This window comes from Pseudoxanthomonas sp. UC19_8, assembly GCF_042700505.1.
Classification (GTDB): Bacteria; Pseudomonadota; Gammaproteobacteria; order Xanthomonadales; family Xanthomonadaceae; genus Pseudoxanthomonas_A; species Pseudoxanthomonas_A winnipegensis.
The window spans coordinates 3,717,226-3,773,216 of record NZ_CP170559.1 but is presented as its reverse complement, the minus strand read 5'-3'; the positions used below and the strand labels follow the sequence as shown (position 1 = coordinate 3,773,216).

Here is a 55,991-nt window from a genome sequence, read left to right as displayed (position 1 = left end):
GCTCGACCCGGCGGTTGCTGGCCTTGCCGTCTTCGCTGCTGTTGTCGGCCACCGGGTCGGCCTGGCCGAAGCCGGCGGCGGACAGGCGCGCGGCCTCCACGCCCTGCGCGGTCAGCGCGGCCACCACCGCCTTGGCCCGGCCTTCGGACAGCGCCTTGTTGTGCGCCGCCTCGCCGGTGTTGTCGGTATAGCCGTTGACGGCCAGCTTCAGCGCCGGATCGTCCTTGAGCAGCTGCACGACCTGGGCGATCTGCGGCTGCGAGTCGGGCAGGATCTCGGTCTTGTCGGTGGCGAAGTTGACGTGCAGCGCGACCTTGCCGGCCTTGTCGATCTGCGCCTTCAGCGCGCTGGCCGGCAGCAGGCCGGCGGTGATCTGCAGCGGCTTGGTCTCGGCGATCAGCAGCCCGGCGCCGAACTGATAGCTGCACAGGTGGATCCAGATGTCGCGGTCGGCGCGATGGACCACGAACACCTGCACGGGGTTGTTGTAGAAGTCGCCCAGGCCATCGACGAAGCGGGTGGTCGGATCGCCGCGCCAGCTCTTGAGCTGGTCGCGCGCCTCGGCGGGGATCTGCCCGTCGAAGATCTTGCGCCCGCCCATGGCCGCCACCGCCGCCTCGATGTTGCGGGTCAGTTCCAGCTGCGAGAACGTCCTGCCCTGCGCCGCGCTGACATTGGTCCACCAGATCCGGCCTTCCACCGGCTCGAGCCGGTCGCCCGTCCACAGCGGCACTTGGTCGAACTCGGCCAGCTCCGCCTTGTTGGTCGGCACGTAGCCATCGGGCAGCTTGAGGTAGGGGAAGTCGCCCAGCGCCACGCTCGACACCGGCAGGCTGGCCGGATCGAAGCCCTTGGTCGCGGCCGACGCGGTGTCCTTGGCCGCGGCGGGCGCCGAATCGGCCGGCGCGCTCGCCGCGGGCGCGGCGGCGTCCTGCGCCGAGGGCGGCTGCGGCTGCGGCTTGCACGCCGCCAGCGCCAACGCGCCGCTCAGCACCGCCACGGTCATGACCACCTGCCTCATGTCGCACTCCTTTGCCTGGGGATGGCCGGCAAGTGTAGTGCGCGGCAGTGGACCGCCGCACCGGCCGGGCCGTGCGTCGCTGACGCAGGGCCCGATGCGGCCGTCAGCTGCGCAGCCCCACGCCGCGCTTGAGGAGGTAGAGGCCCAGCGCGGCCAGGGCGACGACGAAGCCCAGCATCAGCGCATAGGCCACCCACAGCGGCACGTCCGAGCTGCCCAGCAGGCCGTAGCGGAAGGCGTTGACCATGTAGAAGATCGGGTTGAGGTGCGTGGCGGCCTCGGCCCAGCCCGGCAGCAGCTTGACCGAATAGAACACGCCGCCCAGATACGTCAGCGGGGTCAGGATGAAGGTCGGCACGATGGCGATGTCGTCGAACTTCTTGGCATAGGCCGCGTTGACGAAGCCGGCCAGCGAGAAGATGGTCGCACCCAGCAGCACCGTGCTCAGCGTCACCAGCGGATGCGGCACGCGTACCGGGGTGAAGAACATCGCGATCGCCAGCACGATGGCGCCGACCATCAGACCGCGCAGCACCGCGCCGGCCACGTAGCCCAGCAGGATCACCCAGTTGGGCATCGGGCTGACCAGCAGCTCCTCGACGTGGCGCCCGAACTTGGCGCCGAAGAAGCTGGAGGAGATATTGCCGTAGCTGTTCTGGATCACGCTCATCATCACCAGGCCCGGCACGATGAACTGCATGTAGGAGAAGCCGCCCATGTCGCCGATCTTCGAGCCGATCAGGCCGCCGAAGATCAGGAAGTACAGCGTCATCGTGATCGCCGGCGGCACCAGGGTCTGGCCCCAGATGCGCAGGATGCGGGCGATCTCGCGGCGGGTGATGGTCCACAGCGCGGTCAGGTTGCGGCGGGCGTTGCTGGTGGTCGGCACCAGGGTCGGGGGGCTGCTCATGCGGAGGTCTCCTGCGCGGCGGCGGGCGCAGCGGTCATGCGGACGAACAGCTCTTCGAGCCGGTTGGACTTGGTGCGCATCGAGCGCACGCGGATGCCGGCCTCATCGAGCGCGTCGAACACGCGGTTGAGTTCCATCTGCCGCGGCATGTCCAGATCCAGCGTATGCGGGTCGGCGGCCAGCAGCGTGGCGCCCTCGATCACCGGCAGCTGCGCGGGCAGCTCGCCGTCGATGTCCAGCAGGAAGCCCTCCACGTCCAGCTGCGCCAGCAGCGCGCGCATCGGGCCCTGCTGGACGATGCGGCCGTGGTTGATGATCGCCAGGTTGCGGCACAGGCTCTCGGCTTCCTCCAGGTAATGGGTGGTGAGGATGATCGTGGTGCCGGCGGCGTTGATCTCGCGCAGCGTCTTCCACATGCCGCGGCGGATCTCGATGTCCACCCCGGCGGTGGGTTCGTCCAGGATCAGCAGGCGCGGGCGGGTCATCATGGCGCGGGCGATCATCAGCCGCCGCTTCATGCCGCCGGAGAGCGTGCGGCTCATCAGGAAGGCCTTGTCCCACAGCTGCGCGCGCTTGAGCTCCTCTTCCGCGCGCGGAACGGCCTCATCGCGCGGGATGCCGTAGAAGCCGGCGTAGTTGACCAGGATGTCGAAGGGCTTCTCGAACAGGTTGAAGTTGATCTCCTGCGGCACCAGGCCGATCAGGCGCATGGCCGCGTCGCGGTGCGCGACCAGGTCGGTGCCGAACACCTGCACCTGCCCGGAGGTCTTGTTGACCAGCGAGGAAATGATGCCGATCAGCGTGGACTTGCCGGCGCCGTTGGGCCCGAGCAGGGCGAAGAAATCGCCGGGCTCCACGCTCAGCGACACGCCCTTGAGCGCTTCGACGCCGTTGTCGTAGCGCTTTTTCAGATCGACGATGGACAGCGCCGGCACGGGACCGGCGACAGGGGAGAGCGAGGTCATGGAAGGCCTTGGCGCGGGCGTCGGGCCCGCCTGACGGACAGAGCCCTATTATAGGTGCCCCGCCCCGGCCGCTCCGGGCATCAGACCGTTCCACGCCTTGGCCATCGCGCAGTTTCCGCTGGAATTCATCGCCCGCCGCATGCTGGCCCCGAGCGTGGGCCATTACGTGTTCCGCCGCGCCGACCAGGCCGCGCTGGATTTCATCCCCGGGCAGTTCATCCAGGTGCACTTCACCATGGCCGACGGCAGCGCGGCGCGGCGCAGCTATTCGCTGGCCAACGTGCGCACGCCCGGCGCGGCGGCCGACGGCACGGTGGAGATGGCGGTGAGCTATGTGCCGGGCGGGGCGGCCACGGCGCTGTTCGAGGCGCTGACCCCGGGCCAGGTGGTGCAGGCCAGCGGGCCGTTCGGCCGTTTCACCCTGCAGCCGGGCGATGCCAACGCGCGCTATGTGCTGATCGCCACCGGCACCGGCGTGACGCCGTACCGGGCCATGCTGCCGGCGCTGGCCGCGGCCATGGCCGGGCGCGGCGTCGAGGTGGTGCTGCTGCAGGGCGCGCGCACCCTGGGCGAGCTGCTCTACCACGACGAGTTCGCCGCCTTCGCCGCCGCGCACCCGGGCTTCTCCTACCTGCCCTGCCTCTCGCGCGAGCGGCAGGCCGGCGCGCACCACGGCTATGTGCAGCAGGCCCTGCCGGGCATCGCGCCCGACCCGGCCCGCGACATCGCCTACCTGTGCGGCAACCCGGACATGGTCGACGCCTGCTTCGAGGCGCTGAAGGGCGAAGGCCTGCCGATCCCGCAGATCCGTCGCGAGAAATACATCAGCTCGAAATAGCGCCTGGCCGCGATGTAAAGCGTGCTTGACACGACGCCGCTGCCGCGCGCAGGATGATGTCAACCTTCCTTGACATCGCGCTTCGCATGGACACCGCTTCCGTTGCACGACCGCGCCCAGGCGCGCCGCCTCCCGCCACAGGCCGGGCACGCCGATGAATGACCAGACCACACCCCCGCCGCGCTCGCTGCGCTGGCGCCTGCCGCTGATCGCGGCCCCGGCCGCCGTGGTGGCGGTGCTGGCGCTGGTGCCGGGCCTGCTGCCCACGCTCAGCGCCGAGGGGCGGCAGACGCTGCTGGGCATGGCGGCGGGCATGGGCACCGCGCTGGCCGTGCTGTTGCTGGTGCTGCTGATCCCCGGTGCCCGCCGCACCTATTTCCTGCTGCTGGAGGCCCGCGAACACGGCGCCTGCGCCGACCGGCGCGTGCGCTGGTTCAGCGGCATCGCCCTGGCGCTGTACGTGCTGCTGGTGCTGCTGGCGCGCTGGGGCGTGCCGCAGACCGCCTCGCCGCTGAAGGTGCTGGTCCTGGGCGCGCTGCCGCTGCTGGCGATGGGGCTGTTCGTGGCGGCCACGGTGCTGCGCCTGCGCCAGCTGGACGAGCTGATGCGCAAGCTGGAGGTGGAAAGCTGGGCGCTGGCGGCGCTGCTGGTCTCGCAGGGCTATTTCGCCGTCTGGCTGCTGCTGCGCCTGGGGCTGGTGCGGATCGACGCCGGCAACGCCCTGCTCTGGGTGGGCGTATGGCTGATGGTGGTGCAGCTGGTGGTCTACACCTGGCAGCTGCGCAAGTACCTGTGAACAGCCGCGTGCGCGAACTGCGCGAGGCGCGCGGCTGGTCGCAGGCGGTGCTGGGCGAGCGCCTGGGCGTGTCGCGCCAGACCATCAACTCGATCGAGACCGGCAAGTACGACCCGAGCCTGCCGCTGGCCTTCCAGATCGCCCGGCTGTTCGGCGAGTCGATCGAGGCGATCTTCCTGTTCGAACCGTAAGCGGCGCCGCACCCGGTCACATCGGCCGGCGCCGCGCGTCATGTCAGCATCCACATCCGGACCACGGATGCCTTCCAAGGAGAGTCCCATGCAACAACGATGGTGGTGGCCAGCCCTGCTGCTGGCGGCCAGTGTCCCGGCGGCGCAGGCGCGCACGCTGGGCACGCTGGAGTTCAAGCCCTGCACGCTCAGCGCGCCGCTGATGCCCGCCTCGGTGGAGGCCCAGTGCGCCACGCTGCAGGTGCCGGAGAACCGCGCCGCCCCGGGCGGACGCAAGATCGCCCTGCGCATCGGCTGGGTGCCGGCGCAGAACGACACCTCGGCCGAGCCCGATCCGGTGTTCATGCTGGCCGGCGGCCCGGGCCAGTCGGCGCTGGATACCTATCCGCAGCTGCAGACGGCCTTCGCCAAGGTCAACGCCAAGCGCCACGTGATCCTGGTCGACCAGCGCGGCACCGGCGGCTCCAATCCGCTGCAATGCCCGCAGCCGGACAAGGCGCAGGACATCGACACGCCCGATGCCGCCGGCGCCTATGCGCGCAGCTGCCTGGCGCAGCTGGAGAAGAAGGCCGACCCGCGCTTCTACACCACCGGCGATGCGATCGCCGACCTGGATGCGGTGCGCCAGGCCATCGGCGCGGCCAGGATCGATCTGGTCGGCGTGTCCTACGGCACGCGCGTGGCCCAGCAGTACGCGGCCACCTATCCACAGCACACGCGCGCCATCGTGCTCGACGGCGTGGCGCCCAATTCGCTGGTGCTGGGCAACGAGTTCGCGCAGAACCTGGAAAGCGCGCTGGACCTGCAGTTCGCCCGCTGCGCCAACGACAAGGCCTGCGCCGACAAGCTGGGCAACCCGCGCCAGCGCCTCAACGCGCTGATGCAGACCCTGCGCACGCAGCCGCCGACGGTGAACTTCCGCGACCCGGTCACCGGCGCGGCGCGCCAGGAAACCCTGCACGCCGGCGATGTGGCCGGGCTGGTGCGCATGTCCGCCTACATGCCGCTGATGACCGCCACCCTGCCCCTGCAGTTCGCCGAAGCCGCGCAGGGCCGCTACGACACGCTGGCCGCCACGGCCAGCCTGATCGGCGGCTCGCTCTCCGATTCGATGGCCATGGGCATGCAGCTGTCGGTGATCTGCGCCGAGGACGGCAGCGAGCTCGCACCCGATCCCAGGCAGGACGGCTCGCTGCTGGGCAACGCCATCGTCGAGGGGCTCAAGGCGCAGTGCGCGGTATGGCCCAAGGGCACGCGCGCGGCGAACTTCCGCAAGCCGCTGTCCACCGATGTGCCGGCGCTGCTGCTGAGCGGCCAGTTCGATCCGGTGACCCCGCCGCGCTATGGCGCAGAAGTCGCCAAGTCGCTGCCCAACGCGCGCCACCTGGTGCTCAAGGGCCAGGGCCACAACGTCATCGCCGTGGGCTGCGCGCCGCAGCTGCTGGGCCAGTTCCTGGACAAGGCCGACGCCAAGTCGCTGGACGCCACGTGCCTGGACCGCCTCACCGACACCCCGCCCTTCACCGGCTTCTACGGATGGGACCCATGATCGCCCTGCAGAATCTCCACAAGACCTTCCAATCGAAGAAGACCGTGGTCAAGGCCGTGAGCGGGGTGGACTTCACCGCCGCCGACGGCCAGATCACCGGCCTGCTCGGCCCCAACGGCGCCGGCAAGACCACCACCCTGCGCATGCTCTACACGCTGATGCAGCCCGATCAGGGGCAGGTGCTGATCGACGGGCTGGACGTGGCCGCCGATCCGCAGGCCGCGCGGCGCGCACTGGGCGTGCTGCCCGACGCGCGCGGCGTGTACAAGCGCCTGACCGCTCGCGAGAACATCGCCTACTTCGGCGCGCTGCACGGCCTGGACAAGGCCACCATCGCCGCGCGCACCGAGCGCCTGGCGCACGCGCTGAACATGACCGACTTCCTGGATCGGCGCACCGAGGGCTTCAGCCAGGGCCAGCGCACCAAGACCGCCATCGCCCGCGCGCTGGTGCACGACCCGCGCAACGTCGTACTGGACGAACCGACCAACGGCCTGGACGTGATGACCACCCGCGGCCTGCGCGAATTTCTCAAGCAGCTGCGCGGCGAAGGTCGCTGCGTGGTGTTCTCCAGCCACATCATGCAGGAGGTGGCCGCGCTGTGCGATCGCATCGTGATCATCGCCAAGGGCACGGTGGTGGCCGCCGGCACACCCGATGAACTGCGCGCGCTGTACGGCCGGGACAACCTGGAGGACGCCTTCGTCGAAGCGATCGGTTCGGAGGAGGGCCTGCTGGCATGAACAGTCTCAAGACTCTGTGGGTGGTGATGCGCAAGGAGTTGCTCGACTTCTTCCGCGACCGCCGCACCGTGGCGCTCTCGCTGCTGCTGAGTCCGGTGCTGGTGCCGGTGCTGCTGATCGGGCTGTTCACCCTGACCGAGAACCGCATCCGCGACCTGACCGACAAGCCGCTGGAACTGCCGGTGATCGGCAAGCAGCACGCGCCCAATCTGATCGCCTGGCTGGAAGGCCAGAACGTCACCATCGTCGATCCCCCGGCCGATGTCGCCGCGGCCATCGCCGAGCAGAAGGCCGACGTGATCCTGCGCATCGGCGATGACTACGGCGAGAAGTGGCGCAAGAGCGAACCGGCGCCGGTGGAGGTCCTGAGCGACTCGACCCGGCAGAACGCCGAGGTGCCGGTCAAGCGCGTGCAGGCCTTGCTGCGCGCCTACAACAGCCAGGTCGGCGCACTGCGCCTGCTCGCGCGCGGCGTCAGCCCTGCGGCCGCCGCGCCGCTGCAGATCAGCGACACCGACATGGCCTCCGAGGAAGCCAAGCGCGGCCGGCTGGTCGGCGTGCTGCTGCCGTACCTGCTGATCCTCAGCGCCTTCATCGGCGGCGCCTACCTGATCATGGACGGCACCGCCGGCGAGCGCGAACGCCAGTCGCTGGAGCCACTGCTGGCCACGCCCGCCCCGCGCGGCGCGGTGGTCAGCGGCAAGGTCGCCGCGGCCTGCGCGGTGGCACTGCTGTCGCTGGCGCTGACCCTGCTGATGTTCAAGCTCACCGCGGTGATCTCGCCCACGGTCGGGCGGCAGATGGCGGTGAGCTTTTCCACCATCGCGCTGCTGCTGCTGATCCTGATGCCGATGGTCTTCATCGGCACCACGCTGCTGACCTACCTGTCGGCCACGGCCAAGAGCATGAAGGAAGCGCAGAGCCACATGAGCTGGCTGATGCTGCTGCCGATGCTGCCCTCGATCGTGCTGATGGTGAACCCGGTCAAGACCCAGCTGTGGCAGTTCGCCGTGCCGTTCCTGGCGCAGAACCAGCTGATCCTGAAGGTCGTGCGGGGCGAGGTCGTCGCGCCGGCGCAGTGGGGCATCTACCTGGGCGCCAGCTTCGCCCTGGCCGGGCTGATGTGGTTCCTGGCGGTGCGCCGCTACCGCGGCGAGCAGCTGGCGATCTCCGGCTGAGCCTGCATCGCCCGCAACGAACAAGGGCCGGCAATGCCGGCCCTTGTTTTTGCGTTGCGGGCGCGCTCAGCCGGGGTTGAAGGCGATCGTGCGGCGCGTGGTGCTGGTGGTGCCGGTGGGCTCGAACTTCCAGCGCTTGACCGCGGTCAGCGCGGCGCGATCGAACACGCGCGGCGGCGTGGCCTGGACCACGCGCACGTTGCTGACATCGCCATCGCCGCCGATGGTGATCTCCACCACCACCTGGCCGCTGGTGCCGGCGCGCAGCGCATCCATCGGATAACGCGGCGGCGGCGCGCTGAGCAGGCGCCGCTCGCCGCTGGAGGCGGCCGACGCGGACGAGGGCGATCCCGATGGCTCGGCTGGCGCTGCCGCAACCGGCGCCGGACGTTCGGCGGCGGCCTGCGGGCGCGGCGCGGGCGCGGACGCGGGTGCGGCCGGCGCATCGCGGGTGTTGTCCTCGCGCGCGGCGCGCGGCTGGGCGGCCGGTGCCTGCGCTGCCTGCTTCTGCTGGGCCGCCTGTTCGGCCAGGCGCTGGGCCTCCCTGGTCTTGGCCTCAGCGGCGGCCTTGGCCTTGGCCACCTCGTCGCTGCTCTGCTGGGCCAGCAGCTTCTCGCCGGCCTCGGTGGCCGCCGCCAGGCGTGGCAGGGACGGCGCGTTCGGATCGGCCTTGCGGATCAGCGCTTGCAGGCGCCGGGCCTCGTCGAAGTCCTTGCGGCCGATGCTCTGCTCGGCGGCGATCACCGTGTAGGGCATGAAGTCGGTCAGCGCGCTGGTCACCGCCGGATCGTCGGGCTGCTTGTCGCGCAGGGCCAGGTAGTACTCCACCGCATTGTCGCCGGCCGGTGCGTACAGACGGTTCTGGCCGATCGCACGCGTGGCGGCGGCGCGCAGATCGTCGGTGCTCATGGCCTGCACGCTGGCCGCCACCGCGCCCTTGGGCGCGGCATCGGCGGCGATGGCCTGCGCGGCGCTCTGCGGGTCGGCCGGCGGCGGCGTGCTGGCGGCCGGCGTGGAAGCAGGCTGCTGCGAGCAGGCGGCGAGCAGTCCCAGCAGCGCAAAGGCGGCCACGGGCCGCAGGGCGGTCGGTGTGAGCTTGGACATCGATGGTTCCCCTGAAGGGTCCGCATGGCGCAGACCAAGTGGCGAAACTCGCGTCAAGCGCCGCGGTTGTCAACTGCCCGGGCGGGTCACTTGCCGATGCAGAACGTGGAAAAGATCCGGCCCAGCAAGGCGTCGGGCGAGATCCTGCCGGTGATCTCGCCCAGCGCGTCGTGGGCCAGGCGCAGTTCTTCGGCGGCCAGCGCCAGGGATTCGTGATCGAGCTCGCGTTTTGCCAGTGTCGCGTGCTCGCGTGCGTCTTCCAGCGCCTGCACGTGGCGGGCGCGCGCCGAGAATTCTCCCTCCACCGCGGCGCCGGCCTGGCCCAGCGCCAGGGCCTGCAGGCGCGCGACCAGCGCATCGAGGCCGGCGCCGGTGCGCGTGGACAGCGCCAGCGCGTCCTGGTCCAGGCGCGGCGCGTCGGGCAACAGGTCGAGCTTGTTGTGCAGCCACAGCTTGGGCGTGGCCGGATCCAGCACATCGGCCACCGCGGCGCGGCCGGCCTGCGGATCGCGTGCGTCGAGCATCACCAGCGCCACATCGGCGCGGCGCAGTTCGTCGCCGGCGCGGCGCATGCCCTCGCGTTCGATCGCATCGCCGCCGTCACGCAGACCGGCGGTGTCGACCAGGGTCAGTTCGACGCCGTCGATGCGGATCACTTCGTGCAGCGTGTCGCGCGTGGTGCCGGCAGTGTCGGTGACGATGGCGCGTTCGCGCCCGGCCAGGGCGTTGAGCAGCGAGCTCTTGCCGGCGTTGGGCGGCCCGACAATCACCACGTGCAGGCCATCGCGCAGCCGGCGACCGCGCTGGGCTTCGTCCAGCAGCTGCCCGAGGTCGGCCAGCAGCGCCTGCACGCCGGCATGCACGGCCGCGCCGCCCAGAGTCTCCAGCGGCTCGTCGGCGAAGTCGATCGCCGCCTCCACGTGGACCCGCAGCCGCAGCAGCTGCTCGGCCAGCGCTTCGACGCGGCGCGAGAACACGCCATCGAGCGAACGCCGCGCCGCACGCGCCGCGCGCGCATCGCCGGCGGCGATCAGGTCGGCCACCGCCTCGGCCTGGGCCAGGTCGAGCTTGCCGTTGAGGAAGGCGCGTTCGGAAAACTCGCCCGGCCGCGCCTGGCGCGCACCCAGCGCGCAGGCGCGCGCCACCAGCGCACGCAACACCACCGGACTGCCGTGCGCCTGCAGTTCGACCACGTCCTCGCCGGTGAAGCTGGCCGGAGCGACGAAGGCCAGCGCGATGCCATCGTCGATCACCTCGCCCGCGCCGTCGACGAAGCGCGCATAGCGCGCCTGCCGCGGCGCCAACTCGCCCGCGCCCATCGCCTTGGCGATCTGCCTCGCACGCGGGCCCGACAGGCGCACGATGCCCACCCCGCCCGCGCCGGCGGCAGTGGCCACGGCAGCGATGGTGTCGGTGTGCGAGGGCGATGCGTGCATGGCGTGCGGATTCGATGAGGACAGTGCGGCGCCCGGCATCGTGCCCGTGCTGCCGCCCAAAAACAAAAGAGGCTTCGCAGGCGTGCAGAGGACACGCCGGCTGATGACATGAGCGCGGTCATGGAGAGCGGACTTCGCCGAGCAGCCTCGACCCGGCCGGGCGCGGCTCCGCGGCTCGGTCCGCCATCCCTGGCCCGCTCTCCGCGCGTCCGCCAGGATCGAGGCTTTCGCGGCGGATAGACCAGGGCTCCTTCCGACCCGAAGGCATCGAGCAAGCGCTCTGCCCCCTCCCCTTCGCCTGCGGCGAAAGGGAGGGCCGGGGTGGGGTGCTTTTGCTCTTCGCTTCTGTGGCTTGCCCGGTAAAGCCCCGACCCCTCCCCATCCCTCCCCTGCGCTGCGCGCAAGGGAGGGGGCCTCAAGTCGATGCCTTCCCGTCGCTGATCGCGTTGGTTGGGAGGGAGGGGCTTGAACGACCGCGCAAACCGAAGCGTTGTGACTTGACGCGAGTCGCCCCTGCCCATCCGAAGCCGCAACGCCCACACGCCGCGATCCATCACCGTGAGAGAGACAAAACAAAAGCCCGCCGAAGACGGCGGGCTTTTGCGGTGAGGCGTCGAGCGACTTACTTGCGGACCGTCTTGTCCGGCTTGTCGCTTTCCGGCTTGCCCAGCGAGGGCTGGCCGTGGACGCGGCCCATCCACCACTGCTGCAACAGGCCCAGGCTGCCGTTGGTCACCCAGTACAGCACCAGGCCGGAGGGGAAGAAGGCCATGGTGGCGCCGAAGATCAGCGGCATGAACTGCATCATCTTGGCCTGGGTCGGGTCCATGCCCGTGGTCGGCGAGAGCTTCTGCGTCAGCCACATCACCAGCACGTTGAGCACCGGCAGGATGAAGTAGGGATCGCGCGCGGTGAGGTCGTGGATCCACAGGATCCACGGTGCCTGGCGCAGCTCGACCGACTCGTTGAGCACCCAGTACAGGCACAGGAAGATCGGCATCTGCACCAGGATCGGCAGACAGCCGCCCATCGGGTTGATCTTCTCCTTCTTGTACAGCTCCATCATGGCCTGCTGCAGCTTGGCCCGATCCTCGCCGTAGCGCTCCTTGAGCTGCTGCATGCGCGGCTGGAACTTGCGCATCTTGGCCATCGACTTGTACTGGGCCGAGGACAGCGGGAACAGCACCAGCTTGACCACCACCACCAGACCGATGATCGACCAGCCCCAGTTGCCGAGCAGATCGTGCAAATGGCTCAGGATCCAGAACAGGCCCGAGCCGATCACCGCCAGCGGCGCGAAGCGGCTGTAGTCCACCGCGCTGTCCAGGCCGGGAATGCCGGAGGCCTTGATCGCCTTGACCAGCTTCGGGCCGACCCACAGCCGCGCATCGGTGGTGCCGGTCTGGCCCGGCGCCACGGTCAGGCTGGGGCCGGTCTCGCTGACCAGGTAACGGCGCACGCCGCCGACGGTGCGCTCATCCAGCGACACCAGCGCCGGCTGCTGCGGATCGGGCACCCAGGCGCTGAGGAAGTGATGCTCCAGCATCGCGATCCAGCCGCCCTTCATGTCCTGGTTGAGCTTGCCGTCTTCCAGGTAGTCGTCGCCGAACTTGCGGCGCTCGTAAGCCCCGCTGGCGGTGCGCCACGCGGCGCCGACCAGGCTGAAGGCATGCGGGTTGGTGATGCCGCCCTTGACCGGCGGCGGCGGCGTGCGCTCGAGCTGGCGATAGATCACCGCCGTCCACGGCGCGCTGCCGGTGTTGGTGACCTGGTCGGAGACGCCGACCAGATAGGCGCCGCGGGTGATGGTGAAGGTGCGCACGATGCGCACGCCGTTGCCTTCCCAGACGAAGGGAATGCGCAAGCTGTCCTGGCCGCTGGCCAGCACGTAATCGCGCTGCGGCTGCTCGGGGCGGAACACCGCGCCCGGGCCCGGCGCGGCGCTGCCCTGGCTGGTCCAGGCCAGGCCGGCGGTGTAGAGCTGGGCGGGGTTCTGGTTGAACAGTTCCACCGGCGGCGCGCCGGGATCGCGGCTCTGCGGGTACTGCAGCAGCTGCGCGCGCAGCACCTTGCTGCCGTCGATGACCAGCTTGAGCGTGTCGGTGGTGACGGTGACCTGGGTCGAAGCCGCGGCCGGCGCGGCGGCGGCGGAATTGGCCGGCGCGGTCGTGGACGCGGCGGTGCCGGGCGACGGCGTGGTCGCCAGCCCCTCGGTGCTGGGCACGCCGCTGCCGCCGGCATCGGCCGCGGGCGTCGTCGTGGCCGCCGCCACCGGGGTGGCCGGATGGTCCTGGGCGGTCTTCCACTTGCCCCACTCCATCCACAACAGGGTCGCCACCATCAGCCAGGCGAAGATCAGGAAAACACGGGTCTGGTTCATGGAAGCAGGCAGTCTCAGCCGGTTGCAGCGTCCGGCGTGGAAAGGGAAGAGGAGGGGCGCACTGGCGCGGGGCGCATTGTGCCGCCCGCATCCGGGGCGGGCAACGCGCCGGCGCGCTGCAGCAGCTGGTCGAAGGCCGCGCGCAGCTGCGCGGCCGAGGCCTGCGCGGCCGCCGGGCGTGCCACCAACACGTAGTCGCCGGCCGGCAGCGCCAGGCGCAGCGCACGGAAGTGGTCGCGCAGCACGCGCTTGATGCGGTTGCGTCCGACCGCGCGCTTGTCGACCTTGCGCGAGACCGCCAGGCCCAGGCGCGCCTGTTCGCCACCGGCCGCCAGGTACAGGGCGATCAGCGGCGTGGCGTGGCGGCGGGCGAGGCCGAAGACCCGGGTGTACTCGGCCGAGGTGCGCACGCGCGCCCGGCGGGGAAAGGTCTTGGACGAAACGTCAGGACTCATGGCACGACAAAGCCCGCGCCGTTGCGCGGCGCGGGCTTGGTGTGCAAACGCATGCTGTGATGACCGGCCGCGCACCAGGCGCGGCGCGAGGCATCAGGCGCAGAGCGTCTTGCGGCCCTTCGCGCGGCGACGGGCGAGGATCTTGCGACCGTCAGCGGTCTTCATGCGGGCACGGAAACCGTGGTCGCGCTTGCGCTTGAGGTTGCTGGGCTGGTAGGTGCGCTTGGTGGCCATGGGGCACTCTCAGGCGATAAGGGGTGGAAAGAACCGGAAATTCTACGGGGCGGCCAAAGCGCACGTCAAGCTTGCGTGTGCCCGGCCTGTGGATGGAACTGTGGATGAGCGGTGGTCGGACGGTGGGCAAAGCGGACGACGTGGTACCCTGCCCGACCCTCTTTTCCACGTGCCGTCGGGCTGCGCGAGCTGGCCCGGCGCTGGATGACCGATCTCTCAAAGATGGATGCCTGGCCCCGCTGCCTAGAACGCCTGGAAGCCGAACTGCCGGCCGAAGATGTCCACACCTGGCTCAAGCCGCTGCAGGCCGAACAGCGTCCCGACGCGGTCGTGCTCTATGCGCCCAACGCCTTCATCGTCGACCAGGTGCGCGAGCGCTACCTGCCGCGCATCCGTGAGCTGATCGACCATTACGCCGGCTTCGACCAGGTCTCGCTGGCGGTGGGCTCGCGGGCCAAGGCGGCCGAGCCGGCCGCCGCCTCGGGCAACGGCGCGAGCGCCTCGCTGACCACCGCGGCCACCGCGCCGGTCGAGCCCTTCGCCGGCAACCTCGATACGCACTACACCTTCGACAACTTCGTCGAAGGGCGCAGCAACCAGCTCGGCCGCGCCGCTGCCTGGCAGGCCGCGCAGAAGCCCGGCGATCGCGCCCACAACCCGCTGCTGTTGTACGGCGGCACCGGGCTTGGCAAGACGCATCTGATGTTCGCGGCCGGCAACGAGATGCGCCGGCAGAACCCGGCCGCGCGTGTGCTGTACCTGCGCTCGGAGCAGTTCTTCAGCGCCATGACCAAGGCGCTGATCGAGCGGACCATGGATCAGTTCAAGCGCCGCTTCCAGCAGGTCGACGCGCTGCTGATCGACGACATCCAGTTCTTCGCCGGCAAGGACCGCACCCAGGAAGAGTTCTTCCACACCTTCAACGCGCTGTTCGACGGTCGCCAGCAGATCATCCTGACCTGCGACCGCTACCCGCGCGAGGTGGAGGGGCTGGAGCCGCGGCTGAAGTCGCGCCTGGCCTGGGGCCTGTCGGTGGCCATCGACCCGCCCGACTTCGAGACCCGCGCGGCCATCGTGCTGTCCAAGGCGGCCGAGCGCGGCACCCACATCCCCGACGATGTGGCCTTCCTGCTGGCCAAGAAGATGCGCTCCAACGTGCGCGACCTGGAAGGCGCTCTCAACACGCTGGCCGCGCGCGCCAACTTCCTGGGCCGGGCGATCACGCCGGAGTTCGCCCAGGAGACCCTGCGCGACCTGCTGCGCGCCCAGCAGCAGGCCATCGGCATCCCCAACATCCAGAAGACCGTGGCCGACTACTACGGCCTGCAGATCAAGGATCTGCTGTCCAAGCGCCGCACCCGCTCGCTGGCGCGCCCGCGCCAGGTGGCCATGGCCCTGACCAAGGAGCTGACCGAACACAGCCTGCCCGAGATCGGCGACGCCTTCGCCGGACGCGACCACACCACCGTGCTGCACGCCTGCCGGCAGATCCGCACGCTGATGGAGTCCGACGGCAAGCTCAAGGAAGACTGGGACAAGTTGATCCGCAAGCTCAGCGAGTGAGCGGGCGGGCCCCGCGGTGGCTATGCTGTGCGGGTCGCCGCATTCATGGAACATCCGGTGGGCGGTAGGGGGTCGAAGCTGTGGATAAGGCGTGGATCGATTTGACGATGAAAGTTGTCCACAGTTTTTCCCGCAGCAAACCGACACGCCATCCACCGGGTTTCAAGCGAATAAAAACGAGGCTGATCAATAGGTTAGATCGGTTTTCCCGGAAATCCGCGGCAACCATCACCATCAGCTTTTAAGATTTATACACTTCTAAAAACCTAGAGCACCGGGACACCCACGATGCGTTTCAGCCTGCAGCGAGAAGCTTTCCTCAAACCCCTGGCGCAAGTGGTCAATGTGGTGGAGCGTCGTCAGACCCTGCCCGTGCTGGCCAATTTCCTGGTGCAGGTGAACAACGGCCAGCTCTCGCTGACCGGCACCGATCTGGAAGTCGAAATGATTGCGCGCAGCGCGGTCGAGGACGCCCAGGACGGCGAGACCACGATCCCGGCACGCAAGCTGTTCGAAATCGTGCGCGCCCTGCCCGATGGCAGCCGCATCACCGTCAGCCAGACCGGCGACAAGGTCAGCGTCGCCGCAGGGCGCAGCCGCTTTACCCTGGCCACGCTGCCGGCCAACGATTTCCCGTCGGTCGACGAGGTCGAGGCCACCGAGCGCGTCACCGTGCCGGAAGCGGCGCTGAAGGAGCTGATCGAGCGCACCGCGTTCGCCATGGCGCAGCAGGACGTGCGCTATTACCTCAATGGCCTGCTGTTCGACCTGCGCGATACCTCGCTGCGCTGCGTGGCCACCGACGGCCACCGCCTGGCGCTGTGCGAATCGGGCCTGGAGACCGGCGGCAGCCTGACCAAGCGTCAGATCATCGTCCCGCGCAAGGGCGTGACCGAGCTGCAGCGCCTGCTGGAAGGCGGCGACCGCGCGCTGGAGCTGGAAGTCGGCCGCAGCCACATCCGCGTCAAGCGCGACGATGTCACCTTCACTTCCAAGCTGATCGACGGCCGCTTCCCCGACTACGAGGCGGTGATCCCGATCGGCGCCGATATCGAGGTCAAACTGGACCGCGAGGTCCTGCGTGCCGCCCTGCAGCGCGCCGCGATCCTGTCCAACGAGAAGTACCGCGGTGTGCGCGTGGAACTCTCGCCCGGCCAGCTCAAGGTCAGCGCGCACAATCCCGAGCAGGAAGAGGCGCAGGAAGAGATCGAGGCCGACACCAAGGTCGAATCGCTGGCGATCGGCTTCAACGTCAACTACCTGCTCGATGCCCTCTCGGCCCTGCGCGACGAGCACATCGTGATCCAGCTGCGCGATGCGAACTCCTCGGCGCTGGTGCGTGAGGCCGGCAGCCAGCGTTCGCGCCACGTCGTCATGCCGCTGCGCCTCTGACCCCAGTGCTGTTCCACGTGAAACACGACGCGACGCCCGGAGTTTTCCGGGCGTCGCCGTTTGGGAGCGTTCGACCTTGGACGTGACGCGGCTGGTCGTGGGCGGACTACGCCGGTTCGAACGGGTCGAGCTGGTGCCCGCACCAGGCCTGAACCTCATTACCGGCGACAACGGCGCCGGCAAGACCAGCCTGCTGGAAGCCCTGCACCTCATGGCCTGGGGGCGCAGCTTCCGTGGCCGCGTCCGCGACGGACTGATCCGGACCGGCAGCGACGCGGTCGAAGTCTTCGTCGAATGGACCGAGGCCGGCCACGAGCGGCTGCGCAAGGCCGGCCTGCGCCACAGCGGTCAGGAGTGGCAGGGGCGCCTGGACGGCAACAACGTGGCCCAGCTCGGCGATCTGTGCGCGGCACTGGCCGTCGTGAGCTTCGAACCGGGCAGTCACGCGCTGGTGACCGGCGGCGGCGAGCCACGCCGGCGCTTCCTGGATTGGGGCCTGTTCCACGTGGAACAGGACTTTCTGCCGACCTGGCGGCGCTACAACCGCGCCCTCAAGCAGCGCAACGCCCTGCTGAAGTCCGGCGGTAGCCTGGCCCAGCTGGACGCATGGGATGCGGAGCTGGCCGATGCCGGGGAAGCGGTGACCGCGCACCGTCTGGCCTACCTCGACCGCCTGCAGACGCAGCTCTCGGAGGCCGCGGACGCGCTGGTGCCCATGCTTGGGCGCGCGCAGCTGGCTTTTGCGCCCGGCTGGAAGCGCCAGGAGCTGTCGTTGGCCGACGCGCTGCTGGTGACGCGCGATCGCGACCGGCAGTTCGGCCATACCGGCGTGGGGCCGCATCGCGCCGACTGGCGCGTCGACTACGCCGCCCTGCCCCAGCGCGAGACCCTGTCGCGCGGCCAGGCCAAGCTCACCGCCCTGTCCTGCCTGCTGGCCCAGGCGCAGGACTACGCGGTCCAGCGCGGGGAATGGCCGGTGATCGCGCTGGACGATCTCGCCTCGGAGCTGGACCGCCGGCACCAGCAGCGCGTGCTGGATCGCCTGCTCGGCAGCGGCGCCCAGATCTTCCTGACCGGGACTGAGCCCCCTGCCGGGCTTGGAGAACGCTCGCGCGGGGCCTGGTTCCACGTGGAACACGGCGCGGTCGCGCCTCGCTAGGACATGGGCCATCAGGGGGCCAACCCCGGCCAATGCTATAATTCGCGTCCTTTCCCAGTGCCGGTCGCGCCTGCGCATGCTGCGTGGCGGACCGGCCGTGCAGGCAATCGACACGCGAATGACCGAGCAGAACCCGCCGACCACTCCCGGCCAGAACGGCAACTACGACGCCAACAGCATCACGGCCCTGGAAGGCCTGGAGGCGGTGCGCAAGCGCCCCGGCATGTACATCGGCGACGTGCACGACGGCACCGGCCTGCACCACATGGTCTTCGAGGTCGTCGACAACTCCATCGACGAGGCCCTGGCCGGCCATGCCGACCATGTCGCCGTGACCATCCACGCCGACGGCTCGGTGTCGGTGTCCGACAACGGCCGCGGCATCCCGGTCGGCAAGCACGCGCAGATGAGCGCCAAGCTGGGCCGCGAGGTCTCCGCCGCCGAGGTGGTGATGACCGTGCTGCACGCCGGCGGCAAGTTCGACGACAACAGCTACAAGGTCTCCGGCGGCCTGCACGGCGTGGGCGTCAGCGTGGTCAACGCGCTGTCGGAGAAGCTGCTGCTGGACGTGTTCCAGAACGGCGCCCACTACCAGCAGGAATTCAGCAACGGCGCGGCCGTGGCCCCGCTGCAGCAGCTGGGTGAGACCACCAAGCGCGGCACCACCGTGCGCTTCTGGCCCTCGGTCGTGGCCTTCCACAACAACGTGGAATTCCACTACGACATCCTGGCCCGGCGCCTGCGCGAGCTGTCCTTCCTCAATTCCGGCGTCAAGATCGTGCTCGCCGACGAGCGCGGCGAGGGCCGCCGCGACGATTTCCACTACGAGGGCGGCATCCGCAGCTTCGTCGAGCACCTGGCTCAGCTGAAGACCCCGCTGCACCCCAACGTGATCTCGGTGACCGGCGAGCACAACGGCATCACCGTGGAGGTGGCGCTGCAGTGGACCGACTCCTACCAGGAGACGATGTACTGCTTCACCAACAACATTCCGCAGAAGGACGGCGGCACCCACCTGGCCGGCTTCCGCGGCGCGCTGACCCGCGTGCTCAACACCTACATCGAGCAGAACGGCATCGCCAAGCAGGCCAAGATCAACCTGACCGGCGATGACATGCGCGAAGGCATGATCGCGGTGCTGTCTGTGAAGGTGCCCGACCCCAGCTTCTCCAGCCAGACCAAGGAAAAGCTGGTCAGCTCGGACGTGCGCCCGGCGGTCGAGAACGCCTTCGGCGCGCGCCTGGAGGAATTCCTGCAGGAGAACCCGAACGAGGCCAAGGCCATCGCCGGCAAGATCGTCGATGCCGCCCGCGCCCGCGAGGCCGCGCGCAAGGCGCGCGACCTGACCCGCCGCAAGGGCGCGCTGGACATCGCCGGCCTGCCCGGCAAGCTGGCCGACTGCCAGGAGAAGGATCCGGCGCTGTCCGAGCTGTTCATCGTCGAGGGCGACTCGGCCGGCGGCTCGGCCAAGCAGGGCCGCAACCGCAAGAACCAGGCGGTGCTGCCGCTGCGCGGCAAGATCCTCAACGTCGAGCGCGCGCGCTTCGACCGCATGCTCTCCTCCGATCAGGTCGGCACGCTGATCACCGCGCTGGGCACCGGCATCGGCAAGGACGAGTACAACCCGGACAAGCTGCGCTACCACCGCATCATCATCATGACCGACGCGGACGTGGACGGCGCGCACATCCGCACTCTGCTGCTGACCTTCTTCTACCGGCAGATGCCCGAGCTGATCGAGCGCGGCCACGTCTACATCGGCCTGCCGCCGCTGTACAAGCTCAAGCAGGGCAAGCAGGAGCTGTACCTGAAGGACGACGCGGCGCTCAACGCGTACCTGGCCAACAGCGCCGTCGAAGGCGCCTCGTTGATTCCGGCCACCGGCGAGCCGTCGATCTCCGGCGAAGTGCTGGAAAGGCTGCTGATCCTCTATGCCAACGCGCGCGAGGCGATCGGCCGCAACGCCCATCGCTTCGACACCACGCTGCTTGAGGCGCTGATCGACGCCGCGCCGGTCGATGCGCTAGTCGGCCTGGCCGACGATGCCCTGCGCAGCGAACTGGGCAAGCTGGAAGCGGCCCTCAACAGCAGCAGCATCGGTAGTCCTCGTTACACTCTGGAGCTGCAGCCGGCCAACGACCAGCGTCCGGCGGCCCTGCTCTCGCATCGCCGCCACATGGGCGAAGAGCTGACCCAGGTGCTGCCGTTGTCCTCGTTCGAGACCGGTGAACTGCGCGCGGTGCGCGATGTCGCCGCCCAGCTGTACGGCCTGGTGCGCGAAGGCGCGCAGATCCAGCGCGGCACCCGCAGCCAGGAAGTCTCCAGCTTCGCCCAGGCCGGGCCTGGCTGCTGGAGGAAGCCAAGAAGGGCCGCCAGATCCAGCGCTTCAAGGGCCTGGGCGAAATGAACCCCGAGCAGCTGTGGGATACCACGGTGAACCCGGACACGCGCCGCATGCTGCAGGTGCGGATCGAGGACGCGGTGGCCGCCGACGAGATCTTCAGCACGCTGATGGGCGATGTGGTCGAGCCGCGGCGCGAGTTCATCGACGCCAACGCCCTCAAGGTCACCAATCTCGACATCTGACGCCGTGACGAACGCGCGCACGGAGGCGCCCGCCCTGCCCGGCGCCCCACCGCCGCTGCCCGCGGCGGCGGTCCCGGCTCCCCTGCCCCTGGCGTCCGCGCTGCGCCGGTTCGGGCTGGAAGTGCTGATCATGGGCGTGCTGTTCGCCCTGCTCTCGCTGGTGGGCGCGGTCGCCTGGGGCTTCTGGCGCGGGCTGATGCTGGCCGTCCACGGCACGGCGCCGGCCGATGCGGCGGCGATGATGCAGGCCATCGGCCGGCCCGGCCCGCTGGCGGTGATGGCCATGAGCGTGCTGTCCGTCGGCGGCACGGCGCTGCTGGCGATGGCCTGGCGCGCCCCGGCGCGCAAGGGCGAGCGCCAGGCCGCCGCCGCCGCCCTGCGCCGTGTCCCGACCTGGCTGCTGGTGCTGTTCACCGCCGCGGCCACGATCACCTGCAGCATCGTCGGGGCCCAGCTCGCCGCCGCCTTCCAGGAGACCCTGCAGCCGAGCAATCTGGAGCTGGTGCGCGGCACCGTGGGCCGCCATCCGCTGCTGCTGGTGCTGTTCGCGGTGGTGCTGGCGCCGCTGTACGAGGAAGTGCTGTTCCGGCGCGTGCTGTTCCGGCGCCTGTGGCGCGATGGCTGGCCGCGCCTGGGCATGGTGCTCAGCGGCGTGCTGTTCGCCCTGATGCATGAGCCGCCGATCCTGGGCGGCAAGCCGCTGATCGCCGCCGCGCCGCTGTGGCTGGTCTACACCGGCATGGGCATCGCGTTCGCCTGGGTCTACCGGCGCACCGGCTCGCTGTGGGCCGCGGTGCTGGCGCATGCGCTCAACAACGCCTTCGCCATCGGCATGCTGCTGCTGTTCGGGATCGATGCCTGAGTGTGCCGCGCTTGACAAGGGCGTCACCCGACCCCGGCAAGACTCCCGCCCCATGACCCGCCGTCCCCGCGCCCTGCTCGCCCCGCTCTGTGCCGGCCTGATGGCCGCGCTGATGGCGGCCTGCGCCACCACGACCTCCTCGACCGGCCGCCGGCAGAACGTCGGCGCCGTCTCCCAGGCCGAGCTGGACCAGCTTGGCGCCCAGGCCTTCGCCGAGGCCAAGCAGAAGCAGCCGCTGAGCAAGGACCCCAAGCAGATCGCCTATGTGCGCTGCGTGGTCAACGCCCTGGTCGCCCAGCTTCCGGCCAGCGAGCGCGGCATCGCCTGGGAAACGGCGGTGTTCGAGGACAAGGAGCCCAATGCCTTCGCCCTGCCCGGCGGCAAGGTCGGCGTCAACAGCGGCATCTTCACCGTGGCCAAGAACCAGGACCAGCTGGCGGCGGTGATCGGCCACGAGATCGGCCACGTCGTGGAACATCACTTCGACGAGCGCATCACCAATCAGGTCCGCACCTCGCAGGCGCTGGCCATCCTCGGCGCGCTGGCCGGCGACTATGGCCAGCTGGTGACCGAAGGCGGCGGCATGGCGGCCAACGCCGGCTTCCTGCTGCCAAACTCGCGCCGCCAGGAAAGCGAGGCCGACGTGGTCGGCCAGCGGCTGATGGCGCAGGCCGGCTTCGACCCGCGCCAGGCGGTGAACCTGTGGCAGAACATGCTCTCCGCCGGCGGCGCCCGCCCGCCGCAGTGGCTCTCCACCCATCCCGATCCGCAGTCGCGCATCCGCGAACTGTCCACGCGCGCCGACACGCTGGTGCCCGATTACGAGGCCGCGCGCGCCGCCGGCCGCAAGCCCCGCTGCGGTTGAACAGCGAAACCGGCCATTTGTAGGCCCGGGACAACGAAATCCGCACACATTGCGCTGGCGATTCTGCTAGTTTCGCCGACCCGGTCACTTGTTGGCCTGCTGTTCAGCCCCCCGCACTCACGCAAGACCGATCCACACGAGGTGATCCATGTTGTTGCGCACCCCCAAGCGTGCCCTGCTGTCCCTGGCCGTCATCGGCCTGCTGGCCGGCACGGTGTCCGTCGAAGCCTCGGCCCAGCAGACGCGTGAGCGCGCCGGCCGCAACAAGGGCGACGACGCCAAGCAGCAGGTGCTCTATCCGGATGCGACCCGCGTCGCGCCGGAAGGCAAGAATTCGCGCAAGGGCGGCCCGATGGCCGAGAAGATGATCAAGGCCTACAACGATCAGGACTGGGCCAAGGCGCGTGCCGATGCCGATGCGCTGATCGCCAGCCCCGATTCCAACGACTACGACAAGGCCCTGGCCGCGCAGATCGCCTCGCAGGCCGCCTACAGCACCGACGACGAGGCCGCCGCTAAGGCTTATCTCAAGCAGGCCATCGACCTCAACGCGCTGGACAACAACGGCCACTACCAGGCCATGTTCATGCTGGCCCAGCTGCAGCTGCAGGACGAGCAGTACGCCGACGGCCTGGCCACGCTGGACAAGTACCTGGCCGAGACCAAGTCCAAGAAGCCCGAGGACCTGGCGCTCAAGGGCCAGGCCCTGTACCAGGCCGAGCGCTACGCCGAGGCGATCGAGCCGCTCAAGCAGGCCATCGCCACCTCGTCGGATCCCAAGCCGCAGTGGAGCCAGGTGCTGATGGCCAGCTACGAGGCCAGCAACCAGTCCGGCGAGGCGCTCAAGCTCGCCCAGGACATGGCCGCCAAGGCGCCCAACGACAAGACCGCGCAGATGAACCTGGCGGTGGTCTACTCGCAGAACGACCAGCCGGAAAAGGCCGCCGAGATCCTCAACAAGCTGCGCGCCTCCGGCCAGCTGACCACGGACAAGGAATACCGCCAGCTGTACGCGACCTTCTCCAACATGGACAAGCACGAGAAGGACACCATCGAGGTCATCAACGACGGCCTGGCCAAGGGCATCCTCAAGCCGAACCTCGAGGTGTATCAGATCCTGGCCCAGTCGTACTACTATTCGGAACCGCCCCAGATCGCTCAGGCTATCGACGCCTGGCAGAAGGCGGCACCTCTGGACACCACCGGCGAGACGTATCTCAATCTCGCGCGTGTCCTGATGCAGGAGAATCGTCCCGCCGAGGCCAAGAAGGCCGCTCAGTCGGCGCTGGACAAGGGGGTCAAAAAACCGCAGGACGCGAAGGCGATCATCGGCTCCAAGTGATCGCTTGGAAGCGCTTACAAAGCAGTGGATAACTGCTATGAAAGCGGTGAAGGATTGGGTTAAGCTCACGATTCCCCTGCGTTTTCTCGCGGTGGAATCCTACGAACCGACATCGGTGTGCGTCGCGGCGCACACCCCGTTTCCATCGAGTCCACTGGCGCATGGCTGAACAACTTGTCATCAACCGTTACAAGGATCAGGAAGAAGACTCCGGTCTGAACTGGTCGCGCATCATCGGCTATGCCTTCGTCATCGCCCTGCATGTCGCGGTCTTCCTGCTGCTGCTGATTCCCGCCGTCGCACCGCCGGCCCAGAAGGAGGAGGAGCAGAAGATGCTGGTGCAGATCGTCGATCCGCCGCCGCCGCCGCCCCCTCCGCCGCCGCCGCCGCCGAAGCAGGACACCCCGCCGCCGCCGGTCAAGGAGCTGTCCCCGCCCAAGCCGACGCCGGTCCCGCCGCCGCCGGAAGCCCCGCCCGTGGAAGTGCCCGATCCGCGTCCGGTGGATACCTACACCCCGCCTGCCCCGCCCGCTCCGCCGGCCCCGTCGCCTGACATCGGCGCCAGCGTGGACATCTCGTCCAAGAACATGAATCCGCCGCGCTACCCGCCGTCGGCCGCACGTTCGGGCATCGAGGGCACCGTGGTGCTGATCATTGATGTCGATGCCAGTGGCAACGTCACCAACGTCTCGGTCGAGAAGTCCAGTCGCAACCGCGATCTCGACCGCGCCGCGATGGAAGCAGCACGCAAGTGGCGCTTCAACGCCGGCCAGTCCAATGGCCAGAAGGTGGCCGGTCGCGTCCGCGTCCCGGTCGACTTCAGCATGGGCGGCTGAGCCGGACCCGTTTCACCCATTTAGCGTCACCACCACCTCTCCATTCAATTTTCAACAAAGGTAAGCGTCATGCTGCAGGAAACTCTGATCGCCGCCGCTTCGGGGGGCAACAACGCCGCTGCTGCCCTGAACCAGATGGGCTTCTCCCACCTGATCCACGAAATGACCTCCAACCCGGGCGCCTTCGTGGTGTCGTGGGTGGTGCTGCTGACGCTGGTCTTCATGTCGGCCGGTTCCTGGTACTGGACCATCGTCAACATCATCAAGGCCGTGCGTCTGCGTTCGCAGGCCGACCGCGTGACCACCGCGTTCTGGGAAACCCCCAACGCGCAGGACGCGATCCGCGTGATGGAAGAGCAGCCGCGTAACGAGCCGTTCTCCAAGATCGCCCTGGACGCCGCCCAGGCCGCCGCGCACCACCAGCGCGCCGAGTCCACCGGTGCCGGTGAGACGCTGAGCCGTTCGGAATTCGTCGACCGCGCCCTGCGCCAGGCCGTCACCCGCGAGAGCACCAAGATCCAGAGCGGCATGATCTGGCTGGCGACCGTCGGCGCGACCGCCCCGTTCGTGGGTCTGCTGGGTACGGTGTGGGGCATCTACGGCGCCCTGATCCGCATCGGCGCCACCGGCAACGCCGGCATCGACGCGGTGGCCGGCCCGGTGGGTGAGGCGCTGATCATGACCGCCATCGGTCTGTTCGTCGCGATCCCGGCCGTGTTCGCCTACAACTTCTTCAGCAAGCTCAACGCGACCACCATCGCCAAGTTCGACACGTTCGCGCACGACCTGCACGACTTCTTCGCCACCGGCGCCCGCGTGCGCTGATCCGGCCTAGACACGAACTTACCGACAGGTATCCGGAGGCCACATGGCATTCAGTAGCGGGGGCGGCAGTGGCGGCCCCATGGTAGACATCAACGTGACGCCCCTGGTGGACGTCATGCTGGTGCTGCTGATCATCTTCATCATCACCACGCCGCTGATGCAGCAGAAGGTCAAGGTGCAGTTGCCCGAGACCACCTTCCTGCCGAACCCGGACGAACTGGCCAAGCGTGCGCCGCCAGTGAACATCGCGGTCACCGAGGACGGCTCGATCTACTGGAACGACGAGCCGGTCACCAAGGACGTGCTCGAGTCGCGCTTCTCCTCGGCGGCCCAGCAGACGCCGCAGCCGTCGATCAACCTGCGTGGCGACAAGACCACCAAGATGTCCACGATCAACGAGATCACCCGCATCGCGCAGGGTCAGGGCATGTTGGACGTCGGGTTCGTTTCCACGAAGCCGAAGAAGGGGGGCTGATCCATGGCCTTTAGCAGTGGAAGTGGCAAGGGCGCCATGGCCGAGATCAACGTGACGCCGTTGATCGACGTCATGCTGGTGCTGTTGATCATCTTCATCGTGACCGCGCCGATCATGACCTACCCGATCGACGTCGCCCTGCCGCAGCGGTCGCAGACCCCGCCGCCGACGACAGAGCCGCCGCCGCCGATCGACCTGCGGATCGACGCGTCCAACACGATCTACTGGAACAACAATCCGGTGGCCGTGAGCGCGTTGCAGAGCATGATGGAGAACGAGGTCCAGAAGGATCCGACCAACCAGCCGCAGCTGCGCATCGACGCCAACCCGGACTCCCAGTACGAGACGATGGCCCAGGTGCTCGCCGCCGCCAAGAACGCGCAGATGATGAAGATCGGTTTCATGCAGCAGTAATCGATCGGCTTCGTTCGCCAATTCGCTTCGACGCCGCTCCGCAAGGGGCGGCGTCGTCGTTTTTGCGGCGCGCTGCTGCAAGTTGCGTCCGGTCGGATCTGTTCCCGCCGGGTGTGCGGCAAGAGACGCGATGCGATGCATGGGCGTCGAGCCCCGCCGGGATATCAGCACATCACCACGGACCATTTGCCAGAATGAAATTTCGCCCTTCTACTTTCCGGCCCTTACGCCTGCGCAGCCCGTGATCTCCTTCCAGCACGTCAGCAAGTCCTACCGCAGCGGCGGCCGCGAGATCCACGCCCTGCGCGGCATCGATCTGGAAGTCCACCGTGGCGAGGTGCTGGGCGTGATCGGCCACTCGGGCGCCGGCAAGTCGTCGCTGCTGCGCCTGATCAACGGCCTGGAAACGCCGACCTCGGGCGCGGTGCTGGTCGAAGGGCAGGCCGTGGACCCGAAGGCCAAGGCCGCGCTGATCGCGCTGCGACGCCGGATCGGGATGATCTTCCAGCACTTCAACCTGCTCAGCGCGCAGACCGCCGCGGGCAATGTCGCGTTTCCGCTGCGCCTGGCGGGCCTGCCGCAGGCCCAGGTCCAGGCGCGGGTGCGCGAATTGCTGGCGCGGGTCGGGCTGGAGCAGCAGGCCACGGCGTATCCGGCGCAGCTGTCCGGCGGGCAGAAGCAGCGGGTCGGCATCGCGCGCGCGCTGGCGACTGGCCCTTCGATCCTGCTGTGCGATGAGGCGACCAGTGCGCTGGATCCGCAGACCACCGCCTCGGTGCTGGACCTGCTGTCCGACCTCAATCGCGAGCTCGGGCTCACCATCGTGCTGATCACCCACGAGATGGAAGTGGTGCGCCGCATCTGCGACCGCGTGGTCGTGCTGGATGGCGGCCGCGTGGTGGAGGAGGGTGCGGTCAGCGAGGTGTTCCTGCATCCGCAGCATCCGACGACGCGGACCTTCCTGAACGACGATGCGGCCGGAGTCGAGCGCATCCGCGCTGGCGAGGGGCAGCAGCTGCTGCGGGTGACCCTGGTGGGCGAGCAGGTCCATTCCCCGGTGCTGGGCGCGACCTTGCGCGCGCTGGGCGCCGAGTACTTCATCACCTCCGGCCGCGTCGATACGCTCAAGCACCTGCCGTATGGCCAGGTCACGCTGTCGGTGGATGCGCAGCTGAGCGACGCGGTCGTGCAGCGGCTGGCCGAGCAGGGCGTCCACGCCCAGGCGGTGACGCCGTGATCGGGCTGCTGCCGGCCGGCTGGTTCTCGCATCTGGATGCGCAGAAGTGGGGCGAGATCGCCATTGCGCTGAAGGACACGCTGGTGATGCTCGGGCTCGCGTTCCCGCTGACGCTGGCTGTGGGCATCCCGCTGGGGCTGGTGCTGTTCCTGACCGGGCGCCAGCAGCCAGGCGCGCGACCGGCGCTCAACGCCGTTGTCGCCTTCGTGGTCAACGTGCTGCGCTCTGTGCCCTTCATCCTGCTGATGATCTGCCTGATCCCCATCACGCTGTGGGTGGCCGGCACGTCGCTGGGCGTCAAGGGCGCCATCCTGCCGCTGGTGGTGGGCGCCGCGCCGTTCTACGCGCGCCTGGTGGAATCGGCCTTGAGCGAAGTGGACCGCGGCGTGCTGGAGGCCAGCCAGGCGATGGGCGCGACCACGCGCCAGCTGATCCTGCGCGTCCTGCTGCCCGAGTCGCTGCCGGGCCTGATCGCCGGCGCCACCGTCACCGCGATCGCGCTGATCGGCTTCACCGCGATGGGCGGTGCGATCGGCTCGGGCGGTCTGGGCGACCTGGCTTATCGCGAGGGCTATCTGCGCTCGCACACCGACGTGGCCGTGGTCACCGTCGTGCTGCTGGTGGCGATGGTGCAGCTGGTCCAGGTCGCCGGTGAGCGCCTGGCCGCGCGCTTCAACCATCGCTGAGATCTTCCCCCTCAACCCTGGAATCTCCATGAACCTCCTGCGACTCCTTGGCGTGCTGACCACCCTGGCGCTGGCCGGCTGCGGCAACGGCACGCCCTCCACCGGTGATGCGCACAGCGCGCCGCTCACCGTCGCCGCCACGGCGGTGCCGCACGCGGAGATCCTGGAGGTCGTCAAGCCGCTCCTGGCCAAGGAAGGCGTGACGTTGGACATCAAGGTCTTCAACGACTACGTCCAGCCCAACGACCAGGTCGTGCAAGGGCACATCGACGTGAACTACTTCCAGACCGAGCCGTATCTGGCGGCCTACAACAAGGATCGCGGCGCCGATCTGCAGACCATCGTCGGCGTGCACATCGAGCCGTTCGGTGCGTATTCGCGGCGCTTCAAGTCGCTCGATGCGCTTCCCAACGGCGCCGATGTCGTGATTCCCAACGACCCCAGCAACAACAGCCGGGCGCTGATCCTGCTGGACAAGTTCGGCGTGATCAAACTCAAGGATCCGGGCAATCCGCTGTCCACGCTGCGCGACATCGTGGCCAACCCCAAGCAGCTCAAGTTCCGCGAGCTGGATTCGGCGATGCTGCCGCGCGTGCTGGACCAGGTGGACCTGGCGCTGATCAACACCAACTACGCGCTGGACGCGGGCCTGGACCCCACGCGCGATGCGTTGGCCATCGAGAGCCGCGACTCGCCCTACGTCAATTTCCTGGTCGGCCTGCCCGCCGCCAAGGACGATCCGCGCGTGCAGAAGCTCGCCAAGGCGCTGACCGGGCCGGAGGTGCGCGCCTTCATCGCGTCCAAGTACAAGGGCGCGGTGTTGCCGGCGTTCTGAAGGGCGCCGGCCCATCGAGGTGATGAAGCGTGCAGCAAAACACCCGCGTCAGCGGATCGAAAGCGCGGATCTTGCGCCCGATCGCATGAGTCTGGCGCTGGCGGATGTGCTGGACGGGAAGAAGTTCGGCAGGCGGATGGTCAGGCTCGACTGAGTCGCGCGGTTTGCCATGAGCTCATGCGTGCTCGGAATTTGTCGCGGCGCGTGCCTCAGGGTTTACTGGAGCTGCGATCCACGTGACGCGCCCCTTGGGTTGGGGGAAGGGCTGCACCAGTCGTCGCCTTGTGGGAGGTGGCGGCTGGTGCAGCAGGCTGGTGCGACAGGCTGTCGTGCTGCTGAGCCTCGTGAATTCTCCGTGTCAGTTCGATGTTTTGCGCAGACTGCGCCGCGCCGATGGGTTTGCTTCTTCGGGTCTTCTCGTGATCGACGATCGCAGCGTGTGCGCTTGCTGGCTTCGGTGGGGGGCAGCGGTCCGGCGGGCGGCGTCCGCTTATCCCTCAATCAGGGCATCCTGCCCTGATTCGGGCGCTCGGCATCCTGCCTCGCTCGTCGCGGCCACCGCCCGCCGGCCCGCTGCCGCGCGCGTCACGTCTGAGGACTTCGACTCGAAGAAGTCTCGATCCGTCCGCCGCGCCACGCTGCCGCCATCAAAGCCGCGTGGTTACCGATTCAAGGCTGTGCGCAGGTCGCGCTGGGATCGTGGAGCGCGTGCTTTGCCGTGTCAGGACTGCGCCGCGGCGCCGGTGATCGCGAGGTAGCGGCGCACGGTGGTGTCCAGGCCGTCGTAGAGGGCCTCGGAGATCAGGGCGTGGCCGATGGAGACTTCCTGCACGTGGGGCACGGTGTCCAGGAACAGGCCCAGGTTGTCCTGGCTCAGGTCGTGGCCGGCGTTGACGCCCAGGCCGAAGCCTTGCGCGGCGCGGGCGGTGGCGGCGAAGGCGTCGAGCTCCGGCTGCGGGGTGCCTGCGGCGCAGGCTTCGGCATAGGGGCCGGTGTACAGCTCGATGCGGTCGGCGCCCATCGCGGCGGCCTGCGCCAGTTCGCGGCAGCCGGCATCGACGAACAGGCTGACGCGGCAGCCCAGCGCTTTGAACTGCGCCACCAGCGGCGCCAGGCGCGCGCCGTCCCGGGCGAAATCGAAGCCGTGGTCGGAGGTGAGCTGGCCGTCGGCGTCGGGCACCAGGGTGACCTGGGCCGGCCGGACCTGTTCGCACAGCGCGACCAGGCCGGGGTAGCCGGGCCTGGGCGGCGCGAAGGGATTGCCCTCGACGTTGAATTCGACCTGGAACTGCGCGGTCAGCGTGGCCAGGGCGATGACGTCCTCGGCGGTGATGTGGCGCCGGTCGGGGCGCGGGTGCACGGTGATGCCCTGGGCGCCGGCCGACAGGCAGGTGCGGGCGGCGCGCAGCACGTCGGGCTCCTCGCCGCCGCGCGAGTTGCGCAGCACGGCGATCTTGTTGACGTTGACGCTCAGGGCGGTATGCGGCTCAGGGGCCATTGCGCGGATCCGCGGTGGGGGCCTGTTCGGCGGCCTTGCGCGCCTTGGCCTGCTCGCGCAGGCGGTGCAGTTCGACCGGGTCGATCATGCCGCGGCCATCGGCGCTGCCGTTGCCGGCGCGGGCGGCGTACCAGCCCAGCGCCCAGGCCACCAGCAGGCCGAGCGCGGCCAGCAGCATCACCACCATCAGCGCCATCGACGTGGTGCGCAGGGCCACGCCCATCGCGCCCAGCGAAAGCAGCAGAAAGAGCCAGTACATGGGATACCGCGCAGGCCGGGAGGACGGCCTGGATTCTACCGTCCCGTGTGCGCGGCGGGCGCTGCGGCCGCGCTAGAGCAGGGGCGAGGCCAGGCGGGCCAGGGCCTCGGGCAGGCGGTTGCGCCACAGCGAGCGGTTGCGGGCGTTGTGCACGGGCGTGGCGCTGGCGAACTCGCCTTCCAGCAGCGTGGCCAGGCGGCGGCCGAAGCCCTCGTCGCGGAACAGCAGGCCGACCTCGAAGTTCAGCCGGAAGCTGCGGTGGTCGAAGTTGGCGCTGCCCAGCACGGCCAGGCGCTCGTCGCACAGCAGGGCCTTGGTATGCAGCATGCGCGGACCGTATTCGTAGACCTTGACCCCGGCGGCCAGCAGCTCGTCGAAGTAGGAGCGCGCCGCATAGGTGACGAAGCGCGAGTCGCTGAGCTTGGGTACCAGCAGGCGCACGTCCAGGCCGGCCAGCGCGGCCGAGGTCAGCGCCATCATCGCCGCCTCGCCGGGTACGAAGTAGGGCGTCACCAGCCAGACGCGCTCGTCGGCGTCGTGGATCGCGCCGACCTGCAGGCGGTGGATGGCCTCCCAGTCCGAGTCCGGCCCGGAGGTCAGCACCTGCACGGGAATCTCGCCCGGTGGCGCGTCTTCCTTCGGCGCCCACAGCACGGTGCCGGCGAAGTCGGCGCGGCCCTGGCCGCTGGCGTAGATCCAGTCCTCAACGAACACCTGCTGCAGGCCGCGCACGACTTCGCCCTCCACGCGCAGGTGCAGGTCGCGGTAGGCGTCGGCGCGCAGGGCGTCGTTCTCCTCGTCGGTGATGTTGATGCCGCCGGCGAAGCCGACCGTGCCGTCGATCACCACGATCTTGCGGTGCGTACGCAGGTTGACCCAGGGCCGGCTGAAGGGCTTGAACTGGGTCGGGTGGAACCAGCACTGCTCGCCGCCGGCGTCCAGCAGCGGCTTGAGGAAGCGCCGGTTGGCCTTGCCGGCGCCGACCGCGTCGAGCAGCAGGCGCACGCGCACGCCGGCGCGGGCGCGTTCGATCAGCGCATCGCGCACGCGCGTGCCTGTGCGGTCGCGCTCGAAGATGTAGTACTCCAGGTGCACGTGGTTGGTGGCGGCGGCGATGGCCGCCAACAGCGCCTCGTAGGTGGCCGCGCCATCGACCAGCAGGTCCGCGCGCGTGGCCGAGGAGGGCGGCAGGCCGGTCACCGCCTGGCCGAGCAGGGCCAGCTCGGTGCACAGCTGGTCGGGCGGGCAGATCGCCTCGTGCGCGTCCATGCCGTCGCGCGAGCGGTGGCGGCGCAGGCGCTGGCGCTTGATCTTCTGCGGGCCCAGCGCGAAGTAGATCAGGAAGCCGATGTAGGGCAGGGCGGCCAGCGACAGCAGCCAGCTGAGCGTGGCCGCCGGCTCGCGCTTCTGCAGGATGATCCAGCCGGCCAGCACCAGCAGGTACACCACCCAGGCGGTGGTGAGGTAGGTCTTCAGGTGCGGGATGTCCGCGATGTCGTGCCACAGCGTGGCGAGTGCGTCGAGCATCGGGCGATTGTAGAAGGCGCATGCGACGCGCAGGCGACCGAGCGCGGATCTTTGTTGCGTCGCGCCAGCACGGTGGATAGGCCGGCCGCGGTTCTTTGTCCCCGCCGGCCGTGTCGGGCGGCAGGCCTTCTTTGTAGCGTGCCTGCCACGGTCGGGCGCTGCCCGGCCATCTCGACGGAGCTTGATCGATGGTCACGATGAAGGCGGCAGTGGTGCGGGAGCAGGGCGGCAGCTTCGCCATCGAGCAGATCCAGCTGGAGGCGCCGCGCGACAACGAGGTGCTGGTGCGGATCCTGGGCGTGGGCATGTGCCACACCGATCTGGTGGTGCGCGACCAGTACTTCCCCACGCCGCTGCCGGCCGTGCTCGGGCACGAGGGCGCGGGCGTGGTCGAACAGGTCGGCGCGGGGGTGACCAAGGTCAAGCCGGGCGACCACGTGGTGCTCAGCTATGCCAGCTGCGGGGTCTGCGCGAACTGCCAGAAGGGCCTGTACGGCTATTGCCCGGACCTGTACGGGCGCAACTTCAGCGGCGGCCGACCGGATGGCTCCAGTCCGTGCTGCGATGCGCACGGCCAGCGCGTGAGCGCCTACTTCTTCGCCCAGTCCTCCTTCGGCGAATACGCTCTGGCGACCGAACGCAACGTGGTGAAGATCCCCGACGATGTGCCGGTGGAGATCATGGGCCCGCTGGGTTGCGGCATCCAGACCGGCGCCGGCGCGGTGATCAATGCGCTCAAGCCCGGCGCGGGCACCTCGATCGCGATCTTCGGCGCCGGCTCGGTCGGCCTGGCCGCGGTGATGGCGTCCAAGGTGGTGGGCTGCACCACGATCATCGCGGTGGACCTCAACGAAGGCCGCCTGGCCCTGGCCAAGGAACTGGGCGCCACCCATGCGATCAACGGCCGCGAGGACGCGGTCGCCGCGATCCAGGCCATCACCGGCGAGGGCGTGCAGTACTCGCTCGAATGCACCGGCCTGCCCAAGGTGCTGCGCCAGGCGGTGGACAGCCTGCGCCTGACCGGCGTGTGCGGGATCATCGGCGTGGCGCCGCTGGGCACCGAGGTGTCGCTGGACATCAACGGCCTGCTGTTCGGCCGCACGGTGCGCGGGATCATCGAGGGCGACAGCGTGCCGGACGTGTTCATCCCGCAGCTGGTGGACCTGTGGAAGCAGGGCCGCTTCCCGTTCGATCGGCTGATCCGCAAGTACCCGCTGTCGCAGATCGACGCGGCCGCACACGCCTCCGAATCCGGCGAGGTGCTCAAGGCGGTGCTGATCCCCGAGGGCGCGGGAGCCTGAAGGCCATGCTGCGGCCGACCATGACCCATCTGGTGCGCGCGGCGGCCGAGCGTTTCGGCCAGCGCGTGGCCCTGACCCTGCCCGGCGAGGGCCAGTACACCTACGGCCAGCTCGACGACCTGGCCGGGCGCTTCGCCGGGGGGCTGGCGGCGCTGGGCGTCGGTGCCGGCGATCGGGTGGTGCTGTATCTGCCCAATGGCTGGCAGTGGATCGCCGCCTACCACGCCATCGCGCGGCTCGGCGCGGTGGTGGTGCCGGCCAACATCCTGCTCAGCGCGCAGGAGCTGTCCTACATGGCCAGCGATGCGCAGGCGGTGGCGGTGATCCTGCCGGCCGAGCGCAACGCGGCGGTGAGCCTGGATGAGGCGGTGCTCCGCATCGCGCTGGGCCGGGCCGAGGGCGCGCATTCCTTCGACGAGGTCCTGGACGGCGTCTACCGATTGCCGGTGGAACGCGACCCAGAGGATCTGTTCACCATCGGCTACACCTCCGGCACCACCGGCAAGCCCAAGGGCGCGATGCTGACCCATCGCTGCCTGTTCGCCAGCCTGTCCGGCACGGCCACCGTGCATGTGCGCCACGAGCACGACGTGGTGCTGTCCTGCCTGCCCTTCCCGCACGTGTACGGCAACATCGTGATGAACGCGATGTTCCTGGCCGGCACGCGGCTGGTGGCCACGCCGAAGTTCGACCCCGGCTCGGCGCTGGCGCTGATCGCCAGCGAGCGGGTGACGCTGTTCGAAGGCGTGCCGACCATGTACTACCAGCTGCTGGCGCACGCGGACATCGGCCGCGCCGACCTGTCCAGCCTGACCCGTTGCACGGTGGGCGGGCAGACCATGCCGGTGGCCAAGCTCGAGGCGGTGGTGCGCAGGTTCGGCTGCCCGCTGCTGGAGCTGTGGGGCATGACCGAGCTGGCCGGGCCGGCTACCAGCCATTCGCCGTACTGGGCGCCGCGGCCCGGCTCGATCGGGCTGCCGTTTCCCGGCATGCAGGCGCGCATCGCCGACCTGGACGAACCCGGCCGCGATGCCGCGCCCGGCACGCCCGGCGAGCTGCTGGTGCGCGGCCCGCTGGTCACCACCGGCTACTACAACAACCCGGCCGCCACCGCGCAGGCGCTGGACGCGCAGGGCTGGCTGGCCACCGGCGACATCGCCTACGCCGACGCGGACGGTTATCTGTTCGTGGTCGACCGCAAGAAGGACATGATCATCACCGCCGGCTACAACGTGTATCCGGCCGAGCTGGAGCAGGTGGTGGCCATGCACCCGGACGTGGTGATGACCGCCGTGGCCGGCTTTCCCGACGAGGAGAAGGGCGAGATCGCCGTGGCCTTCGTCGTGCGCCGTCAGGGCGCGGCCCTGGACGAGGCCACGCTGCTGAGCCACTGCCGCCGCCACCTGGCCGCCTACAAGGTGCCGCGCTCGGTGCGCTTCGTCCCCGACCTGCCCAAGACCAGCACCGGCAAGCTGATGCGCCGTGCGCTGGCCGACATCGCCTGACGGCGCTCCTTCCCGTTCCGCACCCCTTCCCGCATTGAGGTGACCTGACATGCCCATCGACTTCTTCAAGGACTACACCCTGACCATCGACGGCCAGGCCGCGACCTCGGCCGCGACGCTGGAGGTGATCAACCCGGCCAACGAGCAGGTGATCGCGCGCGTGCCCGACGCCAGCCGCGACCAGCTCGACGCCGCGGTGGCTGCGGCCAAGCGCGCCTTCCCGGCGTGGAGCGCGCTGCCGCTGGCCGAGCGCCAGCGCTACGTCGCGCGCATCGGCGATGCGATCGAGCGCCACGCCGAGGACTTCATGAAGCTGCTCACCCTGGAGCAGGGCAAGGCGCGTCAGGGCGCCGAATGGGAGATCGGCGGCGCGGCGATCTGGTGCCACGAGATCGCCAAGCAGGAGCTACCGCTGCACGTGGTCGAGGACACCGGCACGCGCCGGGTGGAGACGCGCCGCGTGCCGCTGGGCGTGGTCGGCGGCATCACCCCGTGGAACTTCCCGGTGCTGCTGGCGATCTGGAAGATCGCCCCGGCGCTGGTGGCCGGCAACACCATGGTGCTCAAGCCCTCGCCCTACACCCCGCTGACCACGCTCAAGCTGGGCGAGCTGCTGTGTGGCGTGCTGCCCGACGGCGTGCTCAACATCGTCTCCGGCGGCAACGAACTGGGCGCCTGGATCACCGCGCACCCGGACATCGCCAAGGTCAGCTTCACCGGCTCGACCGCGACCGGGCGCAAGATCATGGAATCGGCCTCGGGCAACCTCAAGCGCATCACCCTGGAGCTGGGCGGCAACGACCCGGCCATCGTGCTGCCGGACGTGGACGTGGAGGAGGTGGCCGAGAAGCTGTTCTGGGCGAGCTTCCAGAACAGCGCGCAGTTCTGCGTGGCGACCAAGCGCCTGTACGTGCACGAGGACATCTACGACGACCTGGCCAAGGCGCTGGTGGCCTACGCCAAGACCGTGCAGGTCGGCGACGGCGCGCTGCCGCAGACCCAGCTGGGCCCGATCCAGAACCGCATGCAGTTCGAGAAGCTCAAAGACCTGCTGGCCGACGCCAAGGCCAAAAAGCTGCGCTTCCTGCTCGGCGGCGACATCCCCGACCAGCCCGGCTACCTGGTGCCGATCACCCTGATCGACAACCCGCCCGACGACAGCCGCGTGGTGCGCGAGGAGGCCTTCGGCCCGGTGCTGCCGCTGCTGAAGTTCAAGGACGTGGACGAGGTGGTCGCGCGCGCCAACGACACCGAATACGGCCTGGCCGCCTCGGTCTGGTCGCGCGACGTGGAGGCCGCGCGCAAGGTGGCCGAGCGCATCGACGCCGGCACGGTGTGGATCAACGAGATCCACACCTTCTCCCCGCACGTGGCCTTCGGCGGGCGCAAGCAGTCCGGCATCGGCATCGAGAACGCGCTGGAAGGCCTGGCCGAATACACTGCGGTGCAGACCCTGGCCATCAATCGCGCGCAGGCCAGCGGCGCGGGACGTAAGGCCGCCTGAGGGCGGCCACGCCCGGCGCCGCCAGGCCGGGCATCGATGCGTTCGTTGTGCAGTGCGCGATGCGTCTTGCCTCGCGCCGCTGCCACCCTGCGCGTGCCCGCACGTTTCGCAACACGAGACCCGATGTGACTGTCCTCACCAGCCTGATCGACCTGGACGCCGCTTCCAGCCAAGCCAATGCCCAGCACAACCGCGCCCTGGCCCAGCAGCTGCGGGAGCGCGTGGCCAGCGCCGCCCTGGGCGGCTCGGCGCAGGCGCGCGAGCGCCATCTGGCCCGCGGCAAGCTGCTGCCGCGCGAGCGGGTCAACCGCCTGCTCGATCCGGGCTCGCCCTTCCTGGAGATCGGCGCGCTGGCGGCCAACGGCATGTACGAGGACAGCGCGCCCGGCGCCGGGGTGATCGGCGGCATCGGCCGGGTCAGCGGGCGCGAGGTGATGATCCTGGCCAACGATTCGACGGTGAAGGGCGGCGCCTACTTCCCGATGACGGTCAAAAAGCACCTGCGCGCGCAGGAGATCGCGCAGGAGAACCACCTGCCGTGCATCTACCTGGTCGATTCGGGCGGCGCCAACCTGCCGCACCAGTCCGAGGTGTTCCCCGACCGCGAGCACTTCGGCCGCATCTTCTACAACCAGGCGCAGATGTCGTCCAAGGGCATCGCCCAGATCGCCTGCGTGATGGGCAGCTGCACCGCCGGCGGGGCCTACGTGCCGGCGATGAGCGATGAGACCATCATCGTGCGCGGCCAGGGCACGATCTTCCTGGCCGGCCCACCGCTGGTGAAGGCGGCCACCGGCGAGGAGATCTCGGCCGAGGAGCTGGGCGGCGCCGACACCCACGGCCGTCGTTCGGGCGTGGTCGACCATGTGGCCGAGGACGACGAACACGCGCTGCTGCTGGTGCGCCAGATCGTGGCCACGCTCAACCATCCCAAGACGGTGGACATCGACCTGCAGCCGCCTCGGCCGCCGCGCCTGCCGGCCGAGGACCTGTACTCGATCATTCCGCAGGACGTGCGCGCGCCCTACGACGTGCACGAGGTGATCGCGCGCCTGGTCGATGGCTCGGAGCTGCACGAGTTCAAGCCGCTGTACGGCACCACGCTGGTGTGCGGCTTCGCGCGCATCTGGGGCATCCCGGTGGCGATCCTGGCCAACAACGGCGTGCTGTTCTCCGAAAGCGCGCAGAAGGGCGCGCACTTCATCGAACTGGCCTGCCAGCGCCGGGTGCCGCTGCTGTTCCTGCAGAACATCTCCGGCTTCATGGTCGGCGGCAAGTACGAGGCCGAGGGCATCGCCAAGCACGGCGCCAAGCTGGTCACCGCGGTGGCCACCGCCAGCGTGCCCAAGATCACCGTGCTGATCGGCGGCAGCTTCGGCGCGGGCAACTACGGCATGTGCGGGCGGGCCTACAGCCCGCGCTTTTTGTTCACCTGGCCCAATGCGCGCATCTCGGTGATGGGCGGTGAGCAGGCCGCCTCGGTGCTGGCCACCGTGCACCGCGACGCGGCCAGCTGGACGCCCGAGCAGCTGGAGGCCTTCAAGACGCCCATCCGCGAGGTCTACGAGCGCGAGGGCAATCCCTACTTCGCCACCGCGCGCCTGTGGGACGACGGCATCATCGACCCGGCGCGGACCCGCGACGTGCTGGGGCTGGCGTTCTCGGCCACCTTGAACGCGCCCATTCCGCAGGCCGCACGCTTCGGCGTGTTCCGCATGTGATCGCCAGGAGAGTCCCATGATCGAGAGCCTGCTGATCGCCAACCGCGGCGAGATCGCCCGCCGCATCCTGCGCACCGCCCAGCGCCTGGGCGTGCGCACCATCGCGGTGTATTCCGAGGCCGATGCCGGCCTGCCGTTCGTGCGCGAGGCCGACCAGGCCGTGTGCATCGGCCCGGCGCCGGCGCGCGAGAGCTATCTGTCCGCCGACAAGCTGCTCGCCGCGGCGCGCCAGACCGGCGCGGCCGCGATCCATCCCGGCTACGGCTTCCTGTCGGAGAACGCCGAATTCGCCGACGCCGTGATCGCCGCCGGGCTGGTCTGGGTGGGCGCGCCGCCGGCGTCGATCCGCGCGATGGGGCGCAAGGACGCGGCCAAGGCGCGCATGCAGGCGGCCGGCGTGCCGGTCACGCCGGGCTATCTGGGCGAGGACCAGTCGACGCCGCGCCTGCAGCGCGAGGCCGATGCCATCGGCTATCCGGTACTGATCAAGGCCGTGTCCGGCGGCGGCGGCAAGGGCATGCGCAAGGTCGATGCCGCGCCCGACTTCGCCGCCGCGCTGGACAGCTGCCGGCGCGAGGCCGCCGCGGCCTTCGGCGACGACCGCGTGCTGTTGGAGAAGTACGTCAGCAATCCGCGCCACATCGAGGTGCAGGTGTTCGGCGATACGCACGGCAACGTGGTGCATCTGTTCGAACGCGACTGCTCGCTGCAGCGCCGCCACCAGAAGGTGATCGAGGAAGCGCCCGCGCCGGGCATGGACGCGGCCACGCGCCAGGCGCTGTGCGCCGCGGCGGTGAAGGCCGCGCGCGCGGTGGATTACGTGGGCGCCGGCACCATCGAGTTCATCGCCGACGGCTCGCAGGGGCTGCGCGCCGACGCGATCTGGTTCATGGAAATGAACACCCGGCTGCAGGTGGAGCATCCGGTAACCGAGTCGATCACCGGGCAGGACCTGGTGGAGTGGCAGCTGCGCGTGGCCTCGGGCGAGGCGCTGCCGCTGGCGCAGGACCAGCTGGCGATCGATGGCTGGGCGATGGAGGCGCGGCTGTACGCGGAGAACCCGTCCAACGGCTTCCTGCCCTCGATCGGTCCGCTCGAGCGCCTGCGTCTGCCCGAGGACATCCGCGTGGATAGCGGTGTGGAGGAGGGCGGCGAGGTCAGCCCGTTCTACGACCCGATGATCGCCAAGCTCATCGCCCATGCGCCCACGCGCGCGCAGGCCGCACGCCGCCTGGCGCAGGCCTGCGCCCAGGTGCAGGTGTGGCCGGTGCGCACCAATGCGGCGTTCCTGGCGCGCACCGCGGCGCATCCGCAGTTCGTGGCGGGGCAGGTCGATACCGGCTTCATCGCGCGGCATCTGGACGCGCTGCTGCCGCCGGCCGTGCCGCCGCCGGCGCTGCTGGACCAGGCCGCCAGTGCGCTGCTGCCGGCGCCGGACGGCAGTCCGTGGACGGCGCTGCGCGGCTTCCGCGCCAATGCGCCGCGCGAGCATCGCGCGGCGGTGCGCGTGGGCGAGGCGATCCACCTGGCGCAGTGGCACGCCGGCCCCGCGCCGGCGCTGGTGACGGTGGAGGGCACGCAGCTGCTGTTCGACGCCGGCCAGGCCTGGCCGGTGGCGGTGCCGACGCTGGGCGAGGCCGGCGCGGCGGGCGAGACCGGCGATGGCGCGCTGCTGGCGCCGATGCCCGGACGCATCGTCGCGGTGCAGGTGGTGCAGGGCGAGCGGGTGACGCGCGGCCAGGCGCTGGTGGTGCTGGAGGCGATGAAGATGGAGCAGACCCTGCAGGCGCCCTTCGCCGGCACGGTGCGCGAACTGAGCGTGCAGGTCGGCGCGCAGGTGAGCGAGGGCAAGGTGTTGCTGGTGATCGAACAGGAGCAGGCGGCGTGAGCGGCGGACGGCACTACGACCAGTGGGCGATCGGCGATCGCATCGACCACGTGATGCGCAGGACGGTCACCGAGACCGACAACCTGCTGTTCTCCACCATGACCCACAACCCGCAGCCGCTGCACCTGGACGCCGAGGCCGCGCGCGCCAGCGAGTTCGGACAGATTCTGGTCAATGGCACCTTCACCTTCGCGCTGATGATCGGGCTGTCGGTGGGCGACACCACGCTGGGCACGCTGGTGGCCAACCTGGGCTACGACAAGGTGGTGATGCCCAAGCCGGTGTTCATCGGCGACACGCTGCGCGCGCAGACCGAAGTGGTGGACCTGCGGCCCAGCCGCTCGCGGCCCGAGGCGGGGCTGGTGACCTTCCGCCACCGCATGCTCAACCAGCGCGACGAGGTGGTGTGCGAATGCCTGCGCACCGCGCTGCTGACGCGCTCGGGTCAGGCCCCGGCATGAGACTGCGCTCGCTGCTGTTCGTGCCCGGCGACCGCCCGGAGCGCTTCGCCAAGGCGCAGGCCAGCGGCGCCGACGCGATCATCCTGGACCTGGAAGACGCCGTCGCGCCGGAGAACAAGGACGCCGCGCGCGCGGCGGTGGCCGCGTTCCTGCAGGCGCGCGCGACCGCGCAGGGCGGCACGGTGCTGGTGCGGATCAATCCCATCGACGGCGACGCCGTGGCGCGCGATCTGGCCGCCGCGCACGGCGCCGATGCGCTGGTGCTGCCCAAGGCCGAAGGCGCGGCCACGGTGCGCGCGCTGGCCGCGCATCTGGGCGATGCGCCCGTGCCGATTCTGCCCATCGCTACCGAGACGCCGGCCGCCATCTTCCAGCTGGGCAGCTATGCGCAGGTCGCCGAGCGCCTGTTCGGATTGACCTGGGGCGCCGAGGACCTGCCGGCGGCCATCGGCGCGGCCACCAGCCGCGAGGCCGACGGCCAGTACACGCCGCCCTACCAGACCGTGCGCGCGCTGGCGCTGTTCGCCGCGCATGCCGCCGGCGTGCCGGCCATCGACACGGTGTATCCGGCGCTGCAGGACGAGGCCGGCCTGGCCGCCTACGCGGCGCGCGCGGCGCGCGACGGCTTCACCGGCATGCTGGCCCTGCATCCGGCGCAGGTGCCGATCATCAATCGCGCTTTCACTCCCGATGCGCAAGCTGTGGCGCACGCGCGCAGGATCGTCGCCGCGTTCGCCGCCGCGCCTGGCGCCGGCGCATTGCAGGTCGACGGGCGCATGGTCGATGCGCCGCATCTCAAGCAGGCCCGGCGCCTCCTCGCGCAGGCGGGAGAGGGTTGATGGGCAAGGTCTACGACAGCGCCGCGGCGGCGCTGCAGGGCTTGGTGTTCGACGGCATGACCGTCGCGGCCGGTGGCTTCGGCCTGTGCGGCATCCCCGAGCGCCTGATCGACGCGCTGCGCGACACCGGCGTGCAGGGCCTGACCTGCGTGTCCAACAACGCCGGCATCGACGGCCAGGGCCTGGGCAAGCTGCTGCGCACGCGCCAGGTGCGCAAGATGGTGGCCTCCTACGTGGGCGAGAACAAGGAATTCGAGCGCCAGTACCTGTCCGGCGAGCTGGAGGTGGAGTTCTGCCCGCAGGGCACGCTGGCCGAGCGCCTGCGCGCCGGCGGCGCGGGCATTCCCGCGTTCTACACCGCCACGGGCGTCGGCACGCAGGTGGCCCAGGGCAAGGAAGTGCGCGAGTTCGACGGCAAGCGCTATGTGATGGAGCGCGGCATCCGCGCCGACCTGTCGCTGGTCAAGGCATGGAAGGCCGACACCGCCGGCAACCTGGTGTTCCGCAAGACCGCGCGCAACTTCAATCCGCCGGTGGCCACGGCCAGCCACCACACCGTGGTCGAGGTCGAGGAACTGGTGCCGGTCGGCACGCTGGACCCGGATGCGATCCACCTGCCCGGCCTCTACGTCGAACGCCTGATCGTGGGTGCGCCCTACGAGAAGCAGATCGAATTCGTCACCACCCGCGCCAGGGAGGACTGAGCATGGCCTGGACCCGCGAGCAGATGGCCGCGCGCGCCGCGCGCGAGCTGCGCGATGGCGACTACGTCAACCTGGGCATCGGCATTCCCACGCTGGTGGCCAACTTCGTGCCCGCCGGCATCGAAGTCACCCTGCAGTCGGAGAACGGCATGCTCGGCATCGGCCCGTTCCCGTATCCGGATGAGGTGGATGCCGACCTGATCAACGCCGGCAAGCAGACCGTGAGCCAGCTGCCGTCCAGCAGCTATTTCTCCTCCTCCGACAGCTTCGCCATGATCCGCGGCGGCCATATCGACCTGGCCGTACTCGGCGCGATGGAAGTCTCCGAGACCGGCGACATCGCCAACTGGATGATCCCCGGCAAGATGGTCAAGGGCATGGGCGGCGCGATGGACCTGGTCGCCGGGGTCAAGCGCATCGTGGTGGTGATGGAGCACACCGCGCGCAACGGCGATCCCAAGTTCCTGACCCACTGCACGCTGCCGCTGACCGGCCAGGACGTGGTGGACATGATCGTCACCGACCTGTGCGTGTTCGCGCGCGAGCGCGGCGGGCGCTTCGCGCTGGTCGAGCTGGCGCCGGGCGTCAGCACGCAGGACGTGCGCGAGCGCACCACCGCGCATTACGACCAGGCGCTGTGAGCTTTGCGCCCTTCTCCCGTTGGGAGAGGGGTTGGGGTGAGGGCGAAGCCTCATACGGTCGAAGAAGGGGCGGGCTTCGCCCGGACCCTCATCCGCCCCTTCGGGGCACCTTCTCCCGATGGGAGAAGGGACATCTGCCGCCGCTTTTCGATGGCGAGGAAAGCCCCATGCCGCCATCCCGATGCGCCAACGCAAATCCAGCGCCGCCTTTTGGTGGGAGAGGGGCATCCCGCGCTGTCTCCCGATGCGGGAACGCGATCCCACGCTGCACAGCACAATCCACCACGGCAAGCCACGCGCGCGTTTTTGTCCCCACCAGCCATGTGCAGCCGCGCAAGCAACCCATAGCCTGATCCCACGCCGCAACCGTACTCAGCCTGCCCCATGATCAAGCCCGAAGACGCCCGCTTCCACGCCCCCGACGCCGACAAGCCGCTGTGGGCCGAGACCAATTACTTCGGCTTCTACAATGCGCAGCGTGGGATCAACATCGGCGTCTACGCGCTGTTCCGCACCCAGCTGCGTACGGTCAATTCCTCGATCTGCGTGAGCAGCCGCTTCGCGGTGACGCCGTGGGAAGCGGACTACGTGGACTGGCAGGCCTCGATCCCGATGCCGGCCGACTGCGACCTGCTCGACTACAGCCTGCCCAACGGCCTGCGGGTGAAGACGCTGGAGCCCAACATGGCCTGGCACATCCGCTTCGACGATGCCGATCAGCTGAAGATCGACGTGACCTACCGCGCGATCATGCCGCCCTTCGACATCCACGATCCGGAGCAGGATCCGATGGTGGCCGCCGCCAGTGCGGCCGGCAAGTTCGCCTGGGGCACGGCCTACAACGGCCACTTCGACCAGAGCGGGCACTTCGAAGGCCAGGTGGTGCTGCGCGGCGAGCAGATCCCGATCGACTGCGTGTCGACCATGGACCACAGCTGGGGCCCGCGCCCGGAGCGCGGCGCGCCCAACATGTCCTGGCTGCACGCGCACGTGTCCAAGGACCTGGCCGTGCACGCGATCTTCGGCTTCGACCCGGCCGTGGACGATGGCGCGCTGTCGCTGACCCATGGCTATGTGGTCGAGCGGGGTCAGGTCTTCGGCTTCAAGGCCGGCAAGGGCAAGGTGCTGCGCAAGGTCGACCGCTATGCCGACACCGTCGAGCTGGAGCTGACCGACAGCGAGGATCGGGTCTGGAAGCTGCGCGGCAAGGGCATGACCAGTTTCCCGTGGCAGTGCTACGCCAATACGGTGGGCTTCAACGTGCTGGCGCGCTGGGACGTCAATGGCGAGGTGGGCTACGGCGAGCTGCAGGAATTCTTCGAACTGCCCGCGCTGACCCGGCTCAACGCCGACGCGCGCACCCGCCGCCTGATCCACGCCTGAGCCTTGAGGACGCCCAGGCCCATGAACGCTCCCACCCCCGTCCGCGCCGTCCTGTTCGACCTCGACGGCACGCTGGTGCAGACGCGGGAGTCGTCCTGGGTGCTGTTCGAGCGCACCAACCGCGAATTCGCGCTCGGCATCGACACGCGCGAGGAATACTTCGCGGTGTTCAAGGAGAACATGTTCGTCTCGCTGGCCAAGCTGGTGCCGGACCAGGCCAAGCGCGATGCGGCCATCGCCCACTTCCTGGAGCTGCTGCGCCGTGAGTACGCGCCGCCGCTGGTGCCGGGCATCGCCGATGTGGTCAAGACGCTGGCCCAGACCATGGTGCTGGGCATCGTCTCGACCAACAGCACCGAGGCCATCGCGCGGGTGGTGCGCGAATCGGGGCTGGAGTCTTACTTCGCCCACATCTTCGGCGGCGATATCGAGCCGGACAAGCGCGAGGCGATCCGCAAGTTCCTCGCCGACCCGTCCTATGCCACGCGCCGCCAGGGCCATGACGCCTACGAGGAGAAATCGCCGCGCGGCCTGGCGCCGGACGAAGTCGTGCTGGTCACCGACACCGTCGGCGACACGTTGCATGCGCGCGAATGCGGCGTGCGCGTGATCGGCGTGACCTGGGGCCTGCACGAGGCCGGCGCGCTGCGCGACGCCGGGGCCGAGACCATCGCGCACTGGCCGCAGGAGCTGCTGTCCTGGCTGGCCCCTTCCATCCGCGCCATCCAGGCGCAGGACGCCGCCGGCCATGCCTCGCCCGCGCCGGCCGACGGCGGCGCCACCGTCACCCGCATCGCCGGCAAGAAACACCCCACTTCGTAGGACGCCCTCGCGGGCGGCCGATCCCAATACGCGTTCCTGGGAGGGAACAACGATGAGTGTCATCGCACAGGGTTACAACAGCTTCGAGAGCAAGAAGTCGCCCGAGGGCGAGGTGATCTACCTGCCCAATCCGCAGTCGGTGATCAAGCTGATCCAGAGCGGCAAGCTCAAGCAGCACATCCTGCTGGTGCAGGGTGGCACCACGACCTTCCTGTCGCCGGCCATCAGCATGGGCGCCATCGGCGTGATCACCCTGTCCGGCGCGCCGGAGTCGCACCTGGGGATCCTGTCACGCGAGTTCCAGATGCCTTGCATCATGACCACCTACCTGCTCGACAGCGATGCCCGCTACGTCACCGGCGGCGACAACGACGCGCACTTCAAGGCCATGATCGAGCGCCTGGAAGGCAAGCGCGTGCGCCTGGACGTGACCGACGCCGAGTTCGGCCGCGTCGTCGAAGCCTGACCCCATCGCCGGTATCCGGGAGGATCCACACATGAGCAACTACAAGAAGCGCTACACCCCCGACGACGACGGCCTGCGGTTCCAGGACCTGACCTACGTCGGCAACTTCAAGGGCATGGAGCCGGTGCGCGACGGCATCATCGGCGACCGCGTGATGCGCAGCCGCGCCAAGAGCCGCGTGCTGGAGAAGGTCTCGCGCGAGGACGTGCTGCGCGACCAGTTCACCCTGGACGAACTCAACGACCTCAACAACTACCTGGCCTGGAACATCTGGGACGTGCTGGTGATGCGCGCCACCGAGGGCGTGTCGGGCATGATCCCGCGCCAGGAGTACGAGATCCTGGCCTTCATGAACGAGTTCTACCGCTGGCCGGAGATCCTGCGCATGACCACCGACGAGGTGGGCGCCGAGGGCGTGATGCGGATCGGCGCCACCGCCAAGCGCGAGATCGGCATCAAGGTCAACGCGGTGCACGACTGGTGCATCGGCGCGGTCGGCTTCGGCATGGGCCGCTGCGGCCTGCTGGCGCTGGAGGCGATCAAGCCCAACGACTACGTCGAGGAGAGCAACACCATCCTCAAGTTCATGCAGCGCGTGCTGTGGGGCAAGCGCCAGGACGGCTACATCCTCAACTCGCAGGATCGCTATCGCTGCGCCATCCACGACGCCGACGTGATCGAGCGCCTGGCCTCGCAGGTGGAGTGGTTCGAGCCGGAGAGCGACCAGCACGCGCAGTTCACCCAGTTCAACGCCTCGGCCGAGCTGCTGGCGTTCCTGGATCACTTCGACAACCGCCTGGGCCTGGGCGACACCGGCCCCTACGAGCTGCCCGACGGCAAGCTGATGATCATCCGCGACCTGTTCACCAACGAGGAGATCTATCACTGGAGCGACGTGTGCGACGCCAACGGCGTGCCGCACGCCTATTCGCTGCTGCTGGTGATCGACCCGGCGCTGCTCAAGCTCGACGAGATCCGCGTCAACGACATCTCCACCACCTTCACCCGGCCCAAGAACTACATCGAGGCCATCGTCGGCGGCGCGGTGTTCGCCCGCGAGAAGTGGAACACGCCGATGGAGGAGGTCTACCAGGTGCCGATCAAGGACCTGGGCAAGCGCCTGGAGGGCATCCAGCAGGCCACCTTCGGCCTGTACTCCAAGCTGGCGCGGATGTCGCGGCGGCAGCTGATCACCAATGGCATGTACACCTACTACATCGACATGATCCTGCCGCATCTGCGCCTGGCCGGGACCTACGAGAAAGCGTGCGTGGACTACGACTTCTGGGAGATCGACCAGCGCGTGGCCAACTACTACTACGAGATCAACAAGCGCGGCTTCGCCCAGGCGGTGGTGCCGCAGAAGATCTTCTCCGGCGAGGGCTATCTGCCCTTCCCCGAGGGCACCGACCTGCGCCGGTCCAAGTACTTCTGGAGCTGAAGCGATGCACGCGTTACCCGACATCCCCACCTCTGCCGCGTCGGTGCCCGACGCGGACCGCTTCGAGCTGCTCAACGCCATCTATCTGCGCAAGATGGCCACGGCCGCCCACGTGGCCGAGGTCACCGGGCAGCCGCTGGCGTCGGTCGAGCAGGCGCTGACGCAGGAAGCGCAGGCCGAGGCAGTGCTGGGGATGGAAGGGTCCTGGCTGCTGATGGAACCCGGCACCGCCAAGGTGCTGGCGTTCTATCGGCAGACCTACGCGCCGCTGCGCGAGCAGGGCGACATCATCGCCTGGTACGAGCGCTTCGAGGCCACGCTCAATCCGCAGTTCATCAAGGCCGTCTCGGACTGGCAGACCTCCGGTGGCGATGCGCGCGCGCAGGAGAAGATGACCAAGCTGGTCGAGCGCATGATCCGCGCGCTGGGCCAGGTCACCGACGACATTCCGCGCTACCAGCGCTATGCCGACCGCTTCGCCCGCGCGATGGCCAAGGCCGACCAGGGCCAGAGCGAGTTCGTGTGCCGGCCCACGGTCGATTCGATGCACAACATCTGGTTCGAGTTCCACGAGGATGTGTTGGCCGTGGTGGGGCGGCCGCGCGATGTCTGAGGCCGCCGTCATGCACACCGACGCCTTCGTCTGGGACGTCGCGGCGCTGGATGCCAGCGACAGCCGGCGCTTCGGCGGCAAGGCCACGGGCCTGGCGCGCATGGTCGCCGCCGGCATCCCGGTGCCGCCGGCCTTCGTGGTCAGCACCGACGCCTTCCGCGCCTTTGCCGAAGGCGGCCGGCGCCTGCCGCGCGGCCTGCACGCGCAGGTGGACCAGGCCGTGGCCGCGCTGGGCGAAACACTGGGCCGCCGCTTCGGCGGTGGCGCCGGCGCGCAGCCGCTGCTGGTCTCGGTGCGCTCCGGCGCCCAGGTCAGCATGCCGGGCATGATGGACACCGTGCTCAATCTGGGCCTGGACGCGGCCGCGGCCGAATGGCTGATTGCCCAGGGCAGCGACCGGCGCTTCGTCATCGACACCTGGCTGCGCTTCTGGAAGATGTATTCGGAGATCGTGCTGGGGCTGGACGGCGAGGACTTCGTCGAGGCGCTGGCGCCGGTGCGCGCCCGGGCCGAGTCCGGCGCGCTCGACCTGGCCGCCCTGGAGCAGGCCGTGGTGACCTGGCTGGAGGAGCAGGGCGCCGAGAGCACCGCCACCGCACCGGCCGAGCAGCTGCGCGAGGCGATCGCCGCGGTCTTCCGTTCCTGGGACAGCCCGCGCGCCAAGGCCTACCGCGAGCACCACGGCATCCCGCACGACCTGGGCACGGCGGTGACCGTGCAGGCGATGGTGTTCGGCAACGCCGACGCGGACTCTGGCTCGGGCGTGGCGTTCTCGCGCAACCCCAACGACGGCACCCCGGCGCTGTACGGCGAATACCTGGTCGGCCGCCAGGGCGAGGACATCGTCTCCGGCGCGGCCACGCCGGTGGACCTGTCGCGCGACGAGCCGGGCTACGAGGAGCTGCGCCGTCGCCTGGATGGGTACGCGGACGTGCTGGAGGCGCTCTATCGCGACGCGGTGGACATCGAGTTCACCGTGCAGGCCGGCACCCTGTATCTGCTGCAGGTGCGCCCGGCCAAGCGCACCGCAGAGGCCGCCGTGCGCATCGCCGCCGACCTGGTCGAACAGGGCATGATCGACGCGGCCACCGCGGTGTCGCGGGTCAGCGCCGACCAGGTGCGCAAGCTGCTGCGGCCGGTATTCGATCCGGCCCAGCTGGCCGCGGCCACGCCGATCGCGCGTGGCATCGGCTCCTCGCCGGGCCAGACCAGCGGCATCGCGGTGCTCGATTCGGACCGCGCCGCCGAACGCGCCGCGGCCGGCGAGAAGGTCGTGCTGCTGCGCCCGACCACCAGCCCGCTGGACATCCGCGGCATGCTCGCCGCCGAAGGCGTGCTGACCGCGCGCGGCGGCGCGCTGAGCCATGCCGCGGTGGTCTCGCGCGCGCTGGACAAGCCCTGCGTGGTCGGCTGCGAGGCGCTGGTCATCGACCCGGACGCGCGCACCTTCTCCACCGCCGGCCGCACCTGGCATGAAGGCGATGCCATCGCCATCGACGGCGGCAGCGGCGAGGTCTATGCGCAGGCCATCGCCCTGGCCGCGCCCGAGCAGGCCAGCGACGGGCTGGAGCGCCTGCTGCTGGCGGCCGAGGTGGCCAGCGGCGCGCAGGTCTGGAGCCAGGGCCTGGGCGCGAGCGCCGCACCCGGCCTGGGCGTGGTGTCGCTGACCGACATCGCCGGCAGCCTGGGCCTGCTGCAGGACATGGCCCAGCGCGTGCGCGACGTCGGCCGCGGCGGCGGCGCCCAGGCCGAACAGGCGCTGGCCGACATCGCCCAGGCGCTGGCCGCGCCGGCCCTGGCCGCGGCGGGGCAACGCCCGCTGCACGTGCGCATCCCGGTGGTCGCCTCGGCGCGCGCCCGGGTGCTGCTGCCGGACTGGGAGGAGTTCGACCCGCACCTGTTCCTGCCGATGGGCAACCCGGCCTATATCCGCGCCTGGCTCAGCGGCCTGGACGCGGCCGCGCGCGGGGCCGGGCGCCGCATCACCGTGCTGCTGGGCGGGCTGGTCGAGGACGGCGAATGGCGCCTGTTCCGCGAGGCGGCCGCGTCCTTCGCCGCGGTCGAGCCCGGCGTGCTGGTGCAGAACGTGGCCGCGCTGGAGCAGGCCCCGGCGATGCTGGCCGGCGGCGCCCAGGTCTGGCTGGACATGGACGAGCTGGTGCATTCGGCCTATGGCTCGGTCTCGGTGCCCAACGTGGCCGGGGCGGTGCTGGATGCCTACGTGGCCCAGGGCGCGATCAGCGCGCGGCCGGACGCACGGCTGCGCCCGTTCCTGCGCACGCTGGTGCAGGCGCTGGTGCAGGCCCGGGGGCACAATGGCGAACCGCTGGGCGCGGCCTGCGGCGCGCAGGTGCTGCCGGAGCTGGCCGGCGAACTGCTGCGCCTGGGCGTGCATCGCTTCAGCGTGCCGCATGAGCAGCGCGATCTGATCCGGCTGATGCTGGGTCAGCAGGCCACCGCCCAGGGCTGAGCCTGGCCTGGCAACCGAGGGAGGCGACGATGAGCAAGCCCGAGCTGAAAGTGGTGCGCCAGCGGACCCGGATGCCCCAGGCCGGCCAGGCCGGCGACATCGCGCGGCTGGACCTGTTCGCCCAGCGGCTGTCGGCGCTGCACGACAACGGGCTGCAGGCGGTGTTCGCCGAGGCCGAGCACAGCCTGGCCGAACTGGCCGGCGGGCGCAGCGGCCGCATCCTGCTGCAATCGGCGGTGGGCTGGCGCGACTGGCACCAGCTGGACGTGGCGCTGGATTCCCCGCGCGAGGAAGGCTGGCCTGCCGCGCCGCGCGACGCGCAGTCCGAGCCGACCCTGCAGGGCGATCGCCTCACCCTGCCGGTGCGCGCCGGCAGCATCGTGGCCTGGATTGAGGGCATCGCCACCGCCCCGGACCTGCAGACCATGGCCCTGGCGGCGCGCTACGTCGACCTGGCCATCGCCATCGCCGAGCGCCACGAGAGCGCCGCGCGCAACGCCCACGAGCTGCAGGTGCTGCAGGACGTGGCCACCCGCATCCTGCGCAGCGCCGACCTGGACGAGATCCTGCTGCTGGTCACCCACGAGACCAAGCGCCTACTGGCTTCGGACATCTGCGGCGTGCTGATGCTGGAGGACGAGGAACTGGTCATGCGCTGCAGCGTGGGCCACTTCTCGGTGGAGACGGCCAAGCTGCGCATGCACGCCGGCGTCGGTGTGGCCGGCCAGGCGCTGGCCACCGATGCGCCGTGCGGGGTGGAGAACTACATCGAGAGCGAGTCGATCAGCCAGGACTTCATGCCGCTGGCGCGGCTGGAGAAGGTGCGCTCGGCGCTGGCCGTGCCGATCCGCGCGCGCGAGGCGATCATCGGCGTGCTCGAGGTCTGGCGCCGCCGCCCCTCGCTGTATACCGAGCAGGACCACGGCCTGCTGCTGGCCCTGTCCGGCCTGGCGGCGCTGGCCATCGACAACGCCCGCCTGCAGCAGTCGCGCGCACGCGCCGCCGCGCGCCTGGCCGAGGCCAACACCGAGCTGGCCCAGCGCATCCGTGCCATCGAGGACTCGGCGCGTTTCCAGAAGCAGGTCGTCAACACCATGCTTGGCGGCGGCGCGCTGGCCGCGGTGGCCACCGAGACTGCCCAGCACACCGGCGGCACCATCATCGTGCTCGACCGCGACCTGGCCGTCGAAGTCGCCCGCCCCAGCCAGGGCGAGCGCGGCGAGCGCCTGCTCGAAGGCGTGCGCCGCATCGTCGGCGACGTGGCCGGCACGCCGGAGAACGGCGTGCTCGAACCGCTGCAGGACGGCTACCTGTACGCCCAGCCGATCCTGGCCGGCGGCGAGATGCTGGGCTGGATCGCCTGGTACGGCGCCACCGAGCCGGCCGAGTCCACCCGCCTGGTGCTCAGCCACGTCTGCCTGGCCGTGGCCATGCACCTGCTGGAGCGGCGCAACATGGCCCGCGCCCGCGCCCAGACCCTGCAGGAAGTGCTGTGGGACCTGCTCGAGGGCAGCGACGAGGTGCGCGCCGCCGCGCTGGACCGCGCGCGCGAGCTGCGCGTGGCGCTCAAGGGCCCGGCCTGCGTGCTGCTGGCCACGCTCAACAGCGACAGCCTGGACCAGGAGGATCGCGACGCCCTGCTCGAGGCCGTCCAGCAGAGCGAGCTGGGACGCGCCAGCCTGCTGCACGGCGTGCGCGGCAACCAGCTGCGCATGCTGTGTCGCGCCGGCGACACCGGCCGCCTGCGCGTGCTGGCGCTGCGCATGATCGGCGAGGTCACCGCGCGCGTGCCGCACCTGTCGCTGGCCGCTGGCCTCAGCGGCCCGTGTGCGGACATGCGCGAGCTGCCCTCGCATCTGCGCGAGGCCTCCATCGCGCTGGAAGTGGCGCGCTACCGCCGCAACGGCGCGGTCGCCGCCTACAGCGAGAGCGGCGTGCTCGGCCTGCTGATCAACCTGCGCAGCGAGGCCGACGTGCGTCGGGTCACGCGCGAGATCCTCGGCGAGCTCATGGCCGAACCCGACGCCTCGCGGCAGATGCTGCTGGGCACGCTGCGCACTTTCTTCGAATGCGACTGCTCGCAGGCGGCCACCGCGCTGTCGCTGGGCACCCATCAGAAAACCATCGCCTACCGGCTGTCCAAGATCGGCCGCCTGACCGGGCTGAAGCTGGCCCGGCACCAGGACCGATTGCTGGCCGATATCGGCACCCGGCTCTACTTCATGCTCGAAATGGAATGACCGCCGCGCCCACGCGCCGTTGACCGCGCGCGGGCCACCACATCCCGCCCACCCATGCCCGGCCCGCCCATGCGGCAGGCCGCAGAGGAGGTCTTTGCGTCCCGCGCACGCGGGGCGGCCCCGCGTTGCGTCCGCGCCTGCGCGCCGGACGACACCCCGCCCCCCACATGTCCTGCGTCCGGCCCTGGCGCCGGTGCCACGGGATCGCTTTGCCCATCTTCCGGAGAGAACGCGATGTACAGCAGAACCGCATGCGCCCTGACCACCCTGCTGGCCGGCCTGTCGGCGGCCCCGCTGGCCCACGCCCAGCAAGAAGACGCCTCCGCCCTCAAATGGAGCGACGGCAAGGCCAGCGTCACCTTCTACGGCACCCTGGACATCGGCTATGTCGGCCGTGGCGGCGGCAACGGCCTGGTGCCCGACAACGGCACCGAACACGACATCCAGAGCGCGGCCGGCTCCGACGGCAGTCGCGTCGGCCTCAAGCTGGCCTACACGCTCAACGACAGCGTCACCCTGATCGGCGAGTCCGAGCTGGGCATCAACTACACCGGGCAGCACGACTACGGCAGCGGCGGCGACACCTACTGGAACCGCCACACCTGGCTGGGCGCGACCGGCAAGTGGGGCACGCTGCTGGCCGGCAAGATCGACGGCGGCCGCGCCTCGGTGCTCAAGGCCTTCGACCCGTTCCAGGGCCGCTCGGTCGCCGCCGGCGGCGCTCTGCAGGTGGTGACCTCGCGCGCCGAGGAGGCCGTGGCCTACGTCACGCCCAGCTGGAAGGGCCTCAACGCCACGCTGGCCTACACGCCCAACCTCAACGGCGTCAGCGACCACGACGCGCGCAGCCCGGTGTATGCGGTGATCCTGGCCTACAAGCAGGGCCCGCTGAGCCTGACCTGGGACCACGAGGAAGAGTGGTGGAACCGCGTGCCCGGCCTGACCCGGCTCAAGGTCAACGTGGCCGCGGCCAGCTACGACTTCGGGCCGCTCAAGCTATGGGCCTACCGCGACCGCACTACGGTGGAATCGCCGGTGTCGCCGGCGTTGGGCTTCTACGACGACCACACCGGCTACCTGTTCGGCGTGACCGTGCCGATGGGCGAGAAGGGGCTGTGGAAGGCGTCCTGGAACAGGCGCGATTCCGCCGCGGTGGACAACGTCTGCAGCAAGTGGGGCATCGGCTACCAGCACACGCTGGACAAGCGCACCTACCTCTATGCCGACTACGCCCACATCCGCAACGATCGCAACGGCACCTGCACCATCGCCTACAGCAACGAGGCGACCTCGGCCGACCAGGGCGCGGGCGATGCCGGCGGTTATGGCGTCAACGGCGTGGATTTCGGTCTGGTCTTCAGTTTCTAGGATCACGGCGCGGGCGAAGGACTGCCCGCGCCGCTTTCCTCCTTGGCCTCGGTGTGCAGCTGTGGCCGGGCGGTCTGCCGCCAGCCGGTTCGGCGGGCCGCTTGGGCGTGCTCGGGCTGCCGGAGGCGCAGGCCGGCGCGGCATTCAGGACGCCAAGGGCATGCCTTAGGACGCGGCCAGGCCGGCGGCCAGGTGGTCGATCCAGGCGCGTGCGCGCGCCGGCAGGAAGCGGTTGGGTGGGTACAGCAGCCAGGCCGTGCCGGAGTAGGCCGTGACGTGGCGCCAGCCGGTCAGCACCGGCACCAGCGTGCCGGCCTCCAGCGCGGGGCGGGCGGTGAAGCCGGGCAGGGAGGCGATGCCCAGATCCGCCAGGGCCGCCTCGCGCCGCATCTCCGAGTGGTTGGCCTGGTAGCGGCCGCGCACCGCCACGCTGGCGCTGGCCGCCTCGCCGCCGCCGGCGCGCTCGAAGCGCCAGTGCCGGTCGCGCTCGTCCTCGCCCAGCACGATGCAGTCGTGCTGGGCCAACTCGCGCGGGTGCTCCGGCAGGCCGCGCCGCGCCAGGTAGGCCGGGCTGGCGCAGACGAGGTGCTCGACGGTCTCCAGCGGCCGGCCCGCCAGGCCCGGCGGCGGGGTGTCGGTGATGCGCACGGCCAGGTCGATGTCCTCGGCGAACAGGTCCACCGTGCGGTCGGTCACCACCAGCTGCAGGTCCACCTGCGGGTGCGCGGCCAGGAAGGCCGGTACCAGCGGATGGATGCGCAGCCGGCCATAGGCCTTGGGCGCGCTCATGCGCACCAGCCCGCGCGGCGCGCCGTCGGCATCGCCGGCCAGCGAGAACACCTCGCGCGCGGCGCTCTCCAGCTGCTGGCAGCGGGCATGGGCGGCGCGCCCGGCCTCGGTCAGGCGCAGCTGGCGCGTGGAGCGCTCCAGCAGGCGCACGCGCAGCGCGCGTTCCAGCCGCGCGACCTGCCGGCTCACGGCCGAGGGCGTCAGCCCCAGCCCGCGCGCCGCGGCGGAGAAACTGCCGGCCGCCACCACGCGTGCGAACACCGCCATGTCGGACAGGCTGTCGAGGGCCTCATTCGTGCGCATGGGGAACAGAACCTGTGCCGGAGCGGCGGATTATCGCGGCAGGATCGCGAATATACGCTGCGCCCATGTCCACTTCCGCTCCCACCCTCGCATCCTCGCCCTCGCCGGCCGCGCCCAGGCTGCTGCGTGCCGCCGACGCAGCCCTGCTGCTGGTCGCCATCGTCTGGGGCACCAGCTACGGCGTGGCCAAGGGCGCGCTGGCGTTCTACCCCGTGCTGGGCTTTTTGGCCGTGCGCTTCCTGCTGACCACCGCGCTGCTGGCGCCGGCGTGTCTGCGCGCCACCTGGGCGCAGTGGCGCGGCGCCGTGCGCGCCGGTCTGCCGCTGGGCGGGCTGCTGCTGGCGATCTTCCTGTGCGAGACCTACGGCGTGGCGCACACCCAGGCCAGCCACGCGGCCTTCCTCATCAGCCTGTGCGTGGTGTTCACGCCGTTCGCCGAATGGGCGTTGCTGGGCCGGCGGCCGGCCGCGGTGGTGGTGGCCTGTGCGGCGGTCTCCCTGGCCGGCGCCGCCCTGCTCGCCGGCGGCCCGCGGATGCACTGGGGCTGGGGCGATGCGCTGATGCTGGCCGCCGCCGTGCTGCGGGCGATCACGGCCTGTGCCACCAGCGGGCTCACGCGCCGGCATGCGCAGGCACCGATGCTGCTGCTGACCGCCGTGCAGTCCGCCGTGGTGGGCAGCGGCTGCCTGGCGCTGGCGTGGGTCCTGCTGCCCGCCGGCCTGCCCGCGCTGCCGCAGGCCGGCGCCTTCTGGTGGGCCTGCCTCTACCTGGTGCTGGGCTGCACGGTGTTCGCCTTGGTGGCGCAGAACTGGGCGCTGCGCCGCGGCACGCCCAGCCGCGTGGGCCTGCTGATGGGCACCGAGCCGGTGTGGGGTGCGCTGTTCGCGGTGGTGTGGCTGGGCGAACGGCTCACCCTGGCCGGCTGGCTGGGCGGCGCGCTGATCGTGGGCGCGGCGCTCTGGACGCTGCGCAGCGGGAAAGCGTGAACCGCCTGCACTGCGTGCATCGCGATTCAGCGGCACAAAAAAGACGGCGCCGATAGGCGCCGTCCTTCGTTTGATGCCCGATGAGCGCGGCTTACTTCTTGGTGGCCGGCACGACCTTCAGGTTGGTCGCGTTGACGCTCTTCACGCCTTCGATGGCCTTGGCCTTGGCGACGGTGCGGTCCTTCTCGGCCTTGGTGGCGGCGGTACCGCTCAGCCAGACCACGCCGTCCTTGGTCTCCACCGACACGTCGGTGCCCGAGACGCCCTTGCTGGCCAGCAGATCGGCCTTGACCTTGGTGGTGATCCAGGTGTCGGTGCCCGGCTGATCGGACTTGTCCGGCGGCATGGCGTCGCTGTGCTGCATGGCGGCGTGATCCATCGGCTT

Annotated in this window: 51 protein-coding genes and 1 pseudogene (2 of these 52 only partly in view); 39 read left to right on the top strand and 13 right to left on the bottom strand. The window is 69.9% G+C overall.

Going from position 1 to position 55,991, the window contains the following annotated elements; all coding sequences use genetic code 11:
* From ACFJIT_RS16670 to ACFJIT_RS16660, 3 genes are all read right to left on the bottom strand, one after another.
* Positions 1-1,021, bottom strand: partial view of an OmpA family protein gene (locus tag ACFJIT_RS16670; protein WP_379654326.1) — the 5' portion only. The gene continues 14 nt to the left of window position 1, outside the view; 1,021 of the gene's 1,035 nt are visible here — the first part of the coding sequence; its start codon is at positions 1,019-1,021; its stop codon lies off the left edge, out of view.
* Positions 1,022-1,124: 103 nt separating this feature from the next.
* On the bottom strand, positions 1,125-1,931 hold the full coding sequence (locus ACFJIT_RS16665; RefSeq protein WP_337053200.1) for an ABC transporter permease: 807 nt from the start codon (positions 1,929-1,931) through the stop codon (positions 1,125-1,127).
* Positions 1,928-2,896, bottom strand: a complete 969-nt coding sequence (locus ACFJIT_RS16660) for an ABC transporter ATP-binding protein (protein WP_130520337.1) — start codon at positions 2,894-2,896, stop codon at positions 1,928-1,930. The genes ACFJIT_RS16665 and ACFJIT_RS16660 overlap by 4 nt, the downstream gene beginning before the upstream one ends.
* A gap of 139 nt (positions 2,897-3,035) precedes the next feature.
* On the opposite strand from ACFJIT_RS16660, the gene ACFJIT_RS16655 reads away from it, so the two are divergent.
* From ACFJIT_RS16655 to ACFJIT_RS16630, 6 genes are all read left to right on the top strand, one after another.
* On the top strand, positions 3,036-3,734 hold the full coding sequence (locus ACFJIT_RS16655; protein ID WP_379655791.1) for an FAD-binding oxidoreductase: 699 nt from the start codon (positions 3,036-3,038) through the stop codon (positions 3,732-3,734).
* A gap of 154 nt (positions 3,735-3,888) precedes the next feature.
* Complete coding sequence (locus ACFJIT_RS16650) at positions 3,889-4,530, top strand: hypothetical protein (RefSeq protein ID WP_379654325.1); 642 nt, start codon at positions 3,889-3,891, stop codon at positions 4,528-4,530.
* Complete coding sequence (locus tag ACFJIT_RS16645) at positions 4,527-4,721, top strand: helix-turn-helix transcriptional regulator (RefSeq protein WP_379654324.1); 195 nt, start codon at positions 4,527-4,529, stop codon at positions 4,719-4,721. Before ACFJIT_RS16650 ends, ACFJIT_RS16645 begins: the two co-directional genes overlap by 4 nt.
* Before the next feature lie 88 nt (positions 4,722-4,809).
* The gene (locus ACFJIT_RS16640) at positions 4,810-6,270 is read left to right on the top strand and encodes an alpha/beta hydrolase (RefSeq protein ID WP_379654323.1); all 1,461 of its coding nucleotides are present in this window, start codon (positions 4,810-4,812) and stop codon (positions 6,268-6,270) included.
* Positions 6,267-7,013: an ATP-binding cassette domain-containing protein gene (locus ACFJIT_RS16635; RefSeq protein ID WP_130520347.1), complete on the top strand. Its 747-nt coding sequence runs from the start codon at positions 6,267-6,269 to the stop codon at positions 7,011-7,013. The genes ACFJIT_RS16640 and ACFJIT_RS16635 overlap by 4 nt, the downstream gene beginning before the upstream one ends.
* Entirely contained in the window at positions 7,010-8,191 is a 1,182-nt protein-coding gene (locus ACFJIT_RS16630; protein ID WP_379654322.1) for an ABC transporter permease, read from the top strand. The genes ACFJIT_RS16635 and ACFJIT_RS16630 overlap by 4 nt, the downstream gene beginning before the upstream one ends.
* Before the next feature lie 66 nt (positions 8,192-8,257).
* Here ACFJIT_RS16630 and ACFJIT_RS16625 read toward each other — a convergent pair whose 3' ends face one another.
* From ACFJIT_RS16625 to rpmH, 5 genes are all read right to left on the bottom strand, one after another.
* Entirely contained in the window at positions 8,258-9,295 is a 1,038-nt protein-coding gene (locus ACFJIT_RS16625; RefSeq protein ID WP_379654321.1) for an energy transducer TonB, read from the bottom strand.
* Positions 9,296-9,381: 86 nt separating this feature from the next.
* Positions 9,382-10,731 carry a tRNA uridine-5-carboxymethylaminomethyl(34) synthesis GTPase MnmE gene (gene mnmE / locus ACFJIT_RS16620; RefSeq protein WP_379654320.1) on the bottom strand — a complete coding sequence of 450 codons (1,350 nt, stop codon included), beginning with the start codon at positions 10,729-10,731 and terminating at the stop codon, positions 9,382-9,384.
* Between the two features lie 622 nt (positions 10,732-11,353).
* Entirely contained in the window at positions 11,354-13,111 is a 1,758-nt protein-coding gene (yidC, locus tag ACFJIT_RS16615; protein WP_130534190.1) for a membrane protein insertase YidC, read from the bottom strand.
* A 14-nt stretch (positions 13,112-13,125) separates the two neighbouring features.
* On the bottom strand, positions 13,126-13,566 hold the full coding sequence (gene rnpA / locus ACFJIT_RS16610) for a ribonuclease P protein component (protein WP_379654319.1): 441 nt from the start codon (positions 13,564-13,566) through the stop codon (positions 13,126-13,128).
* A gap of 93 nt (positions 13,567-13,659) precedes the next feature.
* The gene (gene rpmH / locus ACFJIT_RS16605; protein ID WP_014162171.1) at positions 13,660-13,800 is read right to left on the bottom strand and encodes a 50S ribosomal protein L34; all 141 of its coding nucleotides are present in this window, start codon (positions 13,798-13,800) and stop codon (positions 13,660-13,662) included.
* A 222-nt stretch (positions 13,801-14,022) separates the two neighbouring features.
* Here rpmH and dnaA point away from each other — a divergent pair, with 222 nt between their 5' ends.
* The 15 genes and pseudogenes from dnaA (at position 14,023) to ACFJIT_RS16530 (ending at position 29,031) form a co-directional block, all read left to right on the top strand.
* On the top strand, positions 14,023-15,363 hold the full coding sequence (gene dnaA, locus ACFJIT_RS16600; protein WP_130520358.1) for a chromosomal replication initiator protein DnaA: 1,341 nt from the start codon (positions 14,023-14,025) through the stop codon (positions 15,361-15,363).
* Positions 15,364-15,651: 288 nt separating this feature from the next.
* Positions 15,652-16,755 carry a DNA polymerase III subunit beta gene (gene dnaN, locus ACFJIT_RS16595; RefSeq protein ID WP_379654318.1) on the top strand — a complete coding sequence of 368 codons (1,104 nt, stop codon included), beginning with the start codon at positions 15,652-15,654 and terminating at the stop codon, positions 16,753-16,755.
* 76 nt (positions 16,756-16,831) lie between these two features.
* Complete coding sequence (gene recF, locus ACFJIT_RS16590) at positions 16,832-17,914, top strand: DNA replication/repair protein RecF (protein WP_379654317.1); 1,083 nt, start codon at positions 16,832-16,834, stop codon at positions 17,912-17,914.
* Between the two features lie 118 nt (positions 17,915-18,032).
* A pseudogene (gene gyrB, locus ACFJIT_RS16585) lies at positions 18,033-20,500 on the top strand (DNA topoisomerase (ATP-hydrolyzing) subunit B).
* A 4-nt stretch (positions 20,501-20,504) separates the two neighbouring features.
* Positions 20,505-21,362, top strand: coding sequence for a CPBP family intramembrane glutamic endopeptidase (locus ACFJIT_RS16580; protein WP_379654316.1), 858 nt, complete (start codon positions 20,505-20,507; stop codon positions 21,360-21,362).
* A 52-nt stretch (positions 21,363-21,414) separates the two neighbouring features.
* Positions 21,415-22,227: a M48 family metallopeptidase gene (locus ACFJIT_RS16575; protein ID WP_379654315.1), complete on the top strand. Its 813-nt coding sequence runs from the start codon at positions 21,415-21,417 to the stop codon at positions 22,225-22,227.
* Positions 22,228-22,375: 148 nt separating this feature from the next.
* Complete coding sequence (locus ACFJIT_RS16570; protein ID WP_130520367.1) at positions 22,376-23,569, top strand: heme biosynthesis protein HemY; 1,194 nt, start codon at positions 22,376-22,378, stop codon at positions 23,567-23,569.
* 275 nt (positions 23,570-23,844) lie between these two features.
* Positions 23,845-24,405: an energy transducer TonB gene (locus ACFJIT_RS16565; RefSeq protein ID WP_171044570.1), complete on the top strand. Its 561-nt coding sequence runs from the start codon at positions 23,845-23,847 to the stop codon at positions 24,403-24,405.
* A gap of 69 nt (positions 24,406-24,474) precedes the next feature.
* Positions 24,475-25,230, top strand: coding sequence for a TonB-system energizer ExbB (gene exbB, locus ACFJIT_RS16560; RefSeq protein ID WP_130524139.1), 756 nt, complete (start codon positions 24,475-24,477; stop codon positions 25,228-25,230).
* A gap of 43 nt (positions 25,231-25,273) precedes the next feature.
* A complete protein-coding gene (locus tag ACFJIT_RS16555; protein WP_130520374.1) occupies positions 25,274-25,705 on the top strand; it encodes a biopolymer transporter ExbD in 432 nt (143 codons plus the stop codon).
* Between the two features lie 3 nt (positions 25,706-25,708).
* Positions 25,709-26,119: a biopolymer transporter ExbD gene (locus tag ACFJIT_RS16550; RefSeq protein WP_130520376.1), complete on the top strand. Its 411-nt coding sequence runs from the start codon at positions 25,709-25,711 to the stop codon at positions 26,117-26,119.
* A gap of 241 nt (positions 26,120-26,360) precedes the next feature.
* Positions 26,361-27,356, top strand: a complete 996-nt coding sequence (locus ACFJIT_RS16545; RefSeq protein WP_379654314.1) for a methionine ABC transporter ATP-binding protein — start codon at positions 26,361-26,363, stop codon at positions 27,354-27,356.
* The gene (locus tag ACFJIT_RS16540) at positions 27,356-28,042 is read left to right on the top strand and encodes a methionine ABC transporter permease (RefSeq protein ID WP_379655790.1); all 687 of its coding nucleotides are present in this window, start codon (positions 27,356-27,358) and stop codon (positions 28,040-28,042) included. The genes ACFJIT_RS16545 and ACFJIT_RS16540 overlap by 1 nt, the downstream gene beginning before the upstream one ends.
* 28 nt (positions 28,043-28,070) lie before the next feature.
* Positions 28,071-28,877: a MetQ/NlpA family ABC transporter substrate-binding protein gene (locus tag ACFJIT_RS16535; protein WP_379654313.1), complete on the top strand. Its 807-nt coding sequence runs from the start codon at positions 28,071-28,073 to the stop codon at positions 28,875-28,877.
* Between the two features lie 22 nt (positions 28,878-28,899).
* Entirely contained in the window at positions 28,900-29,031 is a 132-nt protein-coding gene (locus ACFJIT_RS16530) for a hypothetical protein (protein WP_379654312.1), read from the top strand.
* Between the two features lie 567 nt (positions 29,032-29,598).
* Here the strand turns inward: ACFJIT_RS16530 and ACFJIT_RS16525 are convergent.
* The 3 genes from ACFJIT_RS16525 to cls form a co-directional block, all read right to left on the bottom strand.
* Complete coding sequence (locus tag ACFJIT_RS16525; protein WP_379654311.1) at positions 29,599-30,375, bottom strand: pyridoxine 5'-phosphate synthase; 777 nt, start codon at positions 30,373-30,375, stop codon at positions 29,599-29,601.
* The gene (locus ACFJIT_RS16520) at positions 30,365-30,634 is read right to left on the bottom strand and encodes a hypothetical protein (RefSeq protein WP_130524135.1); all 270 of its coding nucleotides are present in this window, start codon (positions 30,632-30,634) and stop codon (positions 30,365-30,367) included. The genes ACFJIT_RS16525 and ACFJIT_RS16520 overlap by 11 nt, the downstream gene beginning before the upstream one ends.
* Before the next feature lie 72 nt (positions 30,635-30,706).
* Positions 30,707-32,161 carry a cardiolipin synthase gene (gene cls, locus ACFJIT_RS16515; RefSeq protein WP_130520383.1) on the bottom strand — a complete coding sequence of 485 codons (1,455 nt, stop codon included), beginning with the start codon at positions 32,159-32,161 and terminating at the stop codon, positions 30,707-30,709.
* A gap of 188 nt (positions 32,162-32,349) precedes the next feature.
* On the opposite strand from cls, the gene ACFJIT_RS16510 reads away from it, so the two are divergent.
* The 17 genes from ACFJIT_RS16510 to ACFJIT_RS16430 all read left to right on the top strand — a co-directional run bounded on the left by ACFJIT_RS16510 (position 32,350) and on the right by ACFJIT_RS16430 (position 53,528).
* Positions 32,350-33,462 (top strand): NAD(P)-dependent alcohol dehydrogenase, encoded by a 1,113-nt coding sequence (locus ACFJIT_RS16510; RefSeq protein ID WP_379654310.1) that lies wholly within the window; start codon positions 32,350-32,352, stop codon positions 33,460-33,462.
* Between the two features lie 5 nt (positions 33,463-33,467).
* Complete coding sequence (locus tag ACFJIT_RS16505) at positions 33,468-34,967, top strand: AMP-binding protein (RefSeq protein WP_379654309.1); 1,500 nt, start codon at positions 33,468-33,470, stop codon at positions 34,965-34,967.
* A 49-nt stretch (positions 34,968-35,016) separates the two neighbouring features.
* Positions 35,017-36,471 (top strand): aldehyde dehydrogenase family protein, encoded by a 1,455-nt coding sequence (locus ACFJIT_RS16500; protein ID WP_379654308.1) that lies wholly within the window; start codon positions 35,017-35,019, stop codon positions 36,469-36,471.
* Between the two features lie 125 nt (positions 36,472-36,596).
* On the top strand, positions 36,597-38,192 hold the full coding sequence (locus tag ACFJIT_RS16495) for a carboxyl transferase domain-containing protein (RefSeq protein ID WP_379654307.1): 1,596 nt from the start codon (positions 36,597-36,599) through the stop codon (positions 38,190-38,192).
* Between the two features lie 16 nt (positions 38,193-38,208).
* Positions 38,209-40,080 (top strand): acetyl/propionyl/methylcrotonyl-CoA carboxylase subunit alpha, encoded by a 1,872-nt coding sequence (locus tag ACFJIT_RS16490; protein WP_379654306.1) that lies wholly within the window; start codon positions 38,209-38,211, stop codon positions 40,078-40,080.
* Complete coding sequence (locus ACFJIT_RS16485) at positions 40,077-40,541, top strand: MaoC family dehydratase (RefSeq protein WP_379654305.1); 465 nt, start codon at positions 40,077-40,079, stop codon at positions 40,539-40,541. Before ACFJIT_RS16490 ends, ACFJIT_RS16485 begins: the two co-directional genes overlap by 4 nt.
* On the top strand, positions 40,538-41,380 hold the full coding sequence (locus ACFJIT_RS16480) for an HpcH/HpaI aldolase/citrate lyase family protein (protein ID WP_379654304.1): 843 nt from the start codon (positions 40,538-40,540) through the stop codon (positions 41,378-41,380). Before ACFJIT_RS16485 ends, ACFJIT_RS16480 begins: the two co-directional genes overlap by 4 nt.
* The gene (locus ACFJIT_RS16475) at positions 41,380-42,084 is read left to right on the top strand and encodes a CoA transferase subunit A (protein ID WP_205954216.1); all 705 of its coding nucleotides are present in this window, start codon (positions 41,380-41,382) and stop codon (positions 42,082-42,084) included. The genes ACFJIT_RS16480 and ACFJIT_RS16475 overlap by 1 nt, the downstream gene beginning before the upstream one ends.
* 2 nt (positions 42,085-42,086) lie before the next feature.
* Complete coding sequence (locus tag ACFJIT_RS16470; protein WP_379654303.1) at positions 42,087-42,725, top strand: 3-oxoacid CoA-transferase subunit B; 639 nt, start codon at positions 42,087-42,089, stop codon at positions 42,723-42,725.
* A gap of 384 nt (positions 42,726-43,109) precedes the next feature.
* Positions 43,110-44,108 carry a hypothetical protein gene (locus ACFJIT_RS16465; protein ID WP_286575968.1) on the top strand — a complete coding sequence of 333 codons (999 nt, stop codon included), beginning with the start codon at positions 43,110-43,112 and terminating at the stop codon, positions 44,106-44,108.
* 21 nt (positions 44,109-44,129) lie between these two features.
* Positions 44,130-44,930, top strand: a complete 801-nt coding sequence (locus tag ACFJIT_RS16460) for an HAD family hydrolase (protein WP_130524125.1) — start codon at positions 44,130-44,132, stop codon at positions 44,928-44,930.
* A 52-nt stretch (positions 44,931-44,982) separates the two neighbouring features.
* A complete protein-coding gene (locus ACFJIT_RS16455; protein WP_130524124.1) occupies positions 44,983-45,396 on the top strand; it encodes a PEP-utilizing enzyme in 414 nt (137 codons plus the stop codon).
* A 31-nt stretch (positions 45,397-45,427) separates the two neighbouring features.
* Positions 45,428-46,837, top strand: coding sequence for a hypothetical protein (locus ACFJIT_RS16450; RefSeq protein WP_130524123.1), 1,410 nt, complete (start codon positions 45,428-45,430; stop codon positions 46,835-46,837).
* 4 nt (positions 46,838-46,841) lie between these two features.
* Positions 46,842-47,450 (top strand): hypothetical protein, encoded by a 609-nt coding sequence (locus ACFJIT_RS16445; RefSeq protein ID WP_379654302.1) that lies wholly within the window; start codon positions 46,842-46,844, stop codon positions 47,448-47,450.
* A 10-nt stretch (positions 47,451-47,460) separates the two neighbouring features.
* Positions 47,461-49,920 carry a pyruvate, phosphate dikinase gene (locus ACFJIT_RS16440; protein ID WP_379654301.1) on the top strand — a complete coding sequence of 820 codons (2,460 nt, stop codon included), beginning with the start codon at positions 47,461-47,463 and terminating at the stop codon, positions 49,918-49,920.
* A 29-nt stretch (positions 49,921-49,949) separates the two neighbouring features.
* Positions 49,950-52,160: a GAF domain-containing protein gene (locus tag ACFJIT_RS16435; RefSeq protein WP_130524121.1), complete on the top strand. Its 2,211-nt coding sequence runs from the start codon at positions 49,950-49,952 to the stop codon at positions 52,158-52,160.
* Positions 52,161-52,394: 234 nt separating this feature from the next.
* Positions 52,395-53,528, top strand: a complete 1,134-nt coding sequence (locus ACFJIT_RS16430) for a porin (RefSeq protein WP_379654300.1) — start codon at positions 52,395-52,397, stop codon at positions 53,526-53,528.
* A 165-nt stretch (positions 53,529-53,693) separates the two neighbouring features.
* Here the strand turns inward: ACFJIT_RS16430 and ACFJIT_RS16425 are convergent, their stop codons facing one another.
* Entirely contained in the window at positions 53,694-54,620 is a 927-nt protein-coding gene (locus tag ACFJIT_RS16425; protein ID WP_286575972.1) for a LysR family transcriptional regulator, read from the bottom strand.
* A gap of 65 nt (positions 54,621-54,685) precedes the next feature.
* Here ACFJIT_RS16425 and ACFJIT_RS16420 point away from each other — a divergent pair, with 65 nt between their 5' ends.
* Positions 54,686-55,606: a DMT family transporter gene (locus ACFJIT_RS16420; RefSeq protein ID WP_379654299.1), complete on the top strand. Its 921-nt coding sequence runs from the start codon at positions 54,686-54,688 to the stop codon at positions 55,604-55,606.
* Positions 55,607-55,697: 91 nt separating this feature from the next.
* Here ACFJIT_RS16420 and ACFJIT_RS16415 read toward each other — a convergent pair whose 3' ends face one another.
* Positions 55,698-55,991 carry the 3' portion of a BON domain-containing protein gene (locus tag ACFJIT_RS16415; RefSeq protein WP_379654298.1) on the bottom strand. 93 nt of this gene lie beyond the right edge of the window, so the window shows 294 of its 387 coding nt (coding positions 94-387); its start codon lies beyond the right edge, outside the window — the gene reads right to left on this strand; it ends in the stop codon at positions 55,698-55,700.

What these genes read in the sequence shown, in the direction of transcription:
- rpmH (WP_014162171.1), bottom strand. Translation starts at nt 13,800, where the DNA reads ATGGCCACCAAGCGCACCTACCAGCCCAGCAACCTCAAGCGCAAGCGC.
- ACFJIT_RS16500 (WP_379654308.1), top strand. Translation starts at nt 35,017, where the DNA reads ATGCCCATCGACTTCTTCAAGGACTACACCCTGACCATCGACGGCCAG.
- ACFJIT_RS16575 (WP_379654315.1), top strand. Translation starts at nt 21,415, where the DNA reads ATGACCCGCCGTCCCCGCGCCCTGCTCGCCCCGCTCTGTGCCGGCCTG.
- mnmE (WP_379654320.1), bottom strand. Translation starts at nt 10,731, where the DNA reads ATGCACGCATCGCCCTCGCACACCGACACCATCGCTGCCGTGGCCACT.
- ACFJIT_RS16630 (WP_379654322.1), top strand. Translation starts at nt 7,010, where the DNA reads ATGAACAGTCTCAAGACTCTGTGGGTGGTGATGCGCAAGGAGTTGCTC.
- rnpA (WP_379654319.1), bottom strand. Translation starts at nt 13,566, where the DNA reads ATGAGTCCTGACGTTTCGTCCAAGACCTTTCCCCGCCGGGCGCGCGTG.
- ACFJIT_RS16665 (WP_337053200.1), bottom strand. Translation starts at nt 1,931, where the DNA reads ATGAGCAGCCCCCCGACCCTGGTGCCGACCACCAGCAACGCCCGCCGC.
- dnaN (WP_379654318.1), top strand. Translation starts at nt 15,652, where the DNA reads ATGCGTTTCAGCCTGCAGCGAGAAGCTTTCCTCAAACCCCTGGCGCAA.
- ACFJIT_RS16465 (WP_286575968.1), top strand. Translation starts at nt 43,110, where the DNA reads ATGATCAAGCCCGAAGACGCCCGCTTCCACGCCCCCGACGCCGACAAG.
- ACFJIT_RS16510 (WP_379654310.1), top strand. Translation starts at nt 32,350, where the DNA reads ATGGTCACGATGAAGGCGGCAGTGGTGCGGGAGCAGGGCGGCAGCTTC.
- ACFJIT_RS16470 (WP_379654303.1), top strand. Translation starts at nt 42,087, where the DNA reads ATGGCCTGGACCCGCGAGCAGATGGCCGCGCGCGCCGCGCGCGAGCTG.
- ACFJIT_RS16555 (WP_130520374.1), top strand. Translation starts at nt 25,274, where the DNA reads ATGGCATTCAGTAGCGGGGGCGGCAGTGGCGGCCCCATGGTAGACATC.
- ACFJIT_RS16450 (WP_130524123.1), top strand. Translation starts at nt 45,428, where the DNA reads ATGAGCAACTACAAGAAGCGCTACACCCCCGACGACGACGGCCTGCGG.
- ACFJIT_RS16570 (WP_130520367.1), top strand. Translation starts at nt 22,376, where the DNA reads ATGTTGTTGCGCACCCCCAAGCGTGCCCTGCTGTCCCTGGCCGTCATC.
- ACFJIT_RS16525 (WP_379654311.1), bottom strand. Translation starts at nt 30,375, where the DNA reads ATGGCCCCTGAGCCGCATACCGCCCTGAGCGTCAACGTCAACAAGATC.
- cls (WP_130520383.1), bottom strand. Translation starts at nt 32,161, where the DNA reads ATGCTCGACGCACTCGCCACGCTGTGGCACGACATCGCGGACATCCCG.
- dnaA (WP_130520358.1), top strand. Translation starts at nt 14,023, where the DNA reads ATGGATGCCTGGCCCCGCTGCCTAGAACGCCTGGAAGCCGAACTGCCG.
- ACFJIT_RS16635 (WP_130520347.1), top strand. Translation starts at nt 6,267, where the DNA reads ATGATCGCCCTGCAGAATCTCCACAAGACCTTCCAATCGAAGAAGACC.
- ACFJIT_RS16420 (WP_379654299.1), top strand. Translation starts at nt 54,686, where the DNA reads ATGTCCACTTCCGCTCCCACCCTCGCATCCTCGCCCTCGCCGGCCGCG.
- ACFJIT_RS16445 (WP_379654302.1), top strand. Translation starts at nt 46,842, where the DNA reads ATGCACGCGTTACCCGACATCCCCACCTCTGCCGCGTCGGTGCCCGAC.
- exbB (WP_130524139.1), top strand. Translation starts at nt 24,475, where the DNA reads ATGCTGCAGGAAACTCTGATCGCCGCCGCTTCGGGGGGCAACAACGCC.
- ACFJIT_RS16520 (WP_130524135.1), bottom strand. Translation starts at nt 30,634, where the DNA reads ATGTACTGGCTCTTTCTGCTGCTTTCGCTGGGCGCGATGGGCGTGGCC.
- ACFJIT_RS16475 (WP_205954216.1), top strand. Translation starts at nt 41,380, where the DNA reads ATGGGCAAGGTCTACGACAGCGCCGCGGCGGCGCTGCAGGGCTTGGTG.
- ACFJIT_RS16505 (WP_379654309.1), top strand. Translation starts at nt 33,468, where the DNA reads ATGCTGCGGCCGACCATGACCCATCTGGTGCGCGCGGCGGCCGAGCGT.
- ACFJIT_RS16425 (WP_286575972.1), bottom strand. Translation starts at nt 54,620, where the DNA reads ATGCGCACGAATGAGGCCCTCGACAGCCTGTCCGACATGGCGGTGTTC.
- ACFJIT_RS16535 (WP_379654313.1), top strand. Translation starts at nt 28,071, where the DNA reads ATGAACCTCCTGCGACTCCTTGGCGTGCTGACCACCCTGGCGCTGGCC.
- ACFJIT_RS16640 (WP_379654323.1), top strand. Translation starts at nt 4,810, where the DNA reads ATGCAACAACGATGGTGGTGGCCAGCCCTGCTGCTGGCGGCCAGTGTC.
- ACFJIT_RS16480 (WP_379654304.1), top strand. Translation starts at nt 40,538, where the DNA reads ATGAGACTGCGCTCGCTGCTGTTCGTGCCCGGCGACCGCCCGGAGCGC.
- ACFJIT_RS16650 (WP_379654325.1), top strand. Translation starts at nt 3,889, where the DNA reads ATGAATGACCAGACCACACCCCCGCCGCGCTCGCTGCGCTGGCGCCTG.
- ACFJIT_RS16430 (WP_379654300.1), top strand. Translation starts at nt 52,395, where the DNA reads ATGTACAGCAGAACCGCATGCGCCCTGACCACCCTGCTGGCCGGCCTG.
- ACFJIT_RS16550 (WP_130520376.1), top strand. Translation starts at nt 25,709, where the DNA reads ATGGCCTTTAGCAGTGGAAGTGGCAAGGGCGCCATGGCCGAGATCAAC.
- ACFJIT_RS16490 (WP_379654306.1), top strand. Translation starts at nt 38,209, where the DNA reads ATGATCGAGAGCCTGCTGATCGCCAACCGCGGCGAGATCGCCCGCCGC.
- ACFJIT_RS16530 (WP_379654312.1), top strand. Translation starts at nt 28,900, where the DNA reads ATGAAGCGTGCAGCAAAACACCCGCGTCAGCGGATCGAAAGCGCGGAT.
- ACFJIT_RS16440 (WP_379654301.1), top strand. Translation starts at nt 47,461, where the DNA reads ATGCACACCGACGCCTTCGTCTGGGACGTCGCGGCGCTGGATGCCAGC.
- ACFJIT_RS16655 (WP_379655791.1), top strand. Translation starts at nt 3,036, where the DNA reads ATGCTGGCCCCGAGCGTGGGCCATTACGTGTTCCGCCGCGCCGACCAG.
- ACFJIT_RS16625 (WP_379654321.1), bottom strand. Translation starts at nt 9,295, where the DNA reads ATGTCCAAGCTCACACCGACCGCCCTGCGGCCCGTGGCCGCCTTTGCG.
- yidC (WP_130534190.1), bottom strand. Translation starts at nt 13,111, where the DNA reads ATGAACCAGACCCGTGTTTTCCTGATCTTCGCCTGGCTGATGGTGGCG.
- ACFJIT_RS16660 (WP_130520337.1), bottom strand. Translation starts at nt 2,896, where the DNA reads ATGACCTCGCTCTCCCCTGTCGCCGGTCCCGTGCCGGCGCTGTCCATC.
- ACFJIT_RS16460 (WP_130524125.1), top strand. Translation starts at nt 44,130, where the DNA reads ATGAACGCTCCCACCCCCGTCCGCGCCGTCCTGTTCGACCTCGACGGC.
- ACFJIT_RS16455 (WP_130524124.1), top strand. Translation starts at nt 44,983, where the DNA reads ATGAGTGTCATCGCACAGGGTTACAACAGCTTCGAGAGCAAGAAGTCG.
- ACFJIT_RS16435 (WP_130524121.1), top strand. Translation starts at nt 49,950, where the DNA reads ATGAGCAAGCCCGAGCTGAAAGTGGTGCGCCAGCGGACCCGGATGCCC.